This is a genomic window from Shewanella sp. 10N.261.52.F9, from assembly GCF_041471165.1.
GTDB lineage: Bacteria > Pseudomonadota > Gammaproteobacteria > Enterobacterales > Shewanellaceae > Shewanella > Shewanella marinintestina.
On sequence record NZ_JBFRNX010000026.1, the window covers coordinates 1 to 44251 of the forward strand.

Here is a 44251-nt window from a genome sequence, read left to right on the forward strand (position 1 = left end):
GAGTATTCACTCTTTGCAGAGTCTAATGCAGTCCGGGTCCCCATCGTCTAGAGGCCTAGGACACCGCCCTTTCACGGCGGTAACAGGGGTTCGAATCCCCTTGGGGATACCACTTATTTAAAATTTTTGTTAGTAATAACATGAATTTACACCAGAAATGGGGCCTTAGCTCAGCTGGGAGAGCGCAACACTGGCAGTGTTGAGGTCAGCGGTTCGATCCCGCTAGGCTCCACCATTTTACTGTTTCAGGCAGTAAGTAAAAAAACCACCTTAGGGTGGTTTTTTTATATTTAAAATTTGGCTCATTTACTTGTATCTTGTATCAAGATTTTTATAAACCTTCCTTTGTTATTCCTGCCATTTTAATCAATCGCTATGACAACCTTTACTTTAGATACTCTCGGGGCATGCATTTCGCTATGTCTTTAAGTTATGACTGGGCATAGAGAAAGGGAAGGCTGCTGCAAATGTTAGCTCACTTTCAACGTTTGCGTAGGTTGTGAACCTTTGATTCTTAGGCCGAATATGCTATTCGGCTAGGATTATCGAAAAGAAATTGAGTCATATTAATAGCAACTGCTGTATCTAAGGGATCAGCTTAAAAGTCTAAAGTAGATCTGTAGCGTTATGAGCAGGGGGAGTATTAACGTGCTGATCTAAAAAGCCATCATTATGATGGCTTTTATCTAACGGCATTACTTGAAGACACGTTGCTATAGTTCGAGGCTAAGCAATATCGAATCAATGCTAATCTACGCCGAGGAACCCGCCAGTTTGGTGGGCCCACAGCTGCGCGTAAATCCCGCCAGAGCTAATTAGCTCCTGGTGCGTACCTTGCTCAACGATTTTGCCTTCATCTATAACAACCAATCTGTCCATTGCTGCAATGGTAGATAATCGATGTGCGATGGCAATAACGGTTTTGCCTTGCATTAGCTGATACAAACTCTCTTGAATCGCGGCTTCAACTTCTGAATCGAGCGCAGATGTAGCTTCATCAAGTAGCAAAATAGGTGCATTTTTCAATAACACGCGTGCTATTGCGATACGCTGACGTTGGCCGCCCGAGAGTTTAACCCCGCGCTCACCGACCTGAGCATCGAGCCCTGTATTCCCTTCGGGATCACTCAAGGTCTGAATAAACTCATAAGCCTGTGAGTTTCTTATCGCTGCGTCTAGCTCTTCTTCGCTTGCTTCAGGATTACCATAAAGAATATTTTCTCGGATTGAGCGGTGTAGCAGTGAAGTATCTTGGGTCACCATTCCGATATGAGCACGTAGAGAGTCTTGCGTCACTTGAGTAATATTTTGCTTATCGATAGCAATATTGCCTGACTCAACATCATGAAAACGCATTAATAGATTAACTAGAGTAGACTTGCCGGCACCAGAACGGCCAACTAAACCGACTTTTTCACCGGCTTTGATGTTAAGGTTTAAATTATCGATTACGCCGGTATTCTCACCATAGTGAAAGCTCACGTTATCAAAATCGATACTGCCTTTAGTGACGTTCAGCGCTGGCGCGTTATCAACATCATTGATGTCAGTTGGCTTCGATAGGGTATTCATGCCATCTGCCACTGTACCTATATTTTCAAATAGTGAGCTTACCTCCCACATGATCCATTGAGACATACCGTTAAGTCGTAGGGCAAGACTGATTGCAATCGCAATTGCACCTACAGTAATCGCATCACCTTGCCATAGCCAAATTGATACCGCCGCAATAGAAAATGCCAATATGTAGTTAATGACTTGTACACTGACATTTATCCAAGTGACCAAGCGCATTTGCCTGTAAACCGTTTCTAAAAAGGTGCGCATACTGCCTTTGGCATATTCCGCTTCTTTTTGGGTATGTGAAAACAGTTTTACCGTTGCAATATTGGTGTAACTGTCGACGATACGCCCTGTCATGGTAGAGCGAGCATCTGCTTGTTCAGTCGATACCTTTTTTAACTGAGGTAAAAAGCGCATTTGCAAAGCAACATATACTGCTAACCAGATCAGCATAGGTACCATAAGGCGTAAATCGGCTTTGGCTATCATCACCACCATAGAGGTGAAATAAACTAGGATATAAACCAACACATCTAATAACTTGGTAACGGTTTCCCTAACTGCTAGTGAGGTTTGCATTACCTTAGTGGCGACACGTCCAGCAAAGTCATTTTGGTAAAATGAAACACTCTGCTTTAACAGATAGCGGTGAGCTAGCCATCGAATAGACATGGGGTAATTGCCCAATAAGCCTTGATAAACAATTAGCGCATGCAACAAGGTCAGTAGTGGGATCACCACAAGAACCAGCAGAGTCATGCCAAGTAAACGTATGCCTTCTTGCTCGAACAAGGTATCAGGATCATGCTTAACTAATAGATCAACCAAATCGCCCATAAAACCAAAAAGTGATACTTCAAGAATTGCCAGCATTGCGGTGAGAATTGACATAATTACCAGCGGGACTTCAAAGCCTCGAGTGTAATGGCGGCAAAACGCATAGATCCCTTTAGGAGGCTGTTGTGGCTCTTCGCTTGGGAGCGGCTCAACCCAAGATTCAAATCGTTTGAACATGTTTCTACTCAATAATATCTGCGTGTTAGAAAATTCTAATGAAAGCACAGCATATAGGAATAACGCATTGATTGGGGGATATAAATAGTAAATATTTATTGTGATTAACGGTCACTATGAAATATCAGTGCTATTGAGTTCCGTTTTCCGCTAGTGATACCGAGGCTTGTTACGTAAGATAAGTGATATCAATTCAATTGTAGGACTGTAAATGTTAGAGCATGAGTGCCAGCTTGATAAAGACGCCTGCCGTAAAGCAAGACTTGCTCGAGATCCTCGATTTGACGGTCAGTTTTTTATCGGCGTGCTAACAACTAAAATTTACTGTCGACCAATCTGCCCCGCAGTTAGCCCAAAAGAGCAAAACGTCCGCTATTTTGATAATGCGATACTCGCGGCAAATGCAGGGCTTCGCCCTTGTTTACGTTGCCGACCGGATTCTGCTCCCAAGTCTTATGCATGGCAAGGCACACAAACTACTTTAGATAGAGCTAAAGCGCTGATAGATGGTGGGACCTTGTCAGGTACTGAAGGTGTGAGTGTCGAGTCGATGGCTGATCGGCTTGGGATCAGCAGTCGCTATTTGCGTAAGTTATTTAACGAAAAAATGGGTATTTCAGTTAAAGGTTACAACCAATATCGGCAACTTATGCTGGCTAAACAGTTATTGCATCAAAGTCAGTTATCTATCACTCAAGTGGCATTTGCTGCAGGCTTTAGCAGCATTCGCCGCTTTAATGAAGCTTTTCAAAAGTCACTAAAGCTCACGCCTAGTGAATTAAGAAAAAGTGCATTAACGAAAAATAATTTAAATAAATCGAGTAAGCAAGCTCTATCGAGCAAGGAAAAAAACAACATTGGACGCGTGGCTTTGAAATTACAAATGAGTTTCCGGCCGCCACTTTCTTGGCAGCAACAGCAAGATTTCTATCGAGTGCGCGCCGTAGACAATATGGAGTGGTTAGGTGATGAATTCAGCTATGGGCGCAGTTTTACGCTTAATGAGGTGAGTGGTTACTTTACAGCAAAGCTCGATGCCAGTGCCAATCTGTTTAACGTCGAAATTGTACTTGAGAATGAATCGGGCCTTGTACAATTAGGTGCCATTATTAACGCTATCCGTAGAGTGCTGGATCTTGATGCAAATATTGGCCGAATTGATGATGTGCTAAAAACAATCGAGCCGTTAGCAGAGCAGATGACTGAAGGGCTTAGGTTACCTGGAGTTTGGTCGGCATTTGAGGCAGGTTGCCGAGCAGTGTTAGGCCAGCAAGTGAGTATTGTACAAGCTTCTAAACTGTTAAATCAGTTAGTGCTCGCTTATGGCGAAGAGCGTGTTATTGGTGATAAGCGAGTTAAGTTGTTCCCTACAGCAAAAGCGATAGCGAATGCAGAATTGACTGAATTGAAAATGCCTGGAGTGAGAAAGAAAGCATTAAATGGGCTAGGGCAGTTCCTTGATGAACATCCAGAAGCAGAGCCAGACTTATGGCTATCTATCAAAGGTATTGGTCCATGGACTGTCGCTTATGCCAAAATGCGCGGCCTCAGTGATCCCAATGTTTTATTGTGCGGTGATCTCGTGGTTAAAAAGCGTGTATTAGGCTTATATTCGCAGGGTGCAGATAGTCCTACTCTTGATTACGAGTCTATTAGCCAACAACTTGCTCAACTAAGTGCTCCGTGGGGGAGCTACTTAACTTTTCAGCTGTGGAATTTGTCATGAATAAACGCTCACTACCCTTGGTTAAACTTAATTTTGAATCTGATTTTGGCACGATTTCCTTATGTGCGAATGAAGACGGGATCACTCATTTGAATTTTATTCCTCAAATTAATAGTGAATGGCTGTCTAGAGAAGTCGATAACCAATTGCTTGAGAATAAGCGTGTCCACAGCGCTATTGACTCAGTGAGTGAGTCGGAATTAGAACAAAGAGCAAGTGCGCATCTATTACAGGCAAAACAAGAGCTGATTGAATACTTTGGTGGTACGCGAAGTCACTTTGATGTGGCGCTAGCGCCGAAAGGTACCGAGTTTCAGCAACAAGTGTGGCAAGCGTTAACTGAGATTGATTATGGTCAAAGTTGTAGTTATGCAGATATTGCCAATAAAGTGAATCGTCCAAAAGCAGTAAGGGCGGTGGGGACTGCAAACGGCGCTAATCCTATCGCGATTATTGTGCCCTGCCATAGAGTAATAGGTAAAAATGGAACCTTAACCGGTTATGCCTACGGGCTAGATTTAAAACAAAAACTGCTCAGCCTTGAGGGCTTATCAGTTTAGCTAAACTAGTTTATTTTCCCTGCAAACAAGGCTTTTACGGTCCAATAACCGCCAGCAAGCAGCGCACTAAGAAAGATAAGCTTTTAAAGTGATATTAGCGTAGAATAAGCGCCTTATTTTTGATTAGGCGTTTACCCGTAAATTATGACTCAGCCAGTATCTTCAACCGACCAAGTAGCAACGCAAACTGTAGCGAGCGCACCAGCTCACAGTGACTTTACCCAACTAGGGCTAATCCCTGAGTTGCTTGAAACGCTTAAACTGCTGAGTTATACAAAGCCTACTCCAATTCAATCACACATTATTCCTGCTGTTTTAGGCGGGAAAGATGTGCTCGGCGGCGCTAAAACGGGTTCGGGTAAAACCGCTGCTTTTGCTCTACCTATTATTCAAAAGCTTGCTAAAACATCACCTAGTAAAGCGGGAAGCAACTTTGTTTCTTGTTTAGTGTTAGTGCCTACTCGTGAGCTAGCACAGCAAGTTAGCGATAGCTTTATGCGCTATTCGCAGTTGATTAAACCTAACCTAAAAACTCTTGCAGTTTATGGCGGCGTGTCGACTAACGTGCAAATGCAAAGCCTACGTGGTGGCGCAGACATCGTGGTTGCTACACCTGGTCGATTAATCGATCTTATTTCAAGTAACGCTCTTAAACTGGATAAAACCACCACATTAGTGTTGGACGAAGCTGATCGTATGTTGAGCCTCGGTTTTACTGAAGAGCTGAACGAACTTTTAGCTAAACTACCTAAAGCTAAGCAAACCTTGTTGTTCTCAGCGACTTTCCCTGAAGAAGTGCGTGAGCTTACCGATTCGCTATTGAATAACCCTGTCGAAGTACAATTACAAAGTAGCGAAGAAAGCACTTTGGTTCAGCGTGTTATCACCGTTAATCGTAATCGTAAAACGGCTTTATTAGCGCAGCTGATTAAAGACAATCAGTGGCAACAAGTGCTTATCTTTGCCAGTGCAAAATATAGCTGTAACCGTCTTGCACAGAAGTTGGAAAATGCCGGTATAACTGCTGAAGTATTTCACAGTGATAAAGGTCAGGGCGCTCGTAACCGTGTACTCGATGGCTTTAAGTCTGGCGAGATCAGTGTACTGATTGCAACTGATATCGCGGCACGCGGTATTGATATTGAAAAGCTGCCAATCGTAATTAACTTCGAATTACCGAGAAGTCCTGCTGATTACATGCACCGTATCGGCCGAAGTGGTCGTGCAGGTGAAGCTGGTATCGCGATGAGCTTAATTTCTCATGATGAATATCAACACTTTAAGTTGATTGAGAAGAAAAATAAGCTGCGTTTAGAGCGTGAGCAAATCCCTGGTTTTGAAGCCGACCTTGAAGCGCCAGAAGACTGCCCATCTCGCGATTTAAAGCCAATGGCAAAACCTGCTGGTACAGGTAAAAAGCACCGTAAAAAGGTCAATGCTGAGGTTTGGGCTAAGAAGTCTTAAATCGAAAAGTTTACATCGCGCTGCACTTTTCAGCATGTCGCGCAATATTAAAGGGCTCATATTGAGCCCTTTTTAACATCTGTAACGGCATTTTTGCGGCGTAGCACCAGTTTTTAACCACAGATAGTCATCTAGAGAGACAAAGCGATAGCGCAGCATTTCGGCATTAGGTATGCTCTTGTCGATTTATTGTCTGTTACAACACATTTTTTATCTAGGAAACACTATGCAGCACCTATTTTGGTTAGTTGAGGGGCAAATTGCAGGACGCAGTGGCCCAAATAAAGACCCTTGGGATCTTGCACAAATAAAGGCGTCTGGCATTGATGCAATTTTATCGGTCAATCATGGTGAAGAGTGTAACGTTCAAGAAATAGCTGATTTAGGTCTAGATTATCTATGTGTGCCGTTTTCTAACAACATCCCGCCTAAAGAAGAAGATTTAACACTTTGTACCGAACAAGTTCCCAAAGCGCTGGCTTTTATCAGACAATGTGAAGCACAAGATAAGACGGTATTAATCCATTGTCGTTCAGGCAAAGATAGAACGGGACTGATTATGGCGTACTATTTAATGGATAATGGCGCAGCACCATTGCACGCCGTTAGTCAGGTCAGAGCCGTTCGTGACATTGCATTTAGCTCTGAAGGTTGGGATCAATTTGCATTTGATGTGCTTTATGCGTTACAAGATTAACTAAGGTTCGTAATTAGAATAATAAAATGAATGCAAATGGATTGCAGACGTTAACATCATTTAGATTGATATTACTTTGGGCAGTTTGGATATTAACCGGCTGCCAAGCTTCTGCTGTTTTTCCTGATAAACAACCCTCATCTAAGCTTCAGCCACAAAATACATGGCCATTAGTCGAATTTGTACAGCCGGATGTGTTGGCTCACCCTAGGGAAACCGGAGTTATTGCCCTAAGTGATGGTGTAGATGCATTTATCGCACGTTTAGCATTAGTCAGCTCTGCAACGGCGAGTATTGACCTGCAATATTATATTTATCGTGCCGATGATAGCGGCAGGCTGCTCACCTGGCATCTTATCAAGGCCGCAGAACGCGGCGTCCGAGTGCGTATATTGCTTGATGATATGGCAATCAAAAATGCTGATAAGGCATTATCGATGCTCGCAAAGCATGAAAATATTCAAGTTCGGTTATATAACCCGTCATTTGAGCGTAGCTATCGCAATCTTGCATTTGTAGTTGGCTTTTCTCGCTTAAACCACAGAATGCACAATAAATCATTAACGATAGACAACACGATTACAGTGGTTGGTGGGCGTAATATCGGCAATGAATATTTCTCGAATAATACTGACGTTGAGTTTGGTGATTTTGATTTGATGGCGATAGGTACCGCTGTTGATGAGGTGTCCGATCAATTTGACTTATATTGGAATGCGCCGTTAACCGTTGAGATTGAAGCGCTCAGTTCTATTATTGTCACTAATGAAGAGGTGGAACAAGAGCTTGCAATCGTTGAGTCGCAGCAACAAGCCTTTAACGATAACCCCTATGTTACGCGATTACTCAATAGTGACCTTATGGCTAAAATGAAGAGCCAGTCATTGTCATGGTTTTGGGGGCCTGCAAAACTTGTTTATGACCAACCAGATAAGCAAAATCATCAGTTGGATTCGGATAGCATTTTGGCCGACTTGGGTGAGTTTTTACAAACGGCAAAACATGAGGTACTGCTTGTCTCGCCGTATTTTGTGCCAACGCGTAGCGGTACTCAGAGTATTATTGAAACTGTCAACTCTGGAGTCAATGTCACTATATTAACAAATAGCTTAGCCGCTACAGATGTATTGGCTGTACACGCTGGTTATAGAGGGTATCGACAAGCTTTGTTAGCGGCTGGAGTGAAGATTTTTGAGGTAAAAGCTAACCCAGATGTCAAAAAAACTAGCAGCTGGAGTGGTAGCTCTAAAAGTAGCTTACACGCCAAAACATTTATTATTGATAGAGAATCAGTGTTTGTAGGTTCTTTTAATTTTGACCCCCGTTCAGCATGGTTAAATACTGAGATGGGGCTAATTGTTGATAATCAGCAATTAGCAACAGCTGTCGTTGAAGGGGTTGAAGCTAATCTTGTTAAAAACAGCTATCGACTTGAGATCGAGGATGATGAGATTATTTGGTTTGATGATTTTAATCAGCGCAAAATTTACAGCGAACCGGATGCAGGGCTTTGGCGAAAGTTTCTCGTGGACTGTATCGCATTATTACCGATTGAGTCTCAGCTTTAATTGTGTGGACTATATGCTTGAGTTAGAGTTTGCCTAAACAAGTGTAACTAAAATGGCTGTAGTTAAATGAACTCAATAACCAGTAATAACAAAAGCAAAGCAAGCCAATCTCAGGGCTTGTTGCTATTTCAATTATCATTGACTCAGTTATTTGCTCTTGGCACATTAAAAATAAGGGAGTTAGTTCCTTTTAGTCCATTAAGCGCCATCCCGCATTCACATCCTACTATTTTAGGTGCAGCGACAATACGCGGTGCAACCATTCCAATTGTTGATATGGCAGCAGCGATTGGTTATCGGCCTATTAGTCAAGAAGAGCTGCAAGATAGTTACATTATTATTACTGACTGCCAAAGAATGGTGATTGGTTTCCTAGTGCGTTCGATTGATAAAATCATTGAATGTAATTGGCGAGATATTGAAAAACCACCAAGTACGCTTGGTAAAAATGCGTTTCTTACTGGTGTGACGAAAGTTGATGGCAAGCTGGTACAGCTTCTAGATGTTGAGTTATTACTTTCTAACGTATTTCCAGCTAGCCCTGAAACAACGCGAGCGATCTTAACCGATGTGCAGCGCGAACATTTAAAACCGATGAATATCTTGCTAGTAGACGATTCAAAAGTCGCACGTAAGCAATTAAGTGATGCATTAGATAGTATTAATATTCCATATCAAGTCACCGCGGATGGTAAAGAAGCGCTGTCGATAATGGAGTTGGCTGAGAAAAATAATCAACGTATAGATATTTTAGTCAGTGATATTGAAATGCCGGGACTCGATGGTTATGAGCTGGCATTTGAAGTTAAGAATAACCCCGCCATCGCGTCAGCTTATATTATTTTACATACCTCTCTATCAAGTGAGATCAGTGTTAGCCAAGCGCACCAAGTGGGCGCTAATGAAGCGTTAACTAAGTTTTGTGCTCATGAGCTAATTGATGCCATGTTACGGGGCGCTGAAAAAGCCACAGCAAACGCTAATCTTTAGGACCTTATTAGTATTATGTTAATCATGAGTAATAACCGAGCCTAATTACCTAGCAAAGGTAGACAAGCGTTGCCGCATCCGATACAAACTGTATAGAAGGGAGATTAACTCTAATTCATGCGGGCAGAGGTATTAGCTCGTTTAATAGAGATTCTACATAATATAAAAACGACAGGTTAAGTAATGAATCAAAAACCATCTTTGTTTGCCCGGTTGGCAGACGGCAGTTTAGTGTTACAAATTCTTATTGGTATTATCGCGGGTGTTACGTTAGCTACGGTATCTAAAACAGGCGCTGAAAACGTAGCGTTTTTAGGCTCACTATTTGTTGGCGCTTTAAAAGCAATTGCACCTATCTTAGTTTTTATCTTGGTTGCGGCATCTATTGCTAACCAAAAGAAAAATGCTAAAACCAATATGCGTCCGATTGTTATATTGTATCTATTCGGTACATTTTCGGCTGCAGTAACCGCCGTATTGATGAGTTTTGCTTTTCCAACGACATTAGCATTATCACTTGATGCTGCTCAGGCTTCACCACCAGAAGGGATTGGTGAGGTTATTCATACTCTTTTATTCCAACTTGTTGATAACCCAGTTAATGCATTAATGACTGGTAATTACATTGGTATTCTTGCGTGGGGTGTTGGTCTTGGTCTTGCTTTGCATCACGCCACTGATTCAACCAAACAAGTTTTTGCCGATGTGAGCCACGGTGTATCACAAATGGTACGCTTTATTATCCGCTTAGCGCCAATTGGTATTTTCGGTCTAGTGGCTGCAACATTCGCAACTACAGGTTTTGCCGCTATTGCAGGTTACATGCATCTGTTGTTAGTACTACTTGGCGCAATGGCAATTATGGCGTTAATTATTAACCCTGCGATTGTGTACTTTAAAATACGTCGAAATCCATACCCATTGGTATTTACTTGTATTCGTGAAAGCGGTGTTACAGCGTTTTTCACTCGTTCAAGTGCGGCTAATATTCCAGTAAACATGGCATTATGTGAAAAGCTAAAGCTTCACGAAGATACTTATTCGGTGTCTATTCCACTCGGTGCAACCATTAACATGGGCGGCGCGGCAATCACGATTACCATCCTAACGCTAGCGGCAGCTAACACTATGGGAATTCAAGTGGATATTCTTACTGCTATTTTGCTCAGTGTTGTAGCAGGTGTTTCTGCTTGTGGTGCATCAGGTGTTGCAGGTGGTTCATTACTATTAATCCCACTAGCTTGTAGCTTGTTCGGTATTTCAAATGATGTAGCGATGCAGGTTGTTGCTGTTGGCTTTATTATTGGTGTTATTCAAGATTCAGCTGAAACAGGTTTGAACAGCTCTACTGATGTAATCTTCACTGCAGCGGCGTGTGAAGCGGCAGAGCGCAAAGAAAACACCTAGTTTTAAATTGACTCGTTAAATACTGAAAAGCCCACTCATTTTTGAGTGGGCTTTTTTATTTGCTATTGCTGCAATTAACAGCCAAAAACAAGTGTGTGGTGCTTATAAGCCCACAATACCTAGCGGTTTGCCCGTCTTCCATGCGCCGCGGGTAAAGTCTGGGAAGTTGACCGAGTTACTGCGGTTGTTAACGGATTCTTCACTGAGGATATTGACCACTGACCAAGCTGCGCCATCATAAACGTCTTGATCGAGTGGCTCGCCGTTACGTAAGCAATACACCATACGCCACAACATTAAGAAGTCCATGCCACCATGGCCACCATTACGTTCGGCCTCTTTGCCCATTTGTAACCATAATGGGTGGTCGTATTTGGCATACCAGTTTTCCATGTCCATATCCCATTTATGGAAGTTACCCGATCCTCCTTGTTCAATTGCAATTCTATTTGGGAATCCGGCAAACACACCATTAGTGCCTTGGATTAGGTTGTGTCGACTGTATGGGCGAGGGGTGGTGGTGTCATGTTGGACCATGATGCTACGGCCGTTAACGGTTTTAATTAGCGAAGTGTTCATATCGCCGTTGATATAGTTAAGTTGATTGCGTTGATGCTCGCTAGGGAATTCACGCTCGGCATATAAAGCACGGCCAAGGGCAGGCGAGCTCATAGAGGTGAGGTAATCAAATCGATCGCCGCGGTTGATATTCATATATTGCGATACTGGCCCTAGGCCGTGGGTCGGGTATAAGTTGCCATTACGCTTTGCATGCCAGCCGGTGCGCCATGAGCCGGTTTTACGGTCAATTTCCTTCATCTGCCAACGAAGTTCATGAATGTAAGCCGCTTCGCCATGCAGTAGTTCGCCAAATACTCCCTGACGTACCATATTCAGTACCATTAACTCATCGCGGCCGTAGTTGACGTTTTCCATCATCATGCAGTTCTTACGGGTTCGCTCAGCGGTATCGATTATTTGCCAGCATTCTTCAACGGTAAGAGCTAAAGGAACTTCGACAAAGGCATGTTTACCACTTTCCATGGTATCTATAGCCATGGGAGCATGCCATTCCCAAGGTGTAGAAATAATCACAATATCAATATCATCTCGGCTCAGCAGCTCCTTATAGGCATGTTCATTGTCAGTGTATCGACCAGGTCTCGGTAGCCCTTGAGCTTGCACAAACTCAATCGACTTATCTAATACACTTTCATCGGTATCACAAATCGCTTTGATCTCGATTCCCTCTAGGTGACAAAAATGTTTTACATGACCCGAACCTCGTTGCCCAACACCGATGAATCCGACTCTAACAGTTGCCATTTTAGGTGCGATTAACCCCATGACTGATTGGGCTTCAGTGGGCTTGGATGAAACGGCGTGAGCTGTTGATAAAGGGAGTTGTGAGGTAATGAGTCCAGCGGCAGTGACACCTGCTGTTTTTAAGAAATGTCGTCGATTGTACTTCATTGCGATTCCTGTAGCATTTTTATCAATTGTTTAACAAGAGCCTAGGGTTATAACAGGTTTTGATGGAAAAAAGGCCAAAAACAGGTATGAGTTGTTATTAGCTTGTCTTTTAATGCGGATTGGCTAAAGTAATGCATAGAAAGTGATTTATATCGCGTTTTTAAATTGTTATTGCGATACACTTTATTTTAAAAGTTAGCGGTGTTTTCGTGATGTTTGCTCGTTTACACATGATTTAACTGACAAATAATTTACAAATGTTTTTAATAGGGAAATGAACAAATGACTCTTGTGCGTAGTAAGACAGATGAAGTTATTCAAATTGAGAAAGCAACAAAGCTCAAGGAGATGGAAATGTCAGTAGTAGAAAAGCGCAGGCGCTTATCGTGGCGCGAAGACGAGCAAACAGATAGAGAAGTGGTAGGACGTTGGATTGATGAACGACCATTATTAGGTGACAATTTAACTGTTTATAAACAAGATGGTAAATATTATTTGGAGACTTGGTATCTTGATGGTTGTCATAGTCTCGATGAAATGACCTTTGAAACCACAAGTGACGGTATTAAGCTGGAAGATAAGGGCGGCAACATCTTTGGTGAATTCTTCATGCTAACACCTAGTAATGAATTGAAATTTTGTAATTCAACTCACTGTTATTACACCGCTAAGGTCGATGAAGCTGCTGCTTAAGTATTAAGTAATAAAAAGGGGCTTTAGCCCCTTTTTTAGTCATTAAGCGTACATCTATTTTAAAATGGATGCTTGCTGTTGAAGTCCATTGTTTTACCCGAGTATGGATGAGTGAAACATAAGCTTTGTGCATGTAAGCGTAAACGTTCAGCTGCGTTAATTACGGACTCGTCACCGTAGAAATCATCCCCTAAAATAGCGTGACCAAGCGCTAACATATGCACACGTAATTGGTGCGTTCTGCCAGTTACAGGTTTTAACTCTACTAAACTATTGCCGTCATTTTGCTGCAAGACTTGATAATGCGTTATCGCTGATTTCCCAGTCTCAGTAATCATCTGTTTTGGCGGATTGACTTTATCAGCTGCAATAGCAAGATCTATCACTCCTGTTTGTTCTGATAACAGTCCTTGAACCTCTGCGATATAGGTCTTTGCTGTTTGCCTATTTTGAAATTGCGTTTTTAGACTAGACTCGGCCTTTTTATTGCGAGCAAATACCATGATGCCTGAAGTGGCACAGTCTAAGCGATGCACTAAAATGGCGTCTTTATAGCGCTGTTGAAGGCGGGTGAGTGCGCAATCGTGGGTATATTCGGCAATCCCTGGATTAGAAAGCAAGCCCGATGGCTTGTTGATAACAATAATATCTCGGTCGATATAGCGGATATCTAACCAAGGAATGCTGGGGGGCTGATAGCTAAAAATTTGCATGAGTTCTCCTATTGCTGGGCAATTCTAGCAAATACTTAGTCTTTAGACATGTAATTAATGACTGTTTTAGTTAGTGCAGCGCCTGTTTAAGCTAAGGATTCGTCTAAACAGGCTGCGCAAAACACTATAAGTACTCAGGTGGTGTGTTGCGAGTCCATAAGCGGCTATACGCCATTAGCTGCGGATAAAAAGTACGAAAGGCAATTTCGATTTCAGTATCCAACTTTTTTACGCACTCTTGAGCGCCATTAAAAATCTCGGGCTTTGACACGCGTTTTGCAACTGAGGTCAGTGTTTGGTTAAGCCCTGCGCGTGTTTGGTAAGCAACAAGCCAGTTCTCTTGGCGGATTTTTGGCGCGATATTGACTAGCTGCTCGGGTAGATTATCGCAGTCATCAATAGCGTCGTAAGCTTTGCTAGCAAACTCTTCAAGGCTTTGGTGATGATACTCATCCCAATACTTGGCAAGCATATGGTCAAAGCTTAAATCAATGATAATAGGTGCAGCACGGGTCAATGACTTAGGAAATAACGCAAGTAGTTCTTTGGTTAATTCGTGGCTATCGGTAAGTTGATCTATTTGACGATGTAACCAAATCCCTTGCTGTAGGTGTTTAGGGAAGTGCTCAATACTGCCTTTTGCAAAATCTCCAGCAATATTGGCCGCCAATGAGGTCTGGCTGTTGTCTGCTAAATGCAGGTGTGCAAGAAAGTTCATATTTTATACTTGGTAATACGCATACATCACGGTATCATGCTGCGCGATGCGAAGGAAATTCTTTCTGGTGAACTGACCAAATAAAGCGGTAGTAGCCTTGTTTCCTTAAGGATGTGCATCAATAAATAAGCAATACCCATCAACAACACGGTTTGAGGATCAAGGATGATGTGGAACTGGTTAACCAAAAAGTTAGTCAAGAATGGTCAAGTTAGACGTAAAAAAGTCGATATTGACATCCCTTATCAACAGCATAGTTATCGAATGGAAGATTTTTCTATTAAAGCTGATAGCGAACCTGTTAAGCAAGCATCAACTAAGTTTAAGTCGCTTAACTAAAGCCAATAGGCTTAGTTAGTTTGCGCGAATAGTCGTTATTATCAGTTAAAGAATTGGCTTTTTTAAGGTTAGATTGTTGATCTTCTTTTACGCTAGTCATAGACTAGCGGCCGATTTAGACACAGTAGAGACTTTCCATGCGCGTTGCAGATTTTTCGTTTGAACTCCCTGATGAGCTAATTGCTCGTTACCCAACCGCTGAGCGTACTGCTTCACGACTGTTATCACTCAATGGTAACAGTGGCGAGCTTGCCGATCTGCAGTTTACCGATATTCTAGAACATGTGAATCCTGGTGATTTAATGGTGTTTAATAATACTCGGGTTATTCCTGCACGTATGTTTGGTACTAAGCAGTCAGGTGGTAAGTTAGAGATCTTAGTTGAGCGCATGCTTGACGATAAACGAGTTCTGGCCCACGTTCGTTGTTCTAAATCGCCAAAAGTCGATTCGATTGTCTGTCTTGATGGTGGCTATGAGATGGTGATGGTCGCGAGACACGACGCATTATTCGAGCTTGAACTGCAAAGTGACAAGACTATCTTGGAAGTACTCGAAGAAGTGGGTCATATGCCGCTGCCGCCATATATTGATAGACCTGATGAAGATACGGATAAAGAGCGCTATCAGACGGTTTACAACCAAAACCCTGGCGCAGTTGCTGCACCTACAGCTGGTCTACATTTTGACGATGCCATGCTGGCTAAATTAAAAGACAAGGGCGTGAACACTGCTTTTGTGACTTTGCACGTTGGTGCAGGTACATTTCAGCCGGTGCGCGTTGATAATATTCTTGATCATAAAATGCATTCTGAGTGGGCAGAAGTGCCAAAAGATGTTGTTGAGTTAATCGCGGCAACTAAAGCTGCAGGTAATCGTGTCGTTGCAGTGGGCACTACATCGGTGCGTTCATTAGAGAGTGCAGCTAAAGCATCAGTTGGTGAGTTACAGCCATTTAGCGGTGATACCGATATCTTTATTTATCCAGGCTATCAGTTCCAAGTTGTCGATGCCATGGTGACAAACTTCCACCTGCCAGAATCTACTTTGATTATGTTACTAAGTGCGTTTGCAGGCTTCGATGAGGTAAAAAACGCCTATCAGCACGCGATCGCTCAAAAATACCGCTTCTTTAGCTATGGTGACGCCATGTTTGTGACCAAAAAAGCGAACTAATTATCCAAATTGCTTTAAAATACCCAGTTCATAATATGAAGTGGGTATTTTTTTATCCGCAGATTTAATGCATATTTTGGCATTTAGGGTTGATACTGAATTGTTTGCCCTTATGTTTGTCATAATCTTTGACTCAAAAACTTGAGTTAACTCAGGTCAGACTGTTTATCTGGCGAGGTGAAAAATGAAATTCGAATTAGATACAACTCAAGGCCGCGCGCGTCGTGGTCGTTTGATTTTTGAACGTGGCACAGTTGAAACGCCAGCGTTTATGCCTGTAGGTACATACGGTACCGTTAAAGGTATGACGCCTGAAGAAGTGCGTGAAACCGGTGCAGACATTCTGCTAGGTAACACTTTCCACCTATGGTTACGTCCAGGTGAAGAGATCATGCGTAAGCATGGCGACTTGCATGACTTTATGAACTGGCAACGTCCTATTTTGACTGACTCAGGCGGATTCCAAGTATTTAGCTTGGGTGATATTCGTAAGATCACTGAAGAAGGCGTACATTTCCGCTCACCAATTAACGGTGAAAAGATTTTCTTGGATCCAGAAAAGTCGATGCAAATTCAAGATTCATTGGGCAGTGATGTGGTAATGATTTTTGATGAGTGTACGCCATATCCAGCAACTGAGGACGAAGCGCGTAAATCGATGCAGATGTCTCTGCGTTGGGCACAACGTTCACGTGATGAGTTTGACAGACTTGAAAACCCGAATTCCTTATTCGGTATTATTCAAGGCGGTGTTTATGAAGACCTACGTGATGAAAGCCTAAATGGCTTAGTTGACATTGGTTTTGATGGATACGCTGTTGGTGGTTTAGCAGTTGGCGAGCCTAAGGAAGACATGCATCGCATTCTTGAGCATGTTTGTCCAAAAATTCCAGCTGATAAGCCTCGCTATTTGATGGGGGTCGGTAAGCCAGAAGATTTAGTTGAAGGTGTTCGCCGCGGTGTAGATATGTTCGATTGTGTTATGCCAACGCGAAATGCTCGAAATGGTCATCTGTTTACCAGTGAAGGGGTTATTAAGATCCGTAATGCACGTCATCGTGATGACACTTCACCACTCGATGATAAGTGTGATTGTTATACCTGTAAGAACTACTCACGGGCATACCTTTACCACTTGGATCGTTGTAACGAAATTTTGGGTGCTCGATTAAACACCATTCATAACCTTCGCTATTACCAAAGATTGATGGAAGGTTTGCGTGGCGCTATCGAGACAGGTACATTAGACGCCTTTGTTACGGAATTCTATACCAGCCAAGGTCGAGAAGTACCTGAAGTTCCTGAATTATCCGATTAATTTTTACTCAGACAATAAGAAGAGAATACTATGTTTATTTCAAACGCATATGCAGCTGATGCACCTGTTGGTGGCGCTGGTGGTACGATGGAATTGATTTTCATGTTGGTCATTTTCGGCCTAATTTTTTACTTCATGATTTTCCGTCCACAATCAAAGCGCGTTAAAGAGCACAAGAACCTAATGAGCTCTTTGAGCAAAGGTGATGAAGTGCTAACAAGCGGCGGTATTCTAGGTAAGATCGCAAAAATCAGTGATGAAAACGACTATGTATTGTTGACTATCAACGAGACTAGCGAAATCACGATTAAGAAGGATTATATTGCGGCCGTATTGCCAAAAGGCTCTATTAAGTCACTTTAAGCCAAGAGGGCAAAGGCGTGTTGAATAAATACCCGATGTGGAAAAACCTGATGGTGATAATTATTATCGCCGTCGGTGCATTCTATGCGATACCAAACCTTTTCGGTGAAGACCACGCAGTTCAAGTGGTTGCCACCCGAGGAGCAGAGGTCTCAGCGTCGACAATGTCGACAGTAAATGATGTATTAAAGAGCAAAGGTATCGCAGTTAAGCGTGCTGAGCTTGAAAATGGTCAGTTGTTAGTACGTGTCAACAATGGTGAAGCGCAACTTGTTGCTAAAGAAGCCATTGCTGAAGCGTTAGGCGACAAATATACCGTAGCACTTAACTTAGCTCCAGCAACTCCTGCATGGCTTGAAGCCATGGGCGGTTCGCCGATGAAGCTAGGTTTGGACTTACGCGGTGGTGTTCACTTCTTAATGGAAGTGGACATGGGTGAAGCGATTCGTAAGATGACCGAAGCCAAAGTTGCTGACTTCAGAACGGATTTACGAGCTGAGAAAATTCGCTACGCGGGTATTCGTAATAGCGCCAAAGGCATCCAGATTAAATTCCGTGATGCTGAGACTTTAGCTAAAGCAGAAAACTTTCTAAAGTCACGCAGCAATGACATGGTCTTCCAAGACAACAGCGTTGGCGAAGACTATGTTCTTGTTGCAAATCCAAGCGAAGCTTACTTAAAACAAGTTAAAGAAGAGGCGCTACAACAAAATATCACGACATTACGTAACCGTGTAAACGAGTTAGGTGTGGCTGAGCCAGTTGTACAGCGTCAAGGTGCTGAACGTATTATCGTTGAGCTACCAGGTGTTCAAGATACTGCGCGTGCAAAAGAGATTTTAAGTGCGACAGCATCGATTGAATTCCACATGGTTGACCAAAAAGCTGATGTTCAAGCTGCAATGAGCGGTCGAGTTCCAGCGGGTTCTGAGCTTTACGAACGTCGTGATGGCGGTCCAGTGGTATTGAAAAAAACGGTTATGTTGACCGGTGATCATATCCAAGGCGCACAACCAAGTTTTGATGAATACAGTCGTCCACAAGTAGCCATTAATCTTGATGCGAAAGGCGGTTCAATTTTCTCTAACGTAACCAAAGACAACATTGGTAATCCAATGGCAACGCTATTTATCGAGTACAAAGATACCGGTGAAAAGAATGCTGATGGTAGCGTAAAGATGAAGAAGATTGAGGAAGTTATCTCGGTTGCTACTATTCAAGCACGTTTAGGCCGTAACTTTGTTATTACTGGCTTAGAGCATGCTGAAGCACAAAACCTAGCATTGTTACTACGTGCAGGTGCGCTAATTGCGCCAGTTTATATTGTTGAAGAACGTACTATTGGTCCAAGCCTTGGTCAGGAAAATATCGAAAACGGTATGCAAGCCATGATCTGGGGTATGGCAGTAGTGCTTATCTTTATGTTGGTTTACTACCGTGGTTTCGGCCTTATTGCTAATTTAGCACTAACGGCTAACTTGGTGATGGTTGTTGGCGTGATGTCAATGATCCCTGGTGCAGTATTAACCTTACCGGGTATTGCCGGCATGGTGTTAACTGTCGGTATGGCGGTTGATGGCAACGTACTTATTTACGAACGTATTCGTGAAGAATTACGTAATGGCCGCAGTGTACAGCAAGCGATTCATGAAGGTTACGGTAATGCGTTCTCAACCATTGCTGATGCGAACATTACTACCTTTATGACAGCACTAATCTTATTTGCAGTCGGTACTGGTGCGGTTAAAGGTTTCGCGGTGACGCTAATGATTGGTATCGCCACTTCTATGTTTACAGCCATTGTTGGCACACGCTCAATCGTGAATGCGATTTGGGGTGGTAAGCGCGTGAAGAAACTGTCTATTTAAGGGGACGTTGATAATGTTACAAGTTTTAAATGTTAAAGGCACAGTCAACTTCCTACGCCATGCACTTCCTATCAGTATTTTTTCTGCTGTGTTGGTATTGGGCTCAATTGCTAGTTTAGCGACTAAAGGGATTAACTGGGGGCTAGACTTTACTGGCGGTACGGTTGTTGAGCTTGAATTCTCTAAGCCTGCGGATTTAACTGCTATTCGCAGCGGTCTGGTGACCGAAGCGGTAGGTGGTGCAGTTGTACAGAACTTTGGTTCTAGCCGTGACGTGCTTATTCGTCTTCCTGTTAAAGATGACTTTAAGAGTGAAGACCAAGTTAATGACGTAATGGCTGCTGTGACACAACTTGATTCTGCGGTAATTCAAAAGCGTGTTGAGTTTGTTGGACCACAAGTCGGCAAAGAACTTGCTGAGCAAGGCGGTCTAGCGGTTTTAGTGGCGTTAATTTGTATTCTAATTTACGTGTCATTCCGTTTTGAATGGCGCCTAGCATTAGGTTCTGTGGCAGCGCTAGCACACGATATCATCGTTACCTTAGGTGTATTCTCAGTATTACAACTTGAGTTTGACCTAACGGTGCTAGCAGGCCTATTGACCGTAGTAGGTTACTCGCTTAACGACACCATAGTTGTATTTGACCGTATTCGTGAAAACTTCCTTAAGTTGCGTAAGAGCTTGCCGGAAGAAGTCGTGAATATCTCAATTACCCAAACCATGAGCCGTACCATTATCACTACCGGTACAACTTTGGTTGTGGTTGTTGCGCTGTTCCTTAAAGGCGGCACTATGATCCATGGCTTTGCAACAGCATTGTTAATGGGTATTTTTGTCGGTACTTTCTCTTCAATCTACGTTGCTAGTTTCTTAGCAATCAAACTAGGGATCAATCGTGAACACATGATGCCAGTAGAAGTTGAAAAAGAAGGCGCAGATCAAGATGCACTAATGCCATAACCAATATGGTATTAATAAAAAGCCACCTTTAAGGTGGCTTTTTTTATGCCGGTATTAATAGCATAAATGAATAATTCCGAAGCTAGTGATACTCATTCCTATACGCTGAGGTATCAGCTAAAATCACCATATAGAAGGCTTTCGACAGATATTTTGTGTTGTTCGAAAAAACACCGCTCGACAGACTTAACAATTTAGCAGTAGCATGTGATCCCAAGTTACATCACTATTTGCCTTATTTATTGAAAGCTTCAATAAAAGCTAAGTGATGTTGATTTAGGTTTTAACCTTTTAATTTGCCAGATAGAGCAATAGCAGTAGGAAATAACATGGAAGAGCAAACACGGCTAGTCGCAGCAGGAAACCTCCTAGAAGCTCATACCTGGAAAGGTATGCTCGAATCGAGTGGCATACAAGTAGAGATTAAAGGCGAAGCTCTATTGGGTGGCGTTGGTGAGTTGCCAACAGGCATTCAAAACGTTGAACTTTGGGTCGCTGATAGCCAGTTCGAACAGGCTAAAACACAAATGGCTTCACTGAATGCGCAGTGCCCACAATGGAAGTGTGTTAATTGCCATGAAGTGAATGAATCAAGTTTCGAGCTCTGCTGGAATTGCAGTGCCGAACGTAGTGAGAAATATAGTTAATGAAACATAATCCCGCATTTTTAGCATTAGTTGAAAGTATTTTACCTTTAGTGACCGAAGTTAATGTTGAGCAATACCAATCAATGAATGGTTGGACATTGCTGGACGTACGTGAGGACTCTGAGTGGCAAAAAGGACACTTACCTAAAGCACATCATCTGGGCCGCGGTATTATCGAACGAGATATTGAGACCTTATTTCCAGAAAAAGATACACCGCTAGTTTTGTATTGTGGCGGAGGGTACCGTTCAGCTTTAGCTGCAAATAATCTTCAAGTTATGGGTTATACCAAAGTGGTCTCTTTAGCGGGTGGTTATAAAGCTTGGCTTGAGCGACAATTGCCGATAGAACACGACTAAATAAGTCGTAATTTGTCGTTAAGGTGCCATTGTAAATGCAATATTTTCCGTTGTTTGTAGATACTCAATCACTGAAGGTTCTCGTTATTGGCGCGGGTGATGTTGCCAGCCGTAAATTGGATTTACTTAGCCGCACTCAAGCACAGATTAACGTGATTGCAATTGAAGCTTGTCAGGACGCTCTCAATTATGCAGAGCAAGGTCGGATCTCGCTTGAACTGCGCGCTGTGACTGAAGCTGATATTAACGGAGCAGATCTATTATACCTTTGCACCGCCGATACCGCGCTAAATGAGCAGCTAGCTGTTTTCGCAAAAGAGCAAGGTATTTGGGCTAACGTGGTTGATAACCCCAAGTTCTGCCGTTTTATTACTCCTTCCATAGTCGACCGTGGTCGTTTGCAAATTGCTATCAGTACAGCAGGCGCTGCGCCAGTTTATGCTAGAGAACTACGTGCTCGTTTAGAATCTTGGTTACCGCAGTCGTTAAGCCCGTTATTTGATTTTATTGCTGAACGCCGTGAAGAGGTGCAGCACCGGTTGCCTGTGTTTAAGCAAAGACGCGTATTTTGGGAACAGTTCTTTACTCGTAATGATTCCCGCTTTGATGCCGATACACAAAGCCATTATGAAGCCAGTTTTGCTATGCAAGCACAGCAGGGCGAGCTTTTATTGATTGATTCGGGTACTGCACCTGAATTACTGCCAATAGGTGCTATGCCATATCTACAAAAAATAGAAGTCACCTTTTCTCGATTGTCAGTGCCGTTTGGGCTTAATGAGATCTTAAGGCGTGATGCAAGCTATAGTGACCACTATGATGAATCAACAATTGCCGAGTTACTGGCAAAAGGAGAGTCATGCTTAGTGTATGGTGACACCGCTGAGATCACTCATTTAGTTAAACTATTTCCCGCAGCAAGACATCTGCAGGCAGGAAGCTTTTAATCCTGTCTATTCAGTCGATTTACTTTTTAGTGACGTGATCATGTGTTGCGCCACTAAATTGAGGTAAACTTGGCGCAAATTCTATTGTGAACATCACTCATGGCTAAGAAAGCTACCGTATTTAAAATCGCTATCCAAATCGCCGATATGGACCGTGGCTATTATCAAGACCATCAATTAACGGTTGCTCAGCATCCGTCAGAAACCGATGAACGCATGATGGTAAGGCTCCTTGCTTTTGCTATGAACGCAAGTGATTCACTGACGTTTAGTAAAGGACTGTGCGTCGATGACGAGCCAGAACTTTGGGATAAATCCTTATCCGATGAAATTAACCTATGGGTTGAATTCGGTCAAAGCGATGAGAAGTGGCTTCGTAAAGCTTGCGGCCGTGCAAAACAAGTACAGCTTATTACCTATGGCGGCCGTAGTGTGCCGATTTGGTGGAAGCAAAATGAACCGCTGCTAGAACGTTATAGTAATTTAACGGTTTGGAACATCCCTGAAGAGGCTGTTAAAGCGATGGGACAATTGGTCGGTCGTAATATGTCTTTGCAGTTTAATATCTGTGAGGGCCAGATCTGGATCTCTGATAACGACAACTCTGTACTTGTAGAGCCTGAGTTACTTAAGGGCGTGCAGGAGTAGGCTTTAGGTTATTGAGCAACTAAGCATACTCTAGTTGAGTGCACTTGAATGCAAATTAAAAAAGCCAGTCAAATGACTGGCTTTTTATTTGCTTTAACTCGCAATTAATTAAGCTTCTCCAGCAGCCGACTCTATGTCGCCTTTGCCTTTTGTCTTAACCATGATCAACCCGGTGATTACTAAGGTTGATACGATACCGGCAATTGTCGACAACGTCATCGGTAGACCAGCGCCAAGAGTTGGCGAGCTTAATAGGAAGCTAATCACTACTGTTGTCATAAACATGGCTGGAATCGTACAGATCCAATGGAACTTGTTTAGACGTAGCAAGTAAGCCGATGCTGTCCATAACATCATTACCGCAGTCGCTTGGTTTGCCACGCCGAAGTAGCGCCAAATCACACCAAAGTCGACTTGAGTCAATACTGCGCCAGCTGCAAACAATGGTATTGCAAACATTAAGCGCTTTGGTAGCTCAGTTTGTGGCATTTTGAAGAACTCAGCTAGAATCAGGCGCGCACTACGGAACGCGGTGTCACCAGAAGTGATAGGCAATACGATTACACCTAAAACTGCGAGGAAACCACCTACAGCGCCTAGAAGGCCAGTCGATGCCTCATAAACCACGTTTGCAGGGTTACCCGCCATGCCCGCGTTTAGGCCTTCAACACCACCAAAGAATGATAATGCGATAGCACACCAGATCAGTGCAATAATACCTTCACCAATCATGGCACCAAAGAACACGAAGCGGCCATTTGATTCGTTTTCAACGCAACGTGCCATCAATGGTGACTGTGTGGCGTGGAAACCTGAAATCGCACCACAGGCAATAGTGATGAATAGCGCAGGCCATAGAGGCATGTCATTCGGGTTAAGATTAGTTAGGAAGTCACCCACTTCAACGCCAGGCAATAAGCTGTGCTCGCTTGATACGATTAGTGCGATGGTTAAGCCAACAGACATGAAAACTAATAGTGCGCCAAAGAATGGATACAGACGGCCAATGATCTTGTCTACAGGTACGATAGTCGCAATTAAGTAGTAGAAGAAGATAATACCGACAAAAATGCTCAGATCCCAACCTGTCAGCTTGGCTAAAAGGCCTGCTGGAGCAGAGATAAAGACTACACCAACAAGAAGCAGTAGGATAATGGCAAATACATTCATAAAGTGCTTAGCGCCTTTACCTAAGTATTTACCCGCAAGGCTTGGTACTGATTCACCATTGTTGCGTACTGACAACATACCTGAGAAGTAGTCGTGAACGGCACCAGCAAAAATACAGCCTAATACAATCCATAACATTGCTGCCGGGCCATAAAGCGCACCTAGGATAGGACCAAAGATAGGACCCACACCAGCGATATTGAGTAGCTGAATTAAATACACTTTACCTTTTGACATCGGTACATAGTCAACACCGTCTGTTTTAGTAAACGCAGGGGTTTGGCGCTTAGCATTGATGCCGAAAACCTTTTCGACAAATGCACCGTAGATAAAGTAGCCACCGATCAATAGACCGACGCAAAGGAAAAACCACGACATAATAACACTCTCCAATCTTATAATGCTCGGGAGTGTAAACGTATTTATTGAACGGGAAAGTGGCAAATAGCTCAGCGGTCAAATAGCCAAGGTCAGTGGTAACATACTGACCTAAGCGGTTAACGATTTTACCCTATTGGAAACCAAACAGCTGTTTTAGCTGCTTTAAGTAACGACGGGATACGGGAACCTTAGCGCCAGAGCGGGTTGTTACCTCGGTGCCAGCCTCTTGAATTTCAATTTCAGCAATGGCAGCTGGGGCGATTAAGTACTGCCTGTGGCAATAGATAAGCGAGGTTTTTTCTGCCAAAACCCTTAACGTCATATGGGTGTGGACAAGTTCATTATCTGTCGCTACATGGACACCACTTACGTCGCTATAAACATATTGTACGGCTTCTGTTGCGATAACTTTCAACTTATTGCCGCTAAAGCAGGGAATATGTGCCAGTTTTTCCTCCGCAATAGGACTTAGCACTTTAGGTGTTAAGTCTTTGCGTAATCTAGCAACTGTGTTGGCAAAACGTGCATCATCTATAGGCTTTAATAAGTAATCAAAAGCCTGCTTCTCAAATGCGGTAATGGCGTACTCATCAAAAGCGGTGATAAATACGATCCGCGGTAAATTATCAGGATCTAGCATTGCTGCCAGCTCTAACCCTGAAATTTTTGGCATCTGGATATCTAAAAATATTAGCTGCGGTTTAAGTTTAGTAATAGCTTGAATGGCTTCTACGGCATTACTGCACTGGGCAAGTACTTCAATGTCTGGTTCATTTTCCAGTAAAATGGCGATTTCATCTCTGGCGTAAGGTTCATCGTCAATAATGATACAAGTGATCAAATGTTAGCCTCCATAATAGGCAGATGAATACTGATAGTGGTGTAACTGCCAGTTTTAAAATCTATGGCAATACCAAATTGTGCGCCGAACATATTTTGAATACGCTTATCAACGATATTCATTCCAAGCCCTTCGCTGTCTGTTTTTGCTTTATACAGACCTGCATTATCGGTGACAGACAATAGTAACGTTGAATCAGCTAATTGCTCGCCCCTAACCGTAATGACACCAGATTCAAGCATATTTGATGTGCCATGTTTCACTGCGTTCTCAATGATGGGCTGCAGTGTAAATGCAGGCAATTTATAGTGTAATAAATTATCTGCGATTTCGATATTGACCGTAAGCTTATCAATAAAGCGCGCTTTCTCTATTGTGAGGTAAGAGTCGATATGTTCGAGCTCATCTGCCAGGGTGACAAGCCCTGTTGTGCGCTTTAAGTTAATTCGTAAAAATTGCGATAAGTTTTGAATAAGTCTACGAGCAGTATTGGGGTCGCGGCGAATGATTGCTGCAATGGTATTAAGCGCGTTAAATAAAAAGTGCGGGTTAACTTGAGCCTGCAATAACTTGAGTTCTGACTGAACCAATAAATTTTGCTGGGCAGCAAAACGACCATATAAGATTTGGTTAGACAGTAATCGACCTAATCCTTCACCTAAACTGCGGTTGATATTTAAGAACAACTTCTTTTTAGGCTCATACAGTTTAATCGTGCCAATGACCTCTGCATCAGAGCGAAGCGGGATCACCAAGCAAGAACCCAATTGACACTCTTTTGAGATAGAGCAGGAGTAGGCCATGTTAACGCCATCTGCGAACATCACTTTGTCTTGCTCAATTGCATCTTGGGTTAGTTTGGATGAAATAGGTGTTCCGGTAATATGGTGGTTATCGCCAATACCGCAAAACGCGAGTAGTTTCTCTGTATCGGTAATCGCAACAGCACCCACTTGGGTTTCCTGCTTAACGATTTGTGCTACTTGCATGCAGCTTTCTTCGTTAAACCCGTCTGATAATATTCCCACGCTGCGCTCGGCTATCCGCAATGATTGCGTTGAAAACACCGATGACATTTTGTCATACATGGCCTTTTGGTCGCGGATAATACTCATGAATAATGCAGCGCCAACCGAGTTGATCAATAACATAGGCAAAGCTATTTGCTGCACCAAAAGCCAAGCATCATCGAAAGGTTTGGCAACAGATACGATTACTAGCATCTGCATGATTTCGGCGGCAAAGGTAACGATGCAAACCATTAGCGGTGAGTAAATTAACTCCTGATGGCCAATACGACGTAAGTAATAACTAAATAACCCCGCAGATAAGCCCTCAAGTGTGGTTGATATTGCGCAGGCAAGATCGGTAAATCCGCCCATGCTGTAACGGTGTAAGCCACCTGTTAAGCCAACTAAAAAACCAGTGACTGGGCCACCTAGTAATCCACCGAGTACAGCGCCCATAGCGCGAGTATTTGCAATAGCGTCATTGGTTTGTTCACCGAAGTAGGTAGCCATAATGCAAAAGCTTGAAAATATCAGGTAGATAAACACTTTATGGGGCAGGCGAGTAGCCGCTTCGGTGAAGAGTTTAAACAAAGGAGTCTTACTAACAAGGTAGACAATGACCATATAAAGGCTCATCTGTTGAGTTAGTAATAAAATTAACGACATAAGCGACTCATTTATATCTTGGACCTATCACAGCTTATCAGAATCATGGTTCAGAAAAGTGTGTCGGCGAGTTTAATTCGATTCGCTAATATTATGTGCTTAGTTAAGATCTGCCTACGTAATTTTAGTGAGAATCATCTGACTGCTAGCGAGATCAAAGTTTTGTCGGAATAGATAGCGTATAAAATGCTTTATATATGCAGCTTAACGTGTACAGTTTAAGGGTAGGTAGAATATGTCAGAGTCAGTTCATGGTCATCAAGTGATGGAGCTTATGCTCGCACAGGGTCAGTCGTTAACAAAATCAGCGTTAAGTCAATTAATGCATACTACTTTTGGCGAGCAAGCCCACTATCACACTTGCTCAGCTTCCGAGATGAATGCTGATGAGTTGATCGAGTTTCTAGAAAAGAAAGGTAAGTTTATTCATTCTGAGGCTGGGATTGAAACCGCAGCAGATAGGATCTGTAATCACTAAAAACCTGTGATGGATTAACGTATATAAGCCTGCTTTTGCAGGCTTTTTATCGACTAGAGTTCGAAGGCTGGGTTAAGCAATACTTATATGAGTTGCAAGGCAACGTGGAAACTTTGATCGTCTAGTGTGATACATCGGCAAACTTGCCCTTTTACGCTATTTTGGTTCTCTTTACCGGCATTAAACGTAATGGCAATTAAGGTTCCTAGGGGCATAGCTTGTTGGCAGTGTAGTAACGCGCCTTTACGTGAAAGATCGATACAACGGGCAATAGCAGGCTTAGTGATTACGTCAACATCGCTTTGTATGGCGATATTCACTGTTTCTGACTCCATATCAACGCGGATAGAACGGCGTCTCTCTTCTTGGTAGCTTTCCATACTGAGTTATCCTTAGGTCAAGCGCATAACTAGATAGCTTAAAGATCTTACCAAGATAATTAAAGCGAAAGTTATTATGAGCATTATAGGATAAAAAACACTGCGATTTACAATATAAAAAAATGCCTGAAGCAGATGTTCAGGCATTTAGAAGTATTGAACTAGGCAACGATGAGCAATTGACCTATAAATCTTCTTCTTTGGGGCGTGGGTAAGGTAGTTTTAACTGTCCCCAGCGGATCACTATGACTGTTGCTGCAAGAGTTAGTGTCGATAGTGATATCGCAATAATTCGCCAATCATCCATAGCTTTCATGTCAAGGATTAGGTAACGAGCTAACGCGACGATAGCAATATACAGTGGCATACGAATGGGCAGTTTACCCGACTCTGCGTAATGCGACACCATTGCTAGTACTTCAAGGTAAATAAACAGTAGAAGTAGATCGGCAAGTGTTACTGCGCCTACATCGAAAATATGTTTAATTTCTTGGCCAATCGCGACAACAGTCGAAATTGCTATAATGATTAATACGAGATGCTCAATGGCTTTAATACTGCTAATGCCATATTTTCGATACATTTTATCCATGGTATTCCCTATTACAGTCGTTTGATAAAGGGTATCAGCAAATTAAAATAATGTGACATTATCGATGTGACATTATTCACAATTGCGTTTTAAAATTTCATTTGTTGATTTTGCTTTTTCACCATTTATTGTCAATTAAGTCGTTAACGCTCATCGGCGTTATCTTTCTGTCAACCGTAGCAATAAATTACCTACAAATGTTGTTGGTATAAGTCTAAGTATATAACGCTAGACTGTATGAATTTTTTCTGATTAAAAAATAACAAAAAGATTGAATAATAATGAGGGTAGTATTTAGCTTACTACTGCTAGTACAGCAGTGCTGTTTAAAGGAAGGGAACGGGAGGGTTAGTGTTCGGCACCGAATTTTTTGTTTGGTACGTATAAATATACGATCTATTTAGCGTAACTTAATCAGCTGTTTTCGTGAGTTAATATTGGCTTTGGTTATTTTTGATGTAGTTTCGCTAGCGCTGATATAGAAAACAGCTATAAAAAAACCGCCATAAAGGCGGTTTAATTATCTCACTAAAGCAAATTAACGCTTAAGTGCTTCGCTCAATAATGGGCGGAAAGTCTTAAGTAGTGCAATCGTAGTCTTTGGTGTACCAGCAACGATGTTGCCAGACACTAGGTAGTTGTGGTTACCAGTAAAGTCAGTAACAGTACCACCAGCTTCACGTACGATTAGGTCGCCAGCAGCGATATCCCATGGCTTAAGACCGATTTCGAAGAAACCATCAACACGGCCAGCTGCAAGGTAAGCTAGATCAAGTGCTGCAGAACCTGCGCGACGTACGTCTGCAGACTGAGTGAATGCAGCAGCAAACAATTTCATGTAAGTTTCAGTGTGTTGCTTAGCTTTGAATGGGAAACCAGTCGCAATGATAGTTTCGTTCAAATCTGTGTTTTTAACACGGATACGGAAATCGTTAAGCTTAGCGAACTTACCGCGTACAGCAGAGAACAATTCATCACGGATAGGATCGTAAACAACTGCAACTTCGGTCTTGCCTTTAAACTGCATCGCGATAGATACAGCAAAGTGAGGAATACCTCTTACGAAGTTATTAGTGCCATCCAGAGGGTCAACAATCCAAACGTAATCTTTGTTAGTTCCTTTATTCTCACCGCTTTCTTCACAAACGATTGTGTGGTCTGGGTAAGCTTTACGGATCTGATACGTGATTGCAGCTTCAGCTTCCTTGTCTACGTTAGTCACGTAGTCGTTAACACCTTTAGAGGTGACTTCTATACGGTCTAGTTCCGCATAGGCGCGTACAATAGTTTGGCCGGCAGCGCGAGCAGCGCGCACAGCAATGGTATGCATTGGAAGCATTGCAAATCCCCTGGATGTAAAAGAACGGATATAAATTATCGGAGGCGGATTATACTCTATTTGACAGTTATATCAAATGCTGATTTTTGTATAAGCAAAATGAGGTGCTTGTGGTAACATTCTTTCACGTGTTCTCTCAGAAAATATAAGTAGTTTCATGCTCAGCAATATTCGTGTCGTTCTTGTCGGTACTTCCCACCCAGGGAATATAGGTTCAACAGCCCGTGCTATGAAAACCATGGGGTTATCCACTTTATATCTGGCTGAGCCAAAGGTAGAGCCTGATGGGCACTCTATTGCCTTAGCTGCAGGTGCTTCAGATATTTTAAAGCATGCGAAAACAGTTAGCTCTGTAGAAGAAGCCATTGCAGATTGTAGCTTGGTTATCGCAACCAGTGCGCGCAGCCGTACCTTGGACTGGCCGATGCTTGAGCCGCGTGAAGCGGGTGAGAAGCTTGTAGGTTCTGCGCTTAATGGTCCAGTGGCGATTGTGTTTGGTCGTGAAAATAACGGTCTGACTAATGAAGAGCTACAGCGCTGTGATTACCACGTAGCAATTCCGGCTAATCCTGAATATACCTCGCTTAACTTAGCACAAGCTGTGCAAATCATTTGTTATGAGGCGCGAGTTGCGCACTTAGCTCAAGTTGAAAGCGGTGTTGAACCAACTCCAATTGATGAAAATGATGAAAACCTTGAAGCGTTTCCATCTTCAAGAGAGCGTGAGAATTTCTTCGAGCATTTAGAAAATACATTGCTGTCGACTAATTTTATCGTTAAAAATCATCCCGGCCAGATAATGACTAAGTTACGTCGTTTGTTTAGCCGTACCCGTATTGAACGCCAAGAGATGAATATCTTGCGCGGTATTTTGACTTCGATTGATAAAGTCGTCGCCAAAAATGAGACTAAAGAAAAGTAGCGCTAAAAAGGAAGTAGCTAAATGGGTGTTATCGCAAGACTGAAAGACGACATAGCCTCTATTTACCATAGAGATCCCGCCGCTAACGGAACCATTGAAATTCTATTCAATTACCCGGGAATGCAGGCGATTTGGATCCACAGGGTAAGCAATAAACTGTGGGTAAGAAATTGGCGACTTTCAGCGCGATGTCTATCAACCTTTTCACGTTGGTTAACTGGGGTTGAAATCCATCCTGGTGCAACCATTGGTGATCGCTTCTTCATCGATCATGGTATGGGCGTGGTGATTGGTGAAACCGCCAATATTGGTAACGACTGTACGCTTTACCATGGTGTGACCTTAGGTGGAACCACTTGGCAAGCGGGCAAACGTCACCCGACATTAGGCAATAATGTGGTGATTGGTGCTGGCGCTAAGATATTAGGTCCGATCACCATGAACGACGGTGCCCGTGTTGGCTCTAATTCAGTCGTGGTTAAAGACGTACCAGCAGATACCACTGTTGTCGGTATTCCTGGTCGTGTGGTCGCAACGCCATCTGCGCAGTCTAAAGAAACCTCCCAACGCCGTACAGAAATGGCAAAGAAGTATGGCTTTGATGCCTACGCGGTATCACCTGATAATCCTGATCCGGTTGCTAATGCCATTGGGCAGATGCTCGATCATATGCATTTGATGGATTCAAAAGTACAGGAAGTGTGCCAAGCGGTACAAACTTTAGGCGGTAGTGTTTGTACTGAGAAGCTTCCAGAGCTTGATGTTGAAGATTTCAGCGACGCAGAAATTGCGGCAGCGCAGAAGCGTCAGAAGTCAATAGATGAGTTTGATCCCATTATCTAGCAGAATGTGCGTTTAAAATCTTAAATGCCATTGAATCTTGCCTAATAAACAGGTTAAATACCCCAGCAAAATGACGGGGTATTTAATTTCCTGTCATGATCCTATTAATACCTGACCAAATCGCTAGGTTTTATACTTGACTAAAACAGTCGGGTATGTTGAAATTAGCCTATGCTTTTTTGGGAGACGTAGTAGCATGAAACTTACATCGAAAGGTCGGTACGCAGTCACAGCAATGCTAGATGTTGCTATGCATTCTACAAATGGTCCCGTACCATTAGCCGATATTTCTGAGCGTCAAGGGATCTCTCTATCTTACCTCGAACAACTCTTTGCAAAACTTAGAAAAAACGGCTTGGTTTCAAGTGTCCGTGGGCCCGGTGGTGGATACCGCCTAGGTACTGACGCATGTGAAATCTCTGTTGGTATGGTTGTACGTGCGGTTGATGAGTCCGTCGATGCAACTCGTTGTCAAGGTCAGGGAAACTGCCAGAGTGGAACGCGATGTTTAACCCATTCTCTTTGGGGAGATTTAAGCAATCAAATCTCCGATTTCTTGAATGGCATATCGTTAGCAGGATTAATGCATAAAAGAGATGTGCAGTTTATCTCCGTTAAACAGGATAAATTGCAGCAGGAGCAAAGGCTCAGCATTTAGCAGCTTTTGTTATGAATATAAAAATTATTTTTTGTACGTTGTAAGTAGTCTCTGTTAGAGACTACAAAGTACGGAGTGTGTGATGAAGCTACCTATCTATTTAGATTATGCTGCGACGACGCCGGTTGACCCTCGCGTTGCAGAGAAAATGATGAAGTGCATGACAATGGACGGCATTTTTGGTAATCCAGCGTCTCGTTCTCACCGTTACGGCTGGCAAGCTGAAGAAGCGGTTGATATTGCGCGTAACCAAATTGCAGATCTTATCAATGCTGACCCACGTGAAATTGTTTTCACGTCTGGTGCAACTGAGTCTGACAACCTTGCAATTAAAGGTGTTGCTCACTTCTACCACAAGAAAGGCAAGCACATCATCACTAGCAAGACAGAACACAAAGCGGTTCTAGATACTTGTCGTCAACTTGAGCGTGAAGGTTATGAGGTGACTTACCTTCAGCCTGAGCCAAGTGGTCTCATTCCAGTTGCTATGATTGAAGCAGCAATGCGTGAAGACACTATTTTAGTGAGCATCATGCAAGTGAATAACGAAATTGGTGTTATTCAAGATATCGACGCGATTGGTGAGCTATGTCGTTCACGCAAAATCGTATTCCATGTCGATGCAGCACAAAGTGCAGGTAAAATGCCGATTGATGTGCAAAAGACTAAAGTCGATTTGCTATCAATTTCTGGCCATAAAATGTATGGACCTAAAGGTATTGGCGCACTATATGTGAGCCGTAAGCCACGTATTCGTCTAGAAGCAGCAATGCACGGTGGCGGACATGAGCGCGGCATGCGCAGTGGTACGCTAGCAACTCACCAAATTGTGGGTATGGGCGAAGCTGCTGCAATTGCAAAAGCGGATATGGATGTGGACAACGAGCGCATTCGTCGCCTGCGCGACAAGCTTTGGAATGGTATTAACCATATCGAAGAGACTTATATCAACGGTGATATGGAAAACAGACACTGCGGTAGCCTAAACGTGAGCTTCAACTTCGTTGAAGGTGAGTCGTTGATGATGGCATTAAAAGACTTAGCAGTATCTTCAGGTTCAGCATGTACTTCAGCAAGTCTAGAACCAAGCTACGTATTACGTGCATTGGGTCTGAATGATGAAATGGCACACAGCTCAATTCGATTCTCAATCGGTCGTTTCACGACTGATGAAGAGATCGACCATGCAATAGAAACGATTAAAGAATCTATTGGTAATTTAAGGGAAATGTCTCCGCTTTGGGAAATGTTCAAAGACGGTATCGATCTGGATTCAGTCCAGTGGGCACATCACTAACCCTTAACTTAATTCACGAATAGATAAATTGGAGTTGTATCATGGCTTATAGCGAAAAAGTAATCGATCATTACGAAAACCCACGTAACGTAGGTTCATTTGATAAGAACGATCCGTCAGTAGTAACGGGTATGGTTGGTGCGCCAGCTTGTGGTGACGTAATGAAGCTGCAACTGCGTATCGACGATAACGGTATTATTGAAGATGCTAAATTCAAGACATATGGTTGTGGTAGTGCCATTGCTTCTAGCTCGCTTGTGACTGAGTGGGTTAAAGGTAAAACAATTGAAGAAGCTGGCGCGATTAAAAACACTGACATTGCTGAAGAGTTAGCATTACCACCAGTAAAAATTCATTGCTCAATTTTGGCTGAAGACGCGATTAAAGCCGCTCTTGAAGAGTACAAAACAAAGCAATCTAAGTAATACCTGGAGTTAAGATGGCAATTAGTATCACTCCCGCTGCGGCTGAACGTGTTAAGAGTTTCTTAACTAGCCGTGGCAAAGGTTTAGGCTTACGCTTAGGACTTAAGACATCAGGTTGTTCTGGCATGGCTTATGTACTTGAGTTTGTTGATGACCTTAATGACGACGATGAACTTTATGACATTGATGGTGTAAAAATCATTATCGATGCTAAAAGCTTTATCTATCTTCAAGGGATTGAGTTGGACTTTGTTAAAGAAGGTCTAAACGAAGGTTTCCAATTTAATAACCCAAATGCGAAAGGTGAATGTGGTTGCGGCGAGAGTTTTACCGTTTAAATCACTTAAAGTTAAACTATGAATTATTTCGAGCTGTTTAGTTTACTTCCTTCCTATGATGTCGACACCGCCTTACTTGCAGATCGCTACCGCGAACTGCAAAGGGCGGTTCATCCCGACAAGTTTGCCAACGCAAGCGAACAAGATAAACGTCTTTCAGTGCAGCGCACTGCGCAAATCAATGACGCCTTTCAAACGCTTAAAAATCCTATTCAGCGCGCCGAGCATTTGCTTGCACTTAAAGGAATAGAGATTAGCCATGAAACCACCACGCTTAAAGACACCGCGTTTTTAATGCAGCAGATGGAATGGCGTGAGTCGCTTGAAGATATTGCCCATTGCGATGAGCCTGATGATGAAATCGCCGCTTTATATGATTCGTTTGAGCAATACGCAAAACAGATCACAGCACAACTAAAAGTGCTGTTAGTGAGCGATCTCGAAGCGGAACATTTGCAGGCTGCAGATCAAATTCGTAAACTCAAGTTTATGGCAAAATTACAAGACGAGTTGGCTAGAGTGGAAGACGCACTCTTAGATTAGCCAGCGGCGTTAATTTTTAATATTGTTGGCTCAAGTTTTTGAGCCAACATTTTTTTAAGTGGATATTTATGGCACTTTTGCAGATAGCAGAGCCTGGACAGAGCGCTGCTCCCCACCAACATCGTCTCGCAGTGGGGATCGATTTAGGCACCACTAACTCACTTGTTGCTGCAGTGCGTAGTGGCGTGGCGAACACCTTACCCAATGAAGATGAACAGCATTCATTACCTTCAGTTGTTCGATATACACAAGACGGCGTACAAGTAGGTCTAGCAGCCGAAGCGTTTTCTGCCCAAGACCCACAAAATACCATAGTATCTGTTAAGCGCTTTATGGGTCGCAGTCTTAACGACATCCAGTCTGGCGAGCAGTCTTTGCCGTATGCGTTTGAAGCAAGCGAAAATGGTTTACCTATTTTTGTTACGCCTCAAGGTAAAGTTAATCCGGTACAAATTTCAGCGGAAATCTTAAAGCCGCTGGTGGCGCGTGCTGAATCAACACTTGGCGGTACGCTAGAAGGCGTGGTGATCACGGTTCCAGCCTATTTTGATGACGCACAGCGTCAAGGTACTAAAGATGCCGCATCGCTAATTGGCGTTAAAGTCTTACGTTTATTAAACGAACCAACAGCGGCAGCGATTGCTTACGGTTTAGACTCTGGTCAAGAAGGTGTGATTGCCGTTTATGACTTAGGCGGTGGTACTTTTGATATTTCCATTTTACGTTTAAACAAAGGCGTATTTGAAGTATTGGCCACCGGTGGTGATTCTGCATTAGGTGGTGATGATTTCGACCATCAGCTTCAAGCGCATTTTATTGAACAATGGCAGTTAACTAATGTTAGCGCCAGCTTAAACCGTTCGATGCAAATTGAAGCTCGCCGGGTAAAAGAAGCGCTTACAGATTCAGCTGAAACGGTTGCGAGTGTGATTGATGATAACGGCGCTACCTTATCGCTATCAGTTACCCGAGAGCTGTTTGATAGCCTGATTAGCAAGCTTGTAAAGAAAACCGTTGCAAGTTGTCGTCGTGCACTGCGTGATGCAGGCGTGAGTAATGATGAAGTGCTAGAAACTGTGATGGTTGGCGGTTCTACTCGTGTACCTTTAGTGCGCCAAGAAGTTGAAAACTTCATGGGTAAAACGCCACTGACTTCTATTGATCCTGATCGCGTGGTTGCCATTGGCGCTGCAATTCAAGCTGATATATTAGTGGGCAATAAGCCTGAATCAGACTTATTATTGCTCGATGTTATCCCGTTGTCGCTGGGTATCGAAACCATGGGCGGCTTAGTTGAGAAAGTGGTGTCACGTAATACCACTATTCCAGTTGCGCGTGCACAAGAGTTTACCACCTTTAAAGATGGTCAAACGGCAATGGCTTTCCATGTCGTGCAAGGTGAGCGTGAATTAGTTTCTGATTGTCGCTCGCTTGCGAGATTTACCTTAAAGGGGATCCCACCCCTTGCTGCTGGCGCTGCGCATATTCGCGTGACGTTCCAGGTTGACGCTGATGGCTTGCTTAGCGTAACTGCAATGGAAAAGTCGACTGGCGTACAATCAAGTATTCAAGTTAAACCATCATTTGGTTTAAGTGATGAAGAAATCGGTAGCATGCTAAAAGACTCGATGGCAAATGCTAAAGAGGATATTACTCGCCGCATGTTAGCTGAAAAACAAGTTGAAGCAGCACGCGTGCTTGAGTCATTAAGCGCTGCCTTAAATAAAGACGGTGATTTACTGTCAGATGAAGAACGCACAGTCATCCAAGCTGATATGGCTGCACTTGCTCAAACCGCAAGTGAAGATGACGCTGATGCGATTGAAAAAGCGATTGAAGCACTAGATACAGCGACGCAGGACTTTGCTGCTAAGCGTATGGATAATTCAATCAGGCTAGCTCTAAAAGGGCAGTCGGTTGACAATATATAGGTAAGGTTATGCCACAAATTGTATTTTTACCCCATGAAGAGTTATGTCCAGATGGCGCTGTTGTTGAAGCGCAAGAAGGCGAGACGGTTTTAGACGTTGCACTACGTAACGGTATTCATATTGAACATGCTTGTGAAAAGTCTTGTGCTTGTACAACCTGCCACGTCATTATTCGTGAAGGCTTTGACGAGCTAGAAGAAAGCGATGAGCTTGAAGACGATATGCTAGATAAAGCTTGGGGCCTAGAGCCTGAAAGCCGTCTATCTTGCCAATCACGAGTGCCAGCCTCTGACTTAGTAGTCGATATTCCTAAGTACACCATTAACATGGTAAGCGAAGGCAACTAGTAATAGATAAGCTTGCTAAGTAACATTAAAAAGCCAGTAGCATTTGTTACTGGCTTTTTTGTATCTCAAAATTAACGCTTGAAAGCGTAACGTGGTAGAAGGCAATAGTTAATTATCGCAATGCAATTGGTATTAGGTGTCTTATACACAAATTAATGGCTTATATTAATTTAGTTTAAAGAGGGATGGTAATGAAACTAAAGTGGATTGATTCATTAGAGATCGCCTTAGAACTCGTAGAACAGTACCCCGAGGTAAACCCTGAGACTATTCGTTTTACCGATCTTAATGAATGGGTATTGGGATTAGAGTGTTTTGACGATGACCCAAACCACTGTAATGAAAGAGTGCTTGAGGCGATTCAAGCCAACTGGATTGCAGAAAAATAAGACAAATTGACCCCGCATTAGTTAATAGTGTGATCTCTATCCTGTCTATTGATGATAAAGCGTGCAATGACACTTTGAGTTGATCCGCATCAATTATATTTACGCAAATTGGTCTAAATTTGGATGGGTATTCTGATGTGTTTAACCCTGAACCATCGGTTAGAATTATTTTCTAAAAAGGATGTTGGCATGCGTAAGTCATTATTAATCATAGCAATGTTGTTGTCACCAACTGCTGCTTTTGCACATGAAGGCCACGGTGGTGTTGGGCTTTTTCATCATTTTATGGACTTAGCGCCGGCTCTAGCGCTATTAGCGGTTATTGCGGTTGGTTTTGTATGGGTTAAAAACCGTAAGTAACAGAGTGATAAACGGTTGGCTAATTTAGTTGGTCAATCGTTTAGCATTAGTTAATTTAGCGTTCTATTTCTTCTTGATGCCGCTAGAAAGTGTGATGCATCCTGCCTTTTTGTATTTGGATATCAGACTTATCTCAATTAGATGATAGCCAAAGGGTAGGCAATAGGGTCATTATTTCGTATAATCCGCGCGAAAATTAAAAACCCTATATTTAAGAAGGAAGCTTTTCATGGCTATCGAACGTACTTTTTCTATCATTAAGCCTGATGCAGTTGCAAAAAACCACATTGGCGCTATCTATAACCGTTTTGAAACGGCTGGCCTGAAAATCATCGCTTCTAAAATGATCCACCTGAGCAAAGAGCAAGCTGAAGGCTTCTACGCTGAGCACAGTGAGCGTCCTTTCTTTGGTGCACTAGTTGCATTCATGACTTCTGGTCCTATCATGGTTCAAACGCTTGAAGGTGAGAACGCTGTTCTAGCTCACCGTGAAATCTTAGGTGCTACTAACCCAGCTGAAGCTGCGGAAGGTACAATCCGTGCAGATTTCGCTGAAAGCATCGATGAGAACGCTGCCCACGGTTCTGACTCTGTAGCATCTGCTGAGCGTGAAGTTGCATACTTCTTTAGCGCAGACGAGCTATGTGCACGTACTCGTTAATTCGAACGTGTTAAACAAAAAGGAGCCTAATGGCTCCTTTTTTGTTTATTTGGATAAACTACCTATAAACTTCTAGCTCCCCGTAAGCGGCAATTCCTAGCTAACTGTTGTACCTTGACTGTTCTTTTAAGCTCATATACTTAAGATTAATTACCTCACCTCATTTTATTCATTATTTTTGTTCCGGTTCGAATACTAGATTAACAGTATTGATGGTTATAAATGTTAATAGCTTTAATTGGTTTGCGAGTTTAACTTGTGTTGGTAGTGATACATTTAAACCATAATTGTTGCAGGGTTGTGTTTGGCTTTTTATTTGGCTTTACAAAGTAAGTAAGTAATTAATATTAATTTCAACGGCTATTTAACTGGGTTTCCTTAGTGTTAAACTTAATTCTTTATCAGTTGGTTAATTAATTATCATATTTTTTTAAATTAACTTTGTAGTAAGTATTTAACATTTATCTCCGCGATTGATACATGTTTAATTGTTTTCATTACCATGGTCGTCGTTTTTAAGTTATTGGTTTCGAAGGCTTTCTATGTATTCCGTCTTGTTGTTTGTATCAATTTATCTCTTTTTAGTTGTTTTTTTGTAATGGTGATTGACTTAAAAGTTAAAATTAAAGATTATTTATTTCGAAGTTATTAACTTTATATTCAAATAATTAATAATAAATATAACGCTTCTGTTATTTATAATGGGAGAATAGGGGATAAATATGAACTCTGTAACCTTAACTGCAAAAGCTGTACGTTGTAGCTTATTAGCTGCTGCAGCGACAAGTGTTGCTTTATCTGGATTAGCATTTGCGGAAGATGCTGCTGAAGAAAAAGTAGAGCGTATACAAGTAACAGGCTCACGTATTAAGCAAGTTGACATGGAAACCGTCTCTCCTGTCACAGTCATTAATGCTGCTGATATAGCAATGACAGGTGAGAAAACAGTAGCGGATGTATTAAATAACTCTGCTATTAACAGCTTCGGCTCTTGGCGTGGTACATCAGGTTACGGCGCAGGCGCTAGCTCAACAAGTAGTGTTAACCTTCGTGGTTTGGGCGCATCTGCAACATTGGTATTGCTAGATGGACGTCGTATGCCTGGTACTAGTTCGAGCTCTGGTTCGGTGGCAGATACCTCTTCGATTCCAATGGCAATTGTAGAAAGGATTGAAATCCTTCGTGATGGTGCTTCTGCGGTTTATGGGTCTGATGCAGTAGCAGGCGTTGTAAACATTATTACTAAAAAGAACTTTGATGGTGTTCAACTCGACTATAGTGCTGAGTTACCGAGTATTGACGGGGGCGATGCGAATCGTTTTTCTATCGCAACGGGATACAATACTGATAAAGGTAATATCACGCTAACATATGAATATTACGGCACAGACGCAGTCATGGATCGTGATATCTGGAACATGGATGACCCTACATACAACGCTTATAGTAGCTTTAGCTCAGTGCCTAACTATCAGACGGCTTCTGGTTGGGGGAGTAATCAAGAAATATGCTCTGAAACTGAGAATGTTGTTGCTGACGAATATGGTCGTTGTTTATATAGCTACGGTGCAGTGACCAAGCTCTTTGGTGACGTAACTCGTAACTCTTTATTATCAAACTTCAATTATGAAATCACTGATAACCTTGAATTTAGAGGTCGTGCCTCAGCATCTTTAGCGGACACTGAAACACGTTATGCTGGTACACCGGTGTCTACCAACATACCAACAATGAGCAAAGATAATATTTATAACCCAACGGGAGAGGATATTACTCAAATTCGTATGCGTTCAGTACAACTTGGTGAACGTGACACGCTAACAGAAACAAATAACTTTGATATTTTGGCCGGTTTAGTTGGTTATATTGAAGTAGGTAATGGTTTAGATTGGGAAGCGAATGTTCAGCATTCAACTTCAACGACAAACTCGTTTAACTACAACTTAGTAAATGATAATTTAATCCAGCAAAGTATTGATTCAGAGCAGTACGATATCTTTAACACTACAAATATGAGTTACGAAGACTGGAATCAACAGATGACAGACTTATACCGCAGTGCTGCTCATACAGGCGTTTATCAAGGTAAATTTGAAAGTACTCAAATTGATGGTTTAGTGTCGACTTTAATCATGGAAAAGGATGATTTCAGCTTAGCGATGGTAGCGGGTGCTGAGTATGAGATGATTGACTTTAAACAAACAAGTGATCCTGAATCTGCTGCTGGTATCATTTCGGGCGGTTCTGGTGGTGATGACGTTGACGCGACTCGTGACCGTACAGCTGGTTACCTTGAGTTACAAATGGGATTACCTGCTAATTTCGAAGTTTCTGCAGCAGTTCGTTATGAACGTTATGAGCAAGAAGGCTCTTTGACAGGTGCTACTGGTGAAGTCGTTAATTCATCTACATTTGATGCTGTTGTTCCTAAGTTTGGCTTAAGCTGGCGCCCAGTTGATTCGCTATTACTGCGTGCGAGCTATGGTGATTCGTTCCGTGCGCCGAATATGGGGGAAATGTTCTCTTCGCAATCTCTAAGTTTTGAGGATTCAGTTGATAATCTATGGTGTAACACACCTGGTAATGTTGACCCAACTTATTGTAATCCAAACAATCAGCATAAAACGTGGTTCGGTGGTAATCCAGATCTAGAAGCGGAAGAAGGTAATTCATTTACATTAGGTGGTGTTTGGAACGTAACTGATGATTGGAATCTAGAAATTTCATACTACTCAATTACATATGACAATAAAATTGAGTCCGTAAGCGTTGATGACATCCTGCGTGATGAATTACGTGAAGGCTCTTCTCCGTATGTAACACGTGGACCAGATGGAAAAATTGAATACATTGAGTCAGGTGTTCGTAATATTTCTACGGTTGAAACATCAGGTTTAGATTTTGTAACGGCTTATAATTTAGAAACTGGTCTTGGTGACTTTAACTTTAAAGTAGATGTGTCTCATGTTTTAGATTTCAAAAAGCAAGATGATGCTGAATCTGAAATGATTGACTATGCAGGTGTTACTGATACACCGGACTGGCGCGGTAACTTTGTAGCTTCATGGAGCTTCGATGATTATCAAGCAGCATGGACGACGGTTTATATTGGTAGTCAGTCTGCAGAATACTACCGTGAGCTATCTGACTGGGATGGTTATGAAGACTATGCTAGTTACTTTAAGCACAATGTACAGTTTGCTTATAACCACTCGTTAAATGGTTCAATTACGGTTGGTGTGAACAACTTATTTGATGCTGAAGCACCTAACTATTATGATTATGCTGATTACCGTGATGTAAACGTTGGGCTATATGATGTGATTGGTCGTACTTATTACGTGAGAATTAGCCAAAGATTCTAAGCCTATTTAAGGTTTCGCTTAAATCAAAAAACCTCCTGAAAAGGAGGTTTTTTTCGCTTGAACAATAGCAAGCAATAATGATTGAATCTCCTAAAACAAAATTAATGATTAAGTCTTAATTCTTGTCGGTGTTGACGGCTAAATTGGCCGCTACAATTTGCACAACGTTGCTCGAGTGGATCTTCGGCTAAGCGCTCAGCCTCTATTTCATTCTCACAATCACTACACACGCCATACAAACCAATTTCAAGCTGACACCTAGCAGCGTCTAGACGCATCAAATTGAAAAATAATGGATGCTCGCATAAGTGAACTTCTGTCATGATTTGAATCAGTTCACAAAGAGAATAATCATGCTGGTCCATTAGCTTGGCTTGCATTTCTGGGAGTGCGCCAATCTTTACTCTTAGATCCGATTCTATAGCGGTTAAGGTTGTTTGGATTTGGTTCGTACTCACTTCAGTTGCCTACAATTATTGACTTTACGGCTTATCAGTCTAATGCTGCAAACATATCGCGTTATGATTGAGATCAATTCTGGGCAAAATTTTGCGGCAACGCGGCATAAATAATACTTAAGATTGATCTAATCAGGTAGTTTTGCTCGAGCCTGTCTTAATACTTGGATAATTTCTTCGGCGGTTTTAAAGACTCTCAGCTCTCTAAATAACTCGTCAGCTTCACTATATTGACGGTTTAAATAGCCAAACCATTGTTTGATCCGCGCTGGATAATAAGTACTTTTTCTACCTTCTAACTCTCGATCAGTGTATTCAAGCATGAGTTCGAGTGACTGCTGCCAAGTATACGGGGTTTCACCTTTGATACTTGCAGCTAAATTAGGCAAAGAGATAGCCCCACGACCAACCATAACGGTATCGCAACCTGTCACCTGCATGCAACGCTCAGCATCATCCTTATTCCAGATCTCACCATTAGCGATAACAGGAATAGGGACTTTATTGTTGATATCGGTTATGTATTCCCAATACGCAGGTGGTTTATAGCCATCTACTTTGCTGCGGGCATGTACGGCTAGTTCGCTTGCACCAGCTTCATATATTGCAAGCGCGTTTTCCATATATAACGACTTATCGTTAAATCCTAAGCGAATCTTTGCGGTGACAGGGTGCTCACTCGGAACAGCATCGCGCATAGCTTTGACTACATTATAAAGCTGCTCAGGATACTGCAGCATAACTGCGCCGCCATTACTGCGATTAACCATTTTTGCAGGGCAGCCAAAGTTAACATCAACCCCTTTCGAGCCTAGCTCAATTGCTCTTATAGCATTTTCTGCCATCCAACCAGGTTCTTGGCCTAGCAACTGCACACGTACTGGTGTACCTGATAAGGTTTGTCCGCCATGTTGTAACTCTGGGCAAATACGATAAAAAACCTTTTCAGGTAAAAGTTGATCAACTACCCGCACAAATTCGGTGACCATAAGATCATAAGGGTTGATTGCTGAGAGGATCTCTCGCATTAAATCGTCAACAACGCCTTCCATAGGCGCCAAAATTATTCGCACTGCAGTGTCCAATATATCAATATTTTAAGCGCTGCATTCTACCTTATCGGTTAAGTACAACCAAATAGAGTGATGAATAAAATGGTAGGAACCGATCGTTTTATATTTTAATTGCGTAATGTTATTTGAATGTTACCGCCTAGTCTCTTGGCTAGATTTGTTGCTAATAGACTATGACTGAAACGTTTAAAAACCTAAATATCAATCGATTTCAACTAGATGATTATTTGCATTATCAGGTTTTATGGGCCATAAATGTGATAGTTGTAGAAAAAATGAAATTATTTTGTTGGTGTGCAGGTCTAGTTAAGCAAGCCAGCAAAATGCTTTGTTGGTAACCAATACAAAATTGAGTAAGTAAAAGGATGATATTATGAAATTAGTAAATAAAACTGCAATGACCGTCGCTGTAGGTGCTGTTGTAATGGGGAGTGCATTAACTGCTAGTGTACAAGCAAGCCCATTTGGTTATAGTGAAATGCAAGCTGGTTACCAATTATTTGCAGGTGAAGGCAAGTGTGGTGAAGGTAAGTGCGGCGGCGAGAAGAAAGATGCCAAAGAAGGTAAGTGCGG

At 42.4% G+C, this 44251-nt stretch carries 45 protein-coding genes and 2 tRNA genes; 35 read left to right on the forward strand and 12 right to left on the reverse strand.

Annotated features, from left to right (window positions below):
- The first annotated feature begins 36 nt into the window (after positions 1 to 36).
- A tRNA-Glu gene (locus AB4298_RS17155) sits at positions 37 to 112 on the forward strand.
- A 47-nt stretch (positions 113 to 159) separates the two neighbouring features.
- Positions 160 to 235 (forward strand) — tRNA-Ala (locus AB4298_RS17160).
- A gap of 512 nt (positions 236 to 747) precedes the next feature.
- Here the strand turns inward: AB4298_RS17160 and AB4298_RS17165 are convergent.
- A complete protein-coding gene (locus AB4298_RS17165) occupies positions 748 to 2577 on the reverse strand; it encodes an ABC transporter ATP-binding protein (protein WP_371987645.1) in 1830 nt (609 codons plus the stop codon).
- Positions 2578 to 2788: 211 nt separating this feature from the next.
- Here AB4298_RS17165 and AB4298_RS17170 point away from each other — a divergent pair, with 211 nt between their 5' ends.
- From AB4298_RS17170 to sstT, 7 genes are all read left to right on the forward strand, one after another.
- Entirely contained in the window at positions 2789 to 4303 is a 1515-nt protein-coding gene (locus tag AB4298_RS17170; protein WP_371987646.1) for an Ada metal-binding domain-containing protein, read from the forward strand.
- Complete coding sequence (locus AB4298_RS17175; protein WP_371987648.1) at positions 4300 to 4863, forward strand: methylated-DNA--[protein]-cysteine S-methyltransferase; 564 nt, start codon at positions 4300 to 4302, stop codon at positions 4861 to 4863. Before AB4298_RS17170 ends, AB4298_RS17175 begins: the two co-directional genes overlap by 4 nt.
- A 144-nt stretch (positions 4864 to 5007) precedes the next feature.
- On the forward strand, positions 5008 to 6327 hold the full coding sequence (locus AB4298_RS17180) for a DEAD/DEAH box helicase (protein WP_371987649.1): 1320 nt from the start codon (positions 5008 to 5010) through the stop codon (positions 6325 to 6327).
- Positions 6328 to 6553: 226 nt separating this feature from the next.
- On the forward strand, positions 6554 to 7024 hold the full coding sequence (locus AB4298_RS17185; RefSeq protein WP_371987651.1) for a dual specificity protein phosphatase family protein: 471 nt from the start codon (positions 6554 to 6556) through the stop codon (positions 7022 to 7024).
- A 26-nt stretch (positions 7025 to 7050) separates the two neighbouring features.
- Positions 7051 to 8592, forward strand: a complete 1542-nt coding sequence (locus tag AB4298_RS17190) for a phospholipase D family protein (protein WP_371987653.1) — start codon at positions 7051 to 7053, stop codon at positions 8590 to 8592.
- 66 nt (positions 8593 to 8658) lie between these two features.
- On the forward strand, positions 8659 to 9582 hold the full coding sequence (locus AB4298_RS17195) for a chemotaxis protein CheV (RefSeq protein ID WP_248999291.1): 924 nt from the start codon (positions 8659 to 8661) through the stop codon (positions 9580 to 9582).
- A gap of 183 nt (positions 9583 to 9765) precedes the next feature.
- Entirely contained in the window at positions 9766 to 10989 is a 1224-nt protein-coding gene (gene sstT, locus AB4298_RS17200; RefSeq protein ID WP_371987654.1) for a serine/threonine transporter SstT, read from the forward strand.
- 102 nt (positions 10990 to 11091) lie between these two features.
- Here the strand turns inward: sstT and AB4298_RS17205 are convergent, their stop codons facing one another.
- The gene (locus AB4298_RS17205) at positions 11092 to 12462 is read right to left on the reverse strand and encodes a Gfo/Idh/MocA family oxidoreductase (RefSeq protein ID WP_371987656.1); all 1371 of its coding nucleotides are present in this window, start codon (positions 12460 to 12462) and stop codon (positions 11092 to 11094) included.
- A 354-nt stretch (positions 12463 to 12816) separates the two neighbouring features.
- Between AB4298_RS17205 and AB4298_RS17210 the strand changes: the two genes are divergently transcribed.
- Entirely contained in the window at positions 12817 to 13155 is a 339-nt protein-coding gene (locus AB4298_RS17210; protein ID WP_346347785.1) for a hypothetical protein, read from the forward strand.
- Positions 13156 to 13214: 59 nt separating this feature from the next.
- Here the strand turns inward: AB4298_RS17210 and AB4298_RS17215 are convergent, their stop codons facing one another.
- Both AB4298_RS17215 and AB4298_RS17220 read right to left on the reverse strand, forming a co-directional pair.
- Entirely contained in the window at positions 13215 to 13868 is a 654-nt protein-coding gene (locus AB4298_RS17215) for an RluA family pseudouridine synthase (RefSeq protein ID WP_248999287.1), read from the reverse strand.
- A gap of 124 nt (positions 13869 to 13992) precedes the next feature.
- Positions 13993 to 14586 (reverse strand): acyl carrier protein phosphodiesterase, encoded by a 594-nt coding sequence (locus AB4298_RS17220; RefSeq protein ID WP_248999286.1) that lies wholly within the window; start codon positions 14584 to 14586, stop codon positions 13993 to 13995.
- A 165-nt stretch (positions 14587 to 14751) separates the two neighbouring features.
- Here AB4298_RS17220 and AB4298_RS17225 point away from each other — a divergent pair, with 165 nt between their 5' ends.
- From AB4298_RS17225 to AB4298_RS17270, 10 genes are all read left to right on the forward strand, one after another.
- Positions 14752 to 14925 carry a hypothetical protein gene (locus AB4298_RS17225; protein WP_248999285.1) on the forward strand — a complete coding sequence of 58 codons (174 nt, stop codon included), beginning with the start codon at positions 14752 to 14754 and terminating at the stop codon, positions 14923 to 14925.
- Between the two features lie 137 nt (positions 14926 to 15062).
- Positions 15063 to 16100, forward strand: coding sequence for a tRNA preQ1(34) S-adenosylmethionine ribosyltransferase-isomerase QueA (gene queA / locus AB4298_RS17230; RefSeq protein WP_248999284.1), 1038 nt, complete (start codon positions 15063 to 15065; stop codon positions 16098 to 16100).
- Positions 16101 to 16284: 184 nt separating this feature from the next.
- Complete coding sequence (gene tgt / locus AB4298_RS17235) at positions 16285 to 17418, forward strand: tRNA guanosine(34) transglycosylase Tgt (protein ID WP_012154721.1); 1134 nt, start codon at positions 16285 to 16287, stop codon at positions 17416 to 17418.
- A gap of 30 nt (positions 17419 to 17448) precedes the next feature.
- Entirely contained in the window at positions 17449 to 17781 is a 333-nt protein-coding gene (gene yajC / locus AB4298_RS17240; protein WP_012154722.1) for a preprotein translocase subunit YajC, read from the forward strand.
- Positions 17782 to 17798: 17 nt separating this feature from the next.
- On the forward strand, positions 17799 to 19649 hold the full coding sequence (secD, locus tag AB4298_RS17245) for a protein translocase subunit SecD (protein WP_248999283.1): 1851 nt from the start codon (positions 17799 to 17801) through the stop codon (positions 19647 to 19649).
- A gap of 13 nt (positions 19650 to 19662) precedes the next feature.
- Positions 19663 to 20610 (forward strand): protein translocase subunit SecF, encoded by a 948-nt coding sequence (gene secF, locus AB4298_RS17250; protein WP_248999282.1) that lies wholly within the window; start codon positions 19663 to 19665, stop codon positions 20608 to 20610.
- Positions 20611 to 20939: 329 nt separating this feature from the next.
- Positions 20940 to 21257: a putative signal transducing protein gene (locus AB4298_RS17255; protein WP_248999281.1), complete on the forward strand. Its 318-nt coding sequence runs from the start codon at positions 20940 to 20942 to the stop codon at positions 21255 to 21257.
- Positions 21257 to 21616 (forward strand): rhodanese-like domain-containing protein, encoded by a 360-nt coding sequence (locus tag AB4298_RS17260; protein ID WP_248999280.1) that lies wholly within the window; start codon positions 21257 to 21259, stop codon positions 21614 to 21616. Before AB4298_RS17255 ends, AB4298_RS17260 begins: the two co-directional genes overlap by 1 nt.
- Before the next feature lie 35 nt (positions 21617 to 21651).
- Positions 21652 to 22563, forward strand: a complete 912-nt coding sequence (locus AB4298_RS17265; RefSeq protein ID WP_371987659.1) for a precorrin-2 dehydrogenase/sirohydrochlorin ferrochelatase family protein — start codon at positions 21652 to 21654, stop codon at positions 22561 to 22563.
- A 99-nt stretch (positions 22564 to 22662) separates the two neighbouring features.
- Positions 22663 to 23211 (forward strand): YaeQ family protein, encoded by a 549-nt coding sequence (locus AB4298_RS17270; protein WP_371987660.1) that lies wholly within the window; start codon positions 22663 to 22665, stop codon positions 23209 to 23211.
- Positions 23212 to 23319: 108 nt separating this feature from the next.
- Here AB4298_RS17270 and AB4298_RS17275 read toward each other — a convergent pair whose 3' ends face one another.
- The 3 genes from AB4298_RS17275 to AB4298_RS17285 form a co-directional block, all read right to left on the reverse strand.
- Positions 23320 to 24759, reverse strand: coding sequence for a carbon starvation CstA family protein (locus AB4298_RS17275; RefSeq protein WP_371987662.1), 1440 nt, complete (start codon positions 24757 to 24759; stop codon positions 23320 to 23322).
- A gap of 133 nt (positions 24760 to 24892) precedes the next feature.
- The gene (gene btsR, locus AB4298_RS17280) at positions 24893 to 25603 is read right to left on the reverse strand and encodes a two-component system response regulator BtsR (RefSeq protein ID WP_371987664.1); all 711 of its coding nucleotides are present in this window, start codon (positions 25601 to 25603) and stop codon (positions 24893 to 24895) included.
- Positions 25600 to 27279 carry a LytS/YhcK type 5TM receptor domain-containing protein gene (locus AB4298_RS17285; protein ID WP_371987666.1) on the reverse strand — a complete coding sequence of 560 codons (1680 nt, stop codon included), beginning with the start codon at positions 27277 to 27279 and terminating at the stop codon, positions 25600 to 25602. The genes btsR and AB4298_RS17285 overlap by 4 nt, the downstream gene beginning before the upstream one ends.
- A gap of 235 nt (positions 27280 to 27514) precedes the next feature.
- On the opposite strand from AB4298_RS17285, the gene AB4298_RS17290 reads away from it, so the two are divergent.
- Positions 27515 to 27757 (forward strand): YecH family metal-binding protein, encoded by a 243-nt coding sequence (locus tag AB4298_RS17290; protein WP_371987668.1) that lies wholly within the window; start codon positions 27515 to 27517, stop codon positions 27755 to 27757.
- A gap of 83 nt (positions 27758 to 27840) precedes the next feature.
- On the opposite strand, the gene AB4298_RS17295 is transcribed toward AB4298_RS17290, so the two are convergent.
- The 3 genes from AB4298_RS17295 to suhB form a co-directional block, all read right to left on the reverse strand.
- A complete protein-coding gene (locus AB4298_RS17295; protein ID WP_248999274.1) occupies positions 27841 to 28137 on the reverse strand; it encodes a PilZ domain-containing protein in 297 nt (98 codons plus the stop codon).
- Between the two features lie 184 nt (positions 28138 to 28321).
- Entirely contained in the window at positions 28322 to 28729 is a 408-nt protein-coding gene (locus AB4298_RS17300; protein ID WP_248999273.1) for a phosphate-starvation-inducible protein PsiE, read from the reverse strand.
- A gap of 538 nt (positions 28730 to 29267) precedes the next feature.
- Complete coding sequence (gene suhB, locus AB4298_RS17305) at positions 29268 to 30068, reverse strand: inositol-1-monophosphatase (protein ID WP_220781749.1); 801 nt, start codon at positions 30066 to 30068, stop codon at positions 29268 to 29270.
- A 157-nt stretch (positions 30069 to 30225) separates the two neighbouring features.
- Here suhB and trmJ point away from each other — a divergent pair, with 157 nt between their 5' ends.
- The 13 genes from trmJ to AB4298_RS17370 all read left to right on the forward strand — a co-directional run bounded on the left by trmJ (position 30226) and on the right by AB4298_RS17370 (position 42147).
- Positions 30226 to 30990, forward strand: a complete 765-nt coding sequence (gene trmJ / locus AB4298_RS17310) for a tRNA (cytosine(32)/uridine(32)-2'-O)-methyltransferase TrmJ (protein ID WP_371987671.1) — start codon at positions 30226 to 30228, stop codon at positions 30988 to 30990.
- A gap of 21 nt (positions 30991 to 31011) precedes the next feature.
- Positions 31012 to 31833, forward strand: a complete 822-nt coding sequence (gene cysE / locus AB4298_RS17315) for a serine O-acetyltransferase (RefSeq protein WP_220781751.1) — start codon at positions 31012 to 31014, stop codon at positions 31831 to 31833.
- Positions 31834 to 32029: 196 nt separating this feature from the next.
- A complete protein-coding gene (iscR, locus tag AB4298_RS17320; protein ID WP_028767226.1) occupies positions 32030 to 32491 on the forward strand; it encodes a Fe-S cluster assembly transcriptional regulator IscR in 462 nt (153 codons plus the stop codon).
- An 82-nt stretch (positions 32492 to 32573) separates the two neighbouring features.
- Positions 32574 to 33788, forward strand: coding sequence for an IscS subfamily cysteine desulfurase (locus tag AB4298_RS17325; RefSeq protein ID WP_248999270.1), 1215 nt, complete (start codon positions 32574 to 32576; stop codon positions 33786 to 33788).
- 41 nt (positions 33789 to 33829) lie between these two features.
- On the forward strand, positions 33830 to 34213 hold the full coding sequence (gene iscU, locus AB4298_RS17330; RefSeq protein WP_028767228.1) for a Fe-S cluster assembly scaffold IscU: 384 nt from the start codon (positions 33830 to 33832) through the stop codon (positions 34211 to 34213).
- 14 nt (positions 34214 to 34227) lie between these two features.
- Positions 34228 to 34551, forward strand: coding sequence for an iron-sulfur cluster assembly protein IscA (gene iscA / locus AB4298_RS17335; protein WP_371987672.1), 324 nt, complete (start codon positions 34228 to 34230; stop codon positions 34549 to 34551).
- An 18-nt stretch (positions 34552 to 34569) separates the two neighbouring features.
- The gene (gene hscB / locus AB4298_RS17340) at positions 34570 to 35094 is read left to right on the forward strand and encodes a co-chaperone HscB (protein WP_220781755.1); all 525 of its coding nucleotides are present in this window, start codon (positions 34570 to 34572) and stop codon (positions 35092 to 35094) included.
- A gap of 68 nt (positions 35095 to 35162) precedes the next feature.
- A complete protein-coding gene (gene hscA / locus AB4298_RS17345; protein WP_371987674.1) occupies positions 35163 to 37025 on the forward strand; it encodes a Fe-S protein assembly chaperone HscA in 1863 nt (620 codons plus the stop codon).
- An 8-nt stretch (positions 37026 to 37033) separates the two neighbouring features.
- A complete protein-coding gene (gene fdx / locus AB4298_RS17350; RefSeq protein ID WP_220781757.1) occupies positions 37034 to 37372 on the forward strand; it encodes an ISC system 2Fe-2S type ferredoxin in 339 nt (112 codons plus the stop codon).
- 191 nt (positions 37373 to 37563) lie between these two features.
- A complete protein-coding gene (iscX, locus tag AB4298_RS17355; protein ID WP_248999266.1) occupies positions 37564 to 37761 on the forward strand; it encodes a Fe-S cluster assembly protein IscX in 198 nt (65 codons plus the stop codon).
- A gap of 189 nt (positions 37762 to 37950) precedes the next feature.
- Entirely contained in the window at positions 37951 to 38121 is a 171-nt protein-coding gene (locus AB4298_RS17360; RefSeq protein ID WP_248999265.1) for a hypothetical protein, read from the forward strand.
- A 229-nt stretch (positions 38122 to 38350) separates the two neighbouring features.
- A complete protein-coding gene (gene ndk, locus AB4298_RS17365) occupies positions 38351 to 38782 on the forward strand; it encodes a nucleoside-diphosphate kinase (protein ID WP_220781760.1) in 432 nt (143 codons plus the stop codon).
- Between the two features lie 722 nt (positions 38783 to 39504).
- Positions 39505 to 42147, forward strand: a complete 2643-nt coding sequence (locus AB4298_RS17370) for a TonB-dependent receptor (protein WP_371987675.1) — start codon at positions 39505 to 39507, stop codon at positions 42145 to 42147.
- Positions 42148 to 42248: 101 nt separating this feature from the next.
- On the opposite strand, the gene AB4298_RS17375 is transcribed toward AB4298_RS17370, so the two are convergent.
- Positions 42249 to 42605: a TraR/DksA C4-type zinc finger protein gene (locus AB4298_RS17375; protein WP_248999263.1), complete on the reverse strand. Its 357-nt coding sequence runs from the start codon at positions 42603 to 42605 to the stop codon at positions 42249 to 42251.
- A gap of 128 nt (positions 42606 to 42733) precedes the next feature.
- Complete coding sequence (gene dusC / locus AB4298_RS17380; protein ID WP_371987677.1) at positions 42734 to 43678, reverse strand: tRNA dihydrouridine(16) synthase DusC; 945 nt, start codon at positions 43676 to 43678, stop codon at positions 42734 to 42736.
- A 373-nt stretch (positions 43679 to 44051) separates the two neighbouring features.
- On the opposite strand from dusC, the gene AB4298_RS17385 reads away from it, so the two are divergent.
- Positions 44052 to 44251, forward strand: a 200-nt coding sequence (locus tag AB4298_RS17385) for an HvfA family oxazolone/thioamide-modified RiPP metallophore (RefSeq protein ID WP_527251186.1), incomplete at its 3' end; no start/stop codon positions are given.

What these genes read in the sequence shown, in the direction of transcription:
- AB4298_RS17225 (WP_248999285.1), top strand. Translation starts at nt 14,752, where the DNA reads ATGATGTGGAACTGGTTAACCAAAAAGTTAGTCAAGAATGGTCAAGTT.
- trmJ (WP_371987671.1), top strand. Translation starts at nt 30,226, where the DNA reads ATGCTCAGCAATATTCGTGTCGTTCTTGTCGGTACTTCCCACCCAGGG.
- AB4298_RS17360 (WP_248999265.1), top strand. Translation starts at nt 37,951, where the DNA reads ATGCGTAAGTCATTATTAATCATAGCAATGTTGTTGTCACCAACTGCT.
- cysE (WP_220781751.1), top strand. Translation starts at nt 31,012, where the DNA reads ATGGGTGTTATCGCAAGACTGAAAGACGACATAGCCTCTATTTACCAT.
- AB4298_RS17260 (WP_248999280.1), top strand. Translation starts at nt 21,257, where the DNA reads ATGAAACATAATCCCGCATTTTTAGCATTAGTTGAAAGTATTTTACCT.
- AB4298_RS17180 (WP_371987649.1), top strand. Translation starts at nt 5,008, where the DNA reads ATGACTCAGCCAGTATCTTCAACCGACCAAGTAGCAACGCAAACTGTA.
- AB4298_RS17270 (WP_371987660.1), top strand. Translation starts at nt 22,663, where the DNA reads ATGGCTAAGAAAGCTACCGTATTTAAAATCGCTATCCAAATCGCCGAT.
- AB4298_RS17370 (WP_371987675.1), top strand. Translation starts at nt 39,505, where the DNA reads ATGAACTCTGTAACCTTAACTGCAAAAGCTGTACGTTGTAGCTTATTA.
- hscA (WP_371987674.1), top strand. Translation starts at nt 35,163, where the DNA reads ATGGCACTTTTGCAGATAGCAGAGCCTGGACAGAGCGCTGCTCCCCAC.
- iscR (WP_028767226.1), top strand. Translation starts at nt 32,030, where the DNA reads ATGAAACTTACATCGAAAGGTCGGTACGCAGTCACAGCAATGCTAGAT.
- tgt (WP_012154721.1), top strand. Translation starts at nt 16,285, where the DNA reads ATGAAATTCGAATTAGATACAACTCAAGGCCGCGCGCGTCGTGGTCGT.
- AB4298_RS17300 (WP_248999273.1), bottom strand. Translation starts at nt 28,729, where the DNA reads ATGGATAAAATGTATCGAAAATATGGCATTAGCAGTATTAAAGCCATT.
- AB4298_RS17185 (WP_371987651.1), top strand. Translation starts at nt 6,554, where the DNA reads ATGCAGCACCTATTTTGGTTAGTTGAGGGGCAAATTGCAGGACGCAGT.
- sstT (WP_371987654.1), top strand. Translation starts at nt 9,766, where the DNA reads ATGAATCAAAAACCATCTTTGTTTGCCCGGTTGGCAGACGGCAGTTTA.
- AB4298_RS17210 (WP_346347785.1), top strand. Translation starts at nt 12,817, where the DNA reads ATGTCAGTAGTAGAAAAGCGCAGGCGCTTATCGTGGCGCGAAGACGAG.
- fdx (WP_220781757.1), top strand. Translation starts at nt 37,034, where the DNA reads ATGCCACAAATTGTATTTTTACCCCATGAAGAGTTATGTCCAGATGGC.
- iscU (WP_028767228.1), top strand. Translation starts at nt 33,830, where the DNA reads ATGGCTTATAGCGAAAAAGTAATCGATCATTACGAAAACCCACGTAAC.
- suhB (WP_220781749.1), bottom strand. Translation starts at nt 30,068, where the DNA reads ATGCTTCCAATGCATACCATTGCTGTGCGCGCTGCTCGCGCTGCCGGC.
- AB4298_RS17325 (WP_248999270.1), top strand. Translation starts at nt 32,574, where the DNA reads ATGAAGCTACCTATCTATTTAGATTATGCTGCGACGACGCCGGTTGAC.
- AB4298_RS17175 (WP_371987648.1), top strand. Translation starts at nt 4,300, where the DNA reads ATGAATAAACGCTCACTACCCTTGGTTAAACTTAATTTTGAATCTGAT.
- hscB (WP_220781755.1), top strand. Translation starts at nt 34,570, where the DNA reads ATGAATTATTTCGAGCTGTTTAGTTTACTTCCTTCCTATGATGTCGAC.
- AB4298_RS17215 (WP_248999287.1), bottom strand. Translation starts at nt 13,868, where the DNA reads ATGCAAATTTTTAGCTATCAGCCCCCCAGCATTCCTTGGTTAGATATC.
- queA (WP_248999284.1), top strand. Translation starts at nt 15,063, where the DNA reads ATGCGCGTTGCAGATTTTTCGTTTGAACTCCCTGATGAGCTAATTGCT.
- AB4298_RS17195 (WP_248999291.1), top strand. Translation starts at nt 8,659, where the DNA reads ATGAACTCAATAACCAGTAATAACAAAAGCAAAGCAAGCCAATCTCAG.
- yajC (WP_012154722.1), top strand. Translation starts at nt 17,449, where the DNA reads ATGTTTATTTCAAACGCATATGCAGCTGATGCACCTGTTGGTGGCGCT.
- ndk (WP_220781760.1), top strand. Translation starts at nt 38,351, where the DNA reads ATGGCTATCGAACGTACTTTTTCTATCATTAAGCCTGATGCAGTTGCA.
- AB4298_RS17285 (WP_371987666.1), bottom strand. Translation starts at nt 27,279, where the DNA reads ATGTCGTTAATTTTATTACTAACTCAACAGATGAGCCTTTATATGGTC.
- AB4298_RS17170 (WP_371987646.1), top strand. Translation starts at nt 2,789, where the DNA reads ATGTTAGAGCATGAGTGCCAGCTTGATAAAGACGCCTGCCGTAAAGCA.
- AB4298_RS17265 (WP_371987659.1), top strand. Translation starts at nt 21,652, where the DNA reads ATGCAATATTTTCCGTTGTTTGTAGATACTCAATCACTGAAGGTTCTC.
- AB4298_RS17220 (WP_248999286.1), bottom strand. Translation starts at nt 14,586, where the DNA reads ATGAACTTTCTTGCACACCTGCATTTAGCAGACAACAGCCAGACCTCA.
- AB4298_RS17255 (WP_248999281.1), top strand. Translation starts at nt 20,940, where the DNA reads ATGGAAGAGCAAACACGGCTAGTCGCAGCAGGAAACCTCCTAGAAGCT.
- AB4298_RS17290 (WP_371987668.1), top strand. Translation starts at nt 27,515, where the DNA reads ATGTCAGAGTCAGTTCATGGTCATCAAGTGATGGAGCTTATGCTCGCA.
- AB4298_RS17275 (WP_371987662.1), bottom strand. Translation starts at nt 24,759, where the DNA reads ATGTCGTGGTTTTTCCTTTGCGTCGGTCTATTGATCGGTGGCTACTTT.
- AB4298_RS17165 (WP_371987645.1), bottom strand. Translation starts at nt 2,577, where the DNA reads ATGTTCAAACGATTTGAATCTTGGGTTGAGCCGCTCCCAAGCGAAGAG.
- iscX (WP_248999266.1), top strand. Translation starts at nt 37,564, where the DNA reads ATGAAACTAAAGTGGATTGATTCATTAGAGATCGCCTTAGAACTCGTA.
- AB4298_RS17190 (WP_371987653.1), top strand. Translation starts at nt 7,051, where the DNA reads ATGAATGCAAATGGATTGCAGACGTTAACATCATTTAGATTGATATTA.
- secF (WP_248999282.1), top strand. Translation starts at nt 19,663, where the DNA reads ATGTTACAAGTTTTAAATGTTAAAGGCACAGTCAACTTCCTACGCCAT.
- AB4298_RS17205 (WP_371987656.1), bottom strand. Translation starts at nt 12,462, where the DNA reads ATGAAGTACAATCGACGACATTTCTTAAAAACAGCAGGTGTCACTGCC.
- iscA (WP_371987672.1), top strand. Translation starts at nt 34,228, where the DNA reads ATGGCAATTAGTATCACTCCCGCTGCGGCTGAACGTGTTAAGAGTTTC.
- AB4298_RS17295 (WP_248999274.1), bottom strand. Translation starts at nt 28,137, where the DNA reads ATGGAAAGCTACCAAGAAGAGAGACGCCGTTCTATCCGCGTTGATATG.